Consider the following 57,671-nt stretch of genomic DNA (forward strand, 5'->3'; position numbering starts at 1 on the left):
TCGATCCTATGCATAAGAGATGTCAACATTCTTGATAGCTCTTCCGTTTCACTTACCCAAGCTCTACCGATGGCAGCATCAATGTATTTAATCTCAATTCCGATATAAATTTGCGTTCGTGTTTCTGCTATTGACGATCTTGATATATCTAAAAAACGCACCCGCTCTTTTTTGCTGATTCTAGCCATACCTTCTGCGATATTACTCGGTATTGATAAACCAGAACGTGTGAGTTGATTGCGAAAACCAAAGTCATTCAGATCAGTCGTTTCTTTGTAGATTTCAGCACTTAATCTTGCTGATCGCTTCCATACCTCTAATTTTTCAAAATTCATACTTGCATCCTTTTAAGTATAAAAACTTTATATAGGCACGAATTTCTAAGAATGCAAATTTCAAACTGACGGCTGACGGCTGACGGCTGACGACTGACGACTCAACGATATCTAACTTCTGACGACCAATCACTTCCTCTGGTCACTAATCACTTCTTCTGAGATTAATTCAATAACAAAATCAGAGCTGTACAAAAAACAACCTAATTTATTCGAGTTTCTTGTTTACTTTACGCTAGAAATCGCTAGAATACGCCGGCTTAAATATATTCGTTCTTTTACAACCCAAAGGTAATGCTATGCATCCAATGTTAAACATTGCGGTTCGCGCTGCGCGTAACGCAGGCAAAATTTTACTTCGCGCAAGTGAAGACTTATCAAAAGTTGATGTACAACAAAAAGGCACTAACGACTTAGTGACTAACATCGACAAAGAAGCTGAAGCCGCAATTCGTGACACTATTTTAAAATCTTACCCAGATCACTCTATCGTAGGTGAAGAACTTGGTGAGCATAAAGGTAAAGATGCAGATTACCAATGGATTGTAGACCCTCTTGATGGCACAACTAACTTCATCAAGGGTATCCCTCATTTCGCAGTATCTATTGCACTTAAAGTTAAAGGTCGTTTAGACCAAGCTGTTATCTATGATCCAATTCGCGGTGAATTATTCACAGCATCACGTGGTCAAGGCGCACAACTTAACAGCAAGCGTTTACGCGTAACTAAAACTAACGAGTTAGCAGGCTCTGTACTTGCAACTGGTTTCCCATTCAAACAAAAGCACCACTTAGACGCATACTCTGAAGCGTTTAAAGCGCTTTTCGTACACACTGCTGATATCCGCCGTGCAGGTTCTGCGGCATTAGATATGGCATATGTTGCTGCGGGTCGTGTTGATGGTTTCTTTGAAATTGGCCTTAAGCCATGGGACACAGCAGCAGGCGAGCTTTTAGTTAAAGAAGCGGGCGGTATGGTTGTTGATTTCGCAGGTGGTATTAACTACAACCAAAGCGGCAACATCATTTGTGGTGCACCTAAGTTAACTCAAGCGATCATTCGTGAAATTCGCCCAGTGTTAACTGAGTCACTACTTCGCTAATAGCGGTTGTAATGCAAAAAAGGAGCTACGGCTCCTTTTTTTGTGGCTGAAAATAATCGTTGTCGAGTTTTATCTCTATGACTTCACCTTCTTTAAATGGCAACTTAGCCAAGTCTTCAGCAAAGTAACTGGCAAATAATTGATCAAACTCGCCCGTGCTTTTCATCACCTTGAGTCCTTTTAACAGGGCTTCGGCCAATTCAGGCTTGTGGTTACTGACAAAAAAGTAAAATGCCGTTGGATAACTAATATAAAGATTAGGCACAATGACAAGTTCGTCACTTTTCACTTGTTCCATTTCAGAAATGACTTCAATGAACGAACGCGGAAAATAATCAACTCGCCCTCTGATCACTAGGTTAAACATCGCCTGATAATTTGCCAGTGGCCTGACTGTTAAGCCGTTTTGCGCAAGGATTTTAGTATCGGGCCAATCATGGCCTTGAATGGCACTAAACTGCGCTAAATCTTGCTTCGTTTTTACATCTTTAAAACGTGGTAAAAAAGCTCGTTTAGTGAGTAATGCGCGTTTACCAATGTAGCCTTTAAACAGTGGCACTTTAACGGCTATTGCAAGGTGTTCTCGCTCGGGGCTTGTCATACTCCAAAACACATCAGCCTGGTTTTCATCGAGCATCAGCAAAGTGCGCTGTTGATGAGGGTGAACCAGAACTTCGCTGATTTCTGCTTGATAATTACTGGCGCGTAAAGCCGCTGCCAGCAATTCATGAAGATAATAATCGCGTTTATACAGTGGGCGTTGTTCAATCGCTAAATTGACCACATTGTTAGCTTCTGTGGTAAGGCTGTATCCTAGGCTTAGCAATACTAGGATTGCACTACATAGTCGCTTCATTGTTATTTTTGATTATTGTGTTTTTTTTAAGCTACACCCTGTTAAACAGGGACACAAGTAAAAATATTCAAACTTAAAATTTCTTCATGAACTAATAGGGAATGCTTCATCTTTTTGGCAATTCAAACGGACTACCGCAGGTGCTGGGCGGCTTCGTTTGCATACAAATAAGTGGCTACTCTGATAACGTTTTGCTTCTTTTTTCGCATCTGTTGCCAGTGCTGCAACTTGGTGGCTGTTAATACATAGCTCTAAATCAGGCTTAACTAAACCGATTGATAATGTAAGTAGTGGCACAAACTGCTTTTTACCTTCGCGGTTGCTTGCCCAATAACCCCCTTGCTCAATGTGCTCTGGGGTGAAAAAGGCGCGTGACTGGTGTTCAAATTTACTGATGATGTCGTGGCATACTTGCTCTGCATCATTTTGATCAAACACCACCATAAAGTCATCACCACCAATATGGCCGACAAAACCTTTACTAGTGCTACACGCCTCTACGATGACTTCAGCAAGTAATTTTATAACGCTGTCACCGCTGGCATAACCGTATAGGTCATTAAATTGTTTAAAGTGATTTAAATCAACATATGCGAGTGAGAACGGATAATTATTACGAAGCCTCAGCTCAATTGCTTCGTTAATCGCGACATTACCCGGCAGCATAGTCAGCGGGTTGGCATGTTGTGCATGGCGGATTTTTTCTTCGGTAATGTGTTTTAAGATATTACGCAATGGCGCCAAACCTAAGTATTCACCACTTCGGGTGATAACAATGTGGCGTCGAATATCAAACTCAAACTCAGTAATTTGCTGACTCACCGTATCGAGTAACTCGTTTTCGTCAACGATTAACGGCTGTTTATCCATTAAAGAAGTAACTGGCTGCTTATCATAAAGTGCATGACCATAGGGAGCGGCAAACACTTCAGTGAGTTGATCTCGGTGTAATAAACCAACAGGAATATTGTGCTCAAGCACCGCAAGACTCGTTAAACTTTTATCTTGCTCAAAGATGCTGTGCGCGTCTTTGCAACGGGTTGTTGCTTCTATGCTGGCGTGCTCGACTGCCAACCAACCAATCGCCATAGACTGTTCAAAAGTATTGCTGCTATCTGATGATTCTAAGTGCTTTAAGCAATGAATATTTATTTCGTAGCTTGGTTGTATACTCGGCCTTTCGAGTAAAAAGCCTTGTGCGTGCTGCACGCCTAAGCTTTCGAGTAAACGAAGCTCCTCTGCTCGTTCTATCCCTTCTGCGATAACTTGCGTATTGGTGGCTTTTGCAAGCTCAATAATTGACTTTAAAAACTCTTTTTTAACCACACTCTGGTCGCAATGATCAATAAAGTAGCGGTCTATTTTTACAAACTCAGGACATAACTCAGACCATTGCTTTAAACCCGAATAGCCAGCCCCTAAGTCATCAATGGCAATCGAAAAACCTAGTTCGCGGTAATGGGCAATGGTTTTTAATAATAAAAAGCCATCATCCACTTTTTCTTGCTCTGTAACCTCAATAACGACCCGATTGGTTGCAAGACCAAAGTGCTCAACTAGATGTAATGTTTCACCTTTAGGATGGCAAGGGTCAAGTAAGGTTTTAGGACTTACATTAAGGAATAACTTACCTTGCAGATTGAGTTTAACAAAGTTCTCAATTGCCTTACTGCGACAAAGTAGCTCTAATTCAGAGATTTTATGGCAAGCAATTGCTTCGCTGAATAATGCACTCGGCATTTCTAGCTCAGACCCTTTTGGACCGCGACTTAATGCCTCATAACCCAAAATATGCTGATTAGAAATATCAAAGATAGGCTGAAACAAGGTTTCAATAGCACTGTTATCTAAGATCTGCTGTAGTTGCGCGCTCACCTTACACCTAGCGTTAGTAATACGAATAGACGGCTAAATTAGCAACCTTGTATGACAATTTTATGGCAAGGCTATGACGAGTACTGACTACTCAATAGCGGTGATCAGCTCAAGCTGCTTAATGCGAGCAAAACTATCTGTCATTTTTAATTTAGCTTTTTGGTAATCACTCTGTGCTAAATCAGCTTGTTGCGCTAGCGAATAGACGGCAAGCGGATTAAGTAATAACTGCTGCGCATGATAGCAACTTGCTGCAGCAAACTCAGGAAGGTTTGGCTCGAGGTTGATAATGATTTCATTCTTTAACGCGTCTGTGTCATTACTTTGCGGTTGCTGAAACTCGGTTGCGTCTGCCAACGCATGCAAACTTGCCTCACACTCTGGCAGCTGCGCTTTTAGGTTTAAAAACAAACCTGTTGATGAAGTAATTAGCTTAAGCGTCAAATCTTGTAATTGCTGAGTTGTTGATTGATTTTGCAATGCCTCTACAACTTGCCAAGCTAAACCTTTATAGCTGTCAAACTGCTGCTGAAGTGTTACCTCAGGTATTTGCTGTACTTCTGTCTGTTCTGGCTCAGGCTTATCGTCACAAGCACTAAGCATTAAAAGTATAAACACGCTAAACATCAGGTGTTTCATAATATCTCCCATAAAAAAACCGCCCTAATTAGGGCGGTTTCTTTTTGTATCACTTATTAAGGCATAGGATCGAGATCCGCACCTTCTTTTTCAATTACTTCTGGAATTAAGTCTTCTTTACTTACACCCATTGCAATTGCTACTGCTGAAGCAACGTAAACAGACGAGTAAGTACCGATGAACACACCAAATAGTAACGCAGTTGCGAAACCGTGGATCGTTTGACCACCCCATACGAACAATGCAATCAATACTAAAATTGTCGTGATTGAAGTAACTAATGTACGGTTTAACGTCTGCGTTAATGAAATATCGATAATTTCAATCGTGTCATCAACACGCACTTTACGGAAGTTTTCACGGATACGGTCAGATACAACGATAGTATCGTTGAGTGAGTAACCTATTACTGCCAAAATCGCCGCAAGAATCGTTAAGTCAAACTCAAGACCTAGCACTGAGAATAAACCTAATGTGATGATAACGTCATGTAATAGTGCTGAAACCGCACCTACCGCAAATCGCCATTCAAAACGAAACGCAACGTAAATTAAGATACAGATAAGTGCAGTTAACATGGCAAGGCCACCCTGCTCTTTTAGATCTTCACCCACACTTGGGCCAACAAATTCGATACGACGCATTTCTACTGTCGGCTCAATTTTTTGCAATGCCGTAATGATTTGGTTACCAATAACTTCTGCTTTAACGCCTGCACCTTGCGGTGCAAGACGTACTAAAATCTCTTTACTTGAGCCAAACAGCTGCACCGAGAAATCTTCAAAACCACTTTCTGTGATTGCATCACGTACTTGTTTAAGATCGGGTGCCTCTGTAAAGCCTACTTCAACAGCGGTACCGCCAGTAAAGTCGAGACCGAAGTTTAAGCCTTTAGTAAAAAACGATACGAAAGAAGCCAAAATCAACAAGGTTGATACTGTCATGGCAAACTTACGTAACTTCATAAAGCCGAGTGTTTTACCACCGAGTTTTAAAATTTGCATGCTGACTCCTAAATCGACAACTTCTCAATACGCTTACCGCCAATGAATAAGTTGATTACCGCACGGGTACCAACAATGGCTGTAAACATAGAGGTGATAATACCAATCGCAAGTGTTACTGCGAAACCAGCAATAGGACCAGTACCCACTGCAAATAGGATCACTGCTGCGATTAGCGTTGTGATGTTAGCATCGAAAATCGTACTAAATGCGCTGTCGTAACCAAAATGAACAGCTTGTTGCGGGCTACGGCCATCAGCAAGTTCTTCACGAATACGTTCAAAAATAAGTACGTTGGCGTCAACCGCCATACCGACGGTCAATACGATACCTGCAATACCCGGTAGCGTTAACGCTGCACCTGGGATAAGCGACATTACGCCGACGATTAATACTAAGTTTGCGCCCAGTGCCAAATTTGCCACCATGCCGAAACCTTTGTAGTAAACAAGCATAAATACAAGTACAAACACAAAACCAAGCACAACCGCAGTCATACCCGCTTCGATGTTCTCTTGACCTAGGCTTGGACCTACTGTGCGCTCTTCAACAATTTGAATTGGCGCTACAAGTGCACCGGCACGAAGTAATAAACTTAGATTATGTGCTTCAGCTGGGTTATCGATACCAGTAATACGGAATGAACGGTCAAGACGAGCTTGAATGGTTGCCACGTTAATTACTTCTTCAACTTTAATTGGTGGAAGCGCTTTACCGTTTTCATCTGTTTTACCCGATGGCTTGTATTCAATGAATACCGTTGCCATGCGTTTACCGATAGCACGCTTAGTGAACGCATTCATTTTTGCGCCACCTTTGCTGTCTAGCGTAATGCTAACTTGTGGACGTTGATACTCATCTGTGCCTGATTGCGCACCAGTAATATGACTACCTTCAAGAATGATGCGTTGCTTAAGTACCACAGGGTAACCTTCACGCGCCATGATCATTTCTGTACCTGGCGGTAAACGACCTTGCAGCGCAGCACTTGCATCTGCGTTCTCGTCAACTTCGCGGAATTCGAGTGTTGCTGTGCACCCAGAATTTCTTTTGCACGCGCTGTATCTTGCACACCCGGAAGTTGCACGATGATACGCTCAGCACCTTGGCGCTGTACGTTAGGCTCTGCAACACCGATTTGGTTAATACGGTTACGGATAATCGTTTCGTTTTGTTTGATAGCGTAGTCACGAATTTCTTTTAACTTTTGCTCGCTCATGCTCACGTAAAAAGCATTGTCGCTGCTGCTATCATCAACGTATACGTTTAATGGGTAACGTGTTGATAAGAAACGCTCTGCTGCGCTTTTATCTTCTTCGTTACGCATTTCAACACGTAATCGCTCGCTATTCGCTACACGGCGAATGGTGCGATAACGTAGTTTTTCTTCACGTAAGTCACTTTTGAAATCTTGTTCCATTTGCTCAAGCTGAGTATCAACCGCCGTCGCCATGTCGATTTCCATAGTAAAGTGAACACCACCGCTTAAATCTAGGCCTAGTTTCATTGGGTTACCACCCAAAGACTTTAACCACTCAGGTTGAGCAGGCGCCATGTTGATTGCTGAGATGTAATCTTCACTAAGGGAATCACGCAGTAGATCTTGCGCTTTTAGTTGGTCTTCAACATTCTTAAAACGAACGAGGATTTGTCCGTCTTCAAGTTTGCTTGATTTAACAGTAACGTTATGTTCTTTGAGAGTCGCATTTACTTTATCGAGTACGCTGAGGTCAGCATCAGTACCTTTAGTGCCCGATACTTGGATGGCCGGGTCACGGCCATACAAGTTAGGTGAGGCATATAAAATACCAACGACTAACACTACAAGAACAAGTAAATACTTCCATAATGGAAACTTGTTTAACACGTGTGAGTCCTTATTTTTATTGTTATAGCGACTTCATAGTGCCTTTTGGCAATACTGCAGAAACAGCTGATTTTTGAACTGTTACTTCTGCTTGGTCGTTTAATGAAATCACGATGAAGTCTTTGTCATCAGCGATTTTAGCAATCTTACCTACTAAACCACCTTGCGTTAGTACTTCGTCGCCTTTCGCCATTGCGCTCATTAGGGCTTTATGCTCTTTTACACGCTTAGCTTGTGGACGGTAGATTAAGAAATAAAATACCAGACCGAAAATACCCAACATGATTAGCATTTCCATGCCACCACCTGCTGGTGCTGCACCTGCCGCACTTGCGTGGGCGTTTGAGATGAATAAACTCATTTCACTTCCTCTTTAATTTTTCTAAAAATTTAATCTGATGTATCTGCAAGCTCTGGTACTTCTTGACCACGGCGTGCATAAAAATCTGCAACAAATTCGTCTAGTTTGCCATTACTGATGGCATTACGTAAGCCTTCCATCACGCGTTGATAATAACGTAAGTTGTGAATCGTGTTTAGACGTGCGCCTAAGATTTCATTACATTTATCAAGATGATGCAAGTATGCACGTGAATAGTTTTTACATGTATGACAATCACACTCAGGATCCAGTGGACCGGTGTCTGTTTTATGTACTGCATTACGGATTTTAACAATGCCGCCAGTAACGAATAAGTGACCGTTACGGGCATTACGCGTAGGCATTACACAGTCAAACATATCGATACCACGGCGAACCGCTTCAACTAAGTCTTCTGGTTTACCAACACCCATTAAGTAACGAGGTTTGTCTTCTGGCATTTTGTAAGCACAGTGATCAAGAATATTGATCATCTCGTTTTTCGGCTCACCAACCGATAAACCACCTAATGCATAACCATCAAAGCCGATTTCTTCTAAGCCTTTTTGTGATTGTGCACGAAGCTCAGGGTACATACCACCTTGGATAATACCAAATAGCGCAGCTGGGTTATCACCATGGCCTTCTTTTGAGCGTTTAGCCCAACGAAGTGATAACTCCATAGAGTCTTTCGCTTCTTTTTCTGTCGCTGGGTATGGCGTACATTCGTCAAAAATCATTACGATGTCAGAGCCTAGATCACGCTGAACTTGCATCGCTTTTTCTGGCGAAAGCATGATTTTTTCACCATTAACTGGTGAGCTGAACATCACGCCTTCTTCTGTGATTTTACGCATTGCGCCTAAGCTGAATACTTGGAAACCGCCTGAATCAGTTAGGATTGGACGATCCCAATTCATGAAGTCGTGTAAGTCACCGTGCTGCTTAATGATTTCTGTGCCAGGACGTAACATTAAATGGAAAGTGTTACCTAAGCAGATTTGCGCGCCAGTATCTTTTACTTCGTCAGGGGTCATGCCCTTAACTGTGCCGTAAGTACCTACCGGCATAAATGCAGGGGTTTCTACAACGCCACGTTCAAAAATCAAGCGGCCGCGGCGCGCTTTACCGTCAGTGCGGTCTAATTCAAATTTCATATTATCCTCAGTGTCGGAAAAACAGTCCAACAAGCTATAATTTAACCGCTCGATTCTACCCTGTTTGCAGGTTTATTACTATTAATTGGGCTAAATTCGAAAATAAAAAGCCCAGTTCAAAAACTGGGCTTTTTATTGGGTATAATCGTTATTTGCGCGTTAAGAACATCGCATCGCCATAACTAAAGAAGCGATACTGTTCTTTTATCGCCGTATGATAAGCACCCATAATGTTATCTTGGCCTGCAAAGGCACTGACTAACATAATCAATGTTGATTCAGGCAAGTGGAAATTTGTTACCATGGCATCAACCACATTGAACTGATAACCCGGGTAAATAAAGATATCGGTATCACCAAAGTAAGTATCTAATTTGCCGCCGTGCACTTTAGCAGCAGACTCTAACGAGCGAACTGAGGTAGTACCTACGGCTATTACGCGACCACCTTTCGCTTTCGTTTCGGCTACCGCTTTAACCACATCATCAGGCACTTCAATGTACTCAGAGTGCATAACATGCTCGTCAACTGAGTCAACACGCACAGGCTGGAATGTACCCGCACCGACATGCAAAGTCACAAACGCCATGTTAATGCCCTTATCTTTTAAGGCCGCCATTAATTTATCATCAAAATGCAGGCCAGCTGTTGGCGCGGCTACGGCACCTGGCTTTTCACCATAAACTGTTTGATAGCGCTCACGATCTGACTCGTTATCAGGGCGGTCAATATAAGGTGGTAATGGCATGTGGCCGATGTCGTTTAAGATATCGAGGACATTTTCGTCTTTGGCAAATTCAAGCTCAAAAAGCTCGCCATGACGCGCAACCATGGTTGCTTCTGCTTTACCTTCAAGAATGATTTTTGAGCCTGGTTTTGGCGATTTGCTAGCTCGCACATGCGCAAGCACACGGTGCTCGTCGAGTACGCGCTCAACTAACACCTCAAGCTTACCGCCCGATTCTTTTTGCCCAAACATACGCGCAGGGATCACTTTAGTGTTATTAAAAACTAATAAGTCATTTTCATTAACAAGCGATAAAATATCACTAAACACTTTATGCTCAAGGTGGCCTGATGGGCCATCAAGCGTCAGTAAACGGCTGCTAGTTCGATCTGCTTTCGGAAAACGAGCAATTAATTCATCAGGAAGGTCAAAGCTAAAATCAGCTACGCGCATAGAGCATATCTCTCATTAATAAAAACGCGCCAAGTTTACTCTGATACGCCCACCACCTCAAGCAAAGCCCTGTGCCAACTTCGTACAAGCTTAAAGGATTACAAACTTAAGTACTTATTAACCGCTTTTGGGTAAAGTTTGCTTGTAGATTAGGCAAAATGTCATTATTCTAGCTTATTCACTAAACATGGTTTAAGTAAGAGGTAGTAGCGCCATGGCCAAGCAGTTAAAGCTGCTAATTTTGAACGCAAGCGTTGCTGAGCGTGAGACTATTAAGTCGACATTAAACAAGCTTAATGTTTTCATGTTTATCGAAGCCAGTGACTCTCAAGATGCGCTAAAAATTCTCAAAAGCCACCCGGTGGATATTATCATTACAGGCCTTGAAGTCGGTAAGATTGATGGTTGGCGCTTTTCGCGCATGATCCGTTCAGGGCTATTGAAAACCCCAAAAAACACACCTATTTTACTTACTCCACCAATCTATTGTGAACGTATAGCCGAAACCACTGCACGAAGCTATGGCATTGATGCTGTTCTTCCATTTGAACGCCAAGATATGTTGCCGCAAGTGCTTGCCAACGTGTTATCAACACACCTTGAAAAAAGTAGTCGCCTTAATTTATTACTGCTTGAAACCGATAACCGTAAGGCAAAGGATATCAGCGAACAGCTAAAACTTAGCTTCGCGATAACCCATACCACCTCAACAAAAGCGACGCTTGCTACCTATCTACAACAGAAGTTTGCCATTGTATTGATTGACGCCACCGAGTCTCATTCAGATACTGCGGCGGGGTTAATTAGCGAAATATTACAACACAACCCTAAGCAAGCAATCGTAACCATCATTGATAACAATGATGCAGATTACGCAGAGCAGTTATTACTTTCTGGCGTTACTGACTTTATTCGCGCCCCATACGATCATTCATTATTGAGTAAAGTGTGTGACCACGCTGCTCGCCGTGAAGATTTCATGGTGAGCTACGCAGAGTTTGCACAAAAAGTAGAACAACTAAGCCAAAGTCAAAGCCGCTATAAAGAGCTGTTTTCTGCCCACCAACGTATCTTATTACATTTAAATACGGTGGTACTTGAGTTTAACCAAGAAGGAAATATTCGCTTTATTAACCCAGCTTGGGAGCACTTAACGGGCTATGGCATTAAGTCTAGCTTGGCGAAATCATTAACTGATTTTTGTTTGCCTGAGTGCAAAACAAAGCTGCAAGATACAATTCAAAGTATTTTGCATGGTGGTGAGCAACAGCAACAGGTAGAGATCCAACTTAAGCATAAAAATGGCAATGCTATTTGGGTTGAGTGTCGTTTACAGCTGATTAAAAACAGCCAAAACTCTGCGACCATTACCGCCACTATTGATAACATTCATGAACGTAAGCAAGCTGAGCTACAGCTTCGTCACTTAGCCTTACACGATACGCTCACTGAATTGCATAACCGTTACTACTTTGACCAACAGTTACAACGTATTTGTAAGGCCAAATACACCAGTAAAGATACCGAGCATGCGCTCATCTATATCGATTTAGATCACTTTAAAATCATTAACGATAGTAAAGGCCATCAACAAGGTGACATCGTTTTAAAAGAGGTTGCCCAGTTATTTACTGCGAATATCAGTGATGAGCATTTAGTGTGCCGCATCGGTGGTGATGAATTTGCCGTGATCTTAAAAAACACTAACTTACTTGATGCGCACTTGGTGGCAGAAAGTATTTGTATGGCGATTGAAAAACACCGCTTTCACTCCGAAGGTCAAGAGTACTCAATTAGCTGCTCTATTGGTTTAACACAAATCACTGAGCAAAATAACGACCCAAGTGAATGTTTAAAACAAGCTGATATCGCCCTTTATGTAGCAAAAAGCTTAGGCCGTAACTTAGTTCACTGTTACTCAAAAGAAGATAGCCATCATAACAGCTTACAAGCTGGTCTTGAGTGGGGTCATAGCATTCGCCAAGCATTACAACATGATGCAATCGAACTACACTATCAACCAATTTGGGACTTCAAACGCGGCCATGTTGCTTATTTTGAAGCGCTATTACGTTTGAAGTTGAATGACGAGCTTATTTATCCCAACCAGTTTATTCCTGCGCTTGAGCTTTTAAACGATACCTTTTTAATGGATCAATGCGTCATTCGTAATGCCATTAAGAGCGTTGCCGAGTACCCAGAGCTTAATCAAGTCGCAATTAACTTATCAGCACAGTCGTTTTTAGATGAGCGCCTATTGCCGCACATTGAATCGAGCTTAAAAGAATATAATGTTGAACCAACACGCATTATTTTTGAGATCACCGAGTCTGCGAGTATCAATAACCTGGTTGCAACCCGTGCGATGATCGAGCGTTTAAACGGCTTAGGCTGTCATTTCTCGATTGATGACTTTGGTACCGGCTTTAGTACCTTCAACTACCTTAAACAATTACCGGCTCAGCATGTAAAAATTGATGGCTCATTTGTTCGTGATATGTTGAATGACCCAATCGATTTAGCACTTGTAAAAGCGATCAATGATATTAGCCGTTCGCTTGATAAGCGCTCTGTAGCGGAATATGTTGAAAACAAAGATATATTCTTAGCACTAAAAGAAATTGGTATAGACTATGGTCAAGGGTACTTTATTGCCCGCCCTGTACCGGTTGAAAAAATTAGCGCTGAACTTAAAAAAATATCTGAAAATAATCTGTTTAATTAACAGTTAGCTAACATTAAAAAGCCTAGTTCTGATACATTTTTAAACATTTTTTATTAGTTTTTAAGCTTCCATACTCACAATACTCATCTATACTTTAATCCACAGCAAGAACAAATGTCGTGGTTTTATGGTGATTATCAAATAAAAACATGACATTACTTATTACATTAAACATACTGAATGTAACTTAACATCGTTAAGTCCATGTATTGACGGTATAAAGGAGAAAAGTGATGACACAACTAATCGTTTTGTTGCTGATTGTGAATCTAGGGATAGCGTATCAATGTTACCGTAATGCGACCTTTAAGGGGTATCCGGTGAAAATATTTACAGGGCTAGGTTTAATCCCTTACTTTAACTTAGTCGTGTGGGTTTATTTGTTATTTTTACCTGACTTAAAACCATTTTCAATGAATGAAAAGCAGCCTCTTTAGGCTGCTTTTTAGTTGGGAGAATTTAAAAGCGATAACTTGATGCCTTGTCGATAAGTTGTGCGGCTTTTATATCGCCAACCACGCACTTTTTGATATCTGACTTTTTAAATACTTTAACCAGCTCACCCTTACCTTCACTCACACCGCGAATGATAAAGCTCACATGTTCATCGTTAGGCAGACTTCTTAAACCGCTACCATAATCACATAAGGTCAGTGATAAGCTTTTATCTACTTGCTTAGCTAAAGCAGCCAACTGCTGTTGTTGCTCTTTCACACGAGCTTGTTTTTTCTCAGCTAACTCTTTGCGCATTTCTTGCTGTTTTAAAGACAGCTTTTGCTGCTCTTTCTCAAGCTCTTTAATTGATGCTTGCAGTGCTTGTTTACGTTTTTCGAGCTCTTGCTCTTTGGCATCTTTATCGTGGCGACGATCAAACTCAAGATCACGCTTTTCACGTTCAAGATCACGGATTTCACGGCTCACATCGCGCTCTTGCTCGGCAACTTCACGCACTCGCTCTGCACTTTCACGCATCACTTCCATGGCCTGCTGATAAGCTTCTTGCGTTTTTACGACCACCGCATCGCTGATCACTTGCACATGTTCGCCTAGCACTTCGATTTCAGTTAGCTCTTCAAAATCGATATCTGGCATGGGTGGAAGCGGTGCATCAGGCACTGACGCAAACACGGTAGACCAGCGTGAGCCGCCTCTTACGTCAAAGCTAAACACCACACCTTGATGCTGTAAATAACTTGATGATACGTTTCTTACCTTGTTATCGGTGTCTTGTTTTAATGCTGCTGTGAGGATTTTTTCCATGATCCCGACTTCACGCTGAATTTTATCTAATTCATCACTTGCTTGTGCTTGTACGCTTACTGCTGTGCAAAGCAATAAGGCAGCCGTGGTTGATTTGTATTTTGACATCTTAATACTCCAAATTGTTGGCAACGGTTGGCATTGGCCTGCCGTCCACTTGCTCAGCTAAATCATTTAACTGCATACGTAAGTACGCTTGATCTTGGGCGCGCTGTGTTTTGATATAAGCCAGCACGCTGGCAATATCTTCTTGGCGCTCTACTCGCCCGGTTTTAATTGCTTCTTTGGCCAGTTGATACATCTGCTGTTGCTGCACTTCGTTTTGCGCAGTGATGATGTTTTGCAACTGATCAATTTGCTTTTGTTGTGACTCTAATAAATTGGTTTGTTTAGCCACTTGTTCGAGTAACTGCTGGTTTCCTTGCTGTGGATTACTAACAAAAATCCACGCGCAAAATGCAATTGATGCAGCTACTGCCCACATCCCAGAACCAAAAAACAAACTCGTTTTTTGCACTTTGGGCATCGTGGATTCTCGATCCCAGTTTGGTACAGGTACTGTTTCATAGTGGTGACTTTGTTGTTGCCACTGCATTGCATTGTTCATCATTAATGCATACTCAGCATCGGCTTGAAGTAACGCAATTTGCTCATCAGTTAGGCTTTCGCCTTCTAACCATGCGGTAAATAATGAATCTAAATTAGCCATCTACGGCCTCCAAATGCACTTTTAACTTACCAAGCGCACTGTATAGTCTTGATTTAGCTGTATTGGTTGAAATACCTAATTGCTCAGCTATTTCTTCAAACGTACAGTGCTGAAAAAACTTTAACTCCACCACCAAGCGTTGCTCCCAGGGTAAATTGTTCATCATTTCTTTAAGTTCATGATGCTGCTCAGATTGCAGTTGATTGGTTTCTAACTCACTGCGCTCACAGCTTTCTTCTGGTACGGCGTCCAAACCTTGATGCAGCTTACGGCAGCGGTAATATTCAACACTACGCCGATGCACAATTTGATAAAGCCAAGTGTTAAAACTCGATTCACCACGAAAACTCGGTAAGCTCTTATACACAGAAATAAACACTTCTTGCATTAAGTCCATTGCATCATCAGGGTGACTTAACATCCTTAGGCAATAGTTATATACCTGTGTTTCGTGCTGCTTGACTAATTTCAACCACGCCCGTTTATTGCCCTGTTGCGCTTTAGCAATTAGTGTCTCAAGTGATTGAAAAAACACGCTAGCCTCGTCATCTGATCTGCCTTTAATGGTTTTGTTATTATGTTAGTCGAGGGAAGGAAAAAAATAGTTTGCTTAAATAATAAAAAACCCCAAATATTTTTTATTTGGGGTTTTTTATCATTAGTCGCATTGACCGTCTAAGCTACACTGCTTATTCAGAAACAGCTCTAGCTGCTGGCTAAACAGCCTAAAATCTCTGATCCGGCCTGTTGTTTTACGCCACACGATACCAATATCTCGGTATGCATCGCCTTGTGATGGCGTAGCAACCATATCTTTTTTATCTAAAATACCAGCGTTAATTGCCATCTGCGGTAAGAAAGTAACACCAAGCTGGTGTTCAACCATACTTAATAAGGTATGTAAGCTTGCCGCTTCAAATGGGTTAATACAGCTTGAGCGATTCAAGTGACAAGCACTGAGTGCGTGGCCAGTCATACAATGCTCACGCTCTAGCAAGAACACACTCGCATCCGGTAAAAGATTAAAGTCTTCCACGCCATCTGCGGGTGTGTAATCTTTATGATGCACTAGGCTGAAGTGATCTTTCGCAAGGACTTGAGTATGAAACTTTTCAGTGTCATACGGTAACGCGAGCAACGCCATATCAATTTGCCCATGCTCTAGCTTATCGAGTAGTTTGTCACTGGTATCTTCAACCAAAACTAGCTCTAGCTCGGTAAATGTTTGTTTGCAGAAATGATATAACGGCGCAGCAATAAAGCTGGCAATCGTCGGGATCACACCAAGCGTGAGTGTGCCGCTTAATGGCGTTAAAAAGCTCTTCGTCAGCTCTTTTAAACTTAAGGTGTCGTCAATGATCTTACGTGCTTTTTCGACAACCTCTTCACCAATTGCAGTAAACATTAAGCTGCGGTTTTCGCGCTCAATAAGTTGGCAACCTAGGGTTTCTTCTAAGTTTTGAATTGCACTACTTAAGGTTGATTGACCAATAAAACAGGCGCTTGCTGCGCGGCCAAAATGTTGATGTTGGTGGACTGCTAATAAATATTGTAGTTGTTTAATACTTGGTAAGTTATTCATACTCTACCTGAAAATAAAAAGACCCCAACACCTAAGGCATTGAGATCTTTTCAAGCTAAAAGTCTTTTAGTACTTTTTTATACCCCGAAGGCAGTTCTCAGTACGTAGAAAATAACAATAGCAAGGGCTGCGCCAACTGGCAACGTAATTACCCAAGAAACTACAATGTTTCTTACAACACCCATGTTAAGTGCCGCAATACCGCGTGCCATACCAACACCTAATACCGCACCAACAAGTGTTTGTGTAGTAGAGATAGGTAAACCAGTACCTGATGCGATAACAACTGTAGAAGCTGCAGCAAGCTCAGCAGCAAAACCACGGCTAGGTGTTAAGTGGGTGATACCTTCACCGATTGTTTTGATTACTTTCTTACCTAAGATAGCAAGACCAGCAACAATACCTAAACCACCTAATGGTAAAATCCACCATGCAATAGCCGCTTTCTTAGCGATTTCACCGTTGTGCTCAACAATGTTTACAACAGCTGCTAGTGGACCAATCGCGTTAGCAACGTCGTTTGAACCGTGTGCGAATGCCATACAACATGCTGTTAGTACCATAAGTACCGCGAACACTTTCTCAACGTTGTTGAATTGCATTTTCTTGTCAGCTTTAGGGTCAATCTTAAGGCGTGAAATAGCGAATTTACCAATGATTGCAACAACCACGGCGATCGCGATAGAAAGCATGTAACCTTCAAATGAACCTAAGTTGATACCAATGTGCTTCAAGCCTTTCTTGATTGTTACAAGAGACATGATAAAGCCCGCTAGACCCATGTATACAGGCACGTAGCGCTTAGCATTTTTAAGAGGTGCGTCAGTGTCAAAAATTAGCTTTTGCGCACTCATGAAAATCAAATAAGCAATAAAACCAGAGATAGCAGGGGTAACAATCCAGCTACCTACAATACCCATTACCTTGTTCCATTGGATTGCTTCGCTACCTACCGCAACCAATGCGAAACCAATGATGGCACCAATGATTGAGTGAGTAGTTGAAACCGGCCAGCCTAAGAACGAGGCAATCAATAACCAGCTACCTGCAGCGAATAACGCGGCGATCATACCGAGTATCATTAACTCAGGTACGTCCATAAATGGGGTCGCATCGATAATCCCTTTACGGATCGTTGATGTAACCTCACCACCGGCAAGGTATGCGCCTGCGAACTCAAACACCATCGCGATGATGATAGCTTGCTTAATTGTAAGTGCTTTTGAACCTACTGATGTACCCATCGCATTGGCAACGTCATTTGCACCAATACCATAAGCCATAAAGAAACCGACTGCGGCGGCAGTTAAAACGAGTAACGTGCCGTAATTTGCAATGATATCCATTGTGTGAACCTTTAATTTTTTTCGTATGAACTGATTTTTAATTAACGAGCTAACATCAGCTCAAGACGAGAACCTACGCGCTCAGCAATATCAGCTAAGTCACCTACCCATTCAATGATCTTGTATAAGAACATCACGTCGATTGGGTTAAGTTCATTTTCAACGGCGCGCAATTGACGGCGAATTTTGATTTGCATGTCATCCGTGTCTTGCTCAATTGCGTCCAATTCAACGAGCATTTTCTCAACTAAAGTCACTTCGCGACCTTTGAAGCCCGTTTCAAGAAGCTCATCTAGCTCATTGATTGCTTTTGATGCTTGTTTAGTTGCATCAACACAACGAGTTACATAAGCAAGGAAATCTGCTTGGATTTCGGTAGGAATAGTCATCTCACGACCAACTACACGACCTGCAATATCTTTTGCTTTATTAGCAATTTTGTCTTGTTGAGTAACAAGCTCTAGCAAATCGGTACGCTCAACTGGCATGAATAAGCCACGTGGTAGTTGAAGGCGAATGTTACGTTTCATTTCATCAGCTTCACGCTCTAAATTACGAATGTTTAGGCGGATTTCTTCCGCTTCTTGCCACTCTTCTTTGAAAACGTGATTAAAGAAAGGGATCAATGCTTTACTTGCTTGATGTGCTTTCTTAATGTGATCTTCCATAGGCTTAATAGGAGATTTAGCAAATACCCCTAAAAATGCATTTGTAGGCATAACTGACCCTTTATAAATTAGTATGCTTTGGCAGCTGCGAATTTTACAGCATTGTGTTCGATTGTGAACGCTTTTTCTGCCTTACATCAGCAATAATAGACAAAGCGGCCAAAGGCCGCTCGGTTTAATAATGAAAAGTTGCGGTTAAAATTACAGCGACTTTTCGATATCTGCTTGAGATGTATGACGAATATCTTTGCCGTTTACAAAGTAGATGATGTACTCAGCAATATTTTGACAACGGTCGCCGATACGCTCTAAAGAGCGTACTGACCACACTAAATCCATAATTTTCGGGATTGAGCGTGGATCTTCCATCATATATGTCATGATTTGACGGGTAATTGCTTCGTATTCACGGTCAACTTTGGCATCTTCTTTATGTACTTCAAACGCACATTGCACATCCATACGTGCAAATGCATCAAGTACATCATGAAGCATTTTTGATACTTGGCGACCCATGTTTTCAATGTTCACCAGTAGGTCTTGCTGATCTTTTGTGAATGAGTCCAGCGCAACTTTAGCAATACGCTCAGCTTCATCGCCAATACGCTCTAAATCAGCAATTGTTTTAGCAATGGCAATTACAAGACGTAAGTCACTGGCAGCTGGCTGACGACGAGCGATAATGCGTGTGCATTCTTCATCGATGTTCACTTCCATTGCATTTACTTTATAGTCGTTCTCACGAACTTTTTGTGCCAGATCTGCATCGCCATTGCTAACAGCATCAAGTGCACTGTTTAGTTGTTGTTCAACTAAACCTCCCATGTTTAATACATGGTTACGCACATTTTCAAGCTCTTCATTAAAGCGGCCCGAAATGTGTTTATTGATATTATGTTCCATTGTCTACCTCTATAAATTTCGTTTACGGTACCAAGTGACTTTATTGACTAACCGTAACGGCCTGTAATGTAGTCTTCTGTTTTCTTCTTGCTTGGTGTTGTAAATAACGTATTGGTATCTGAATACTCAATCAACTCACCCATGTACATGAACGCAGTTTGGTCTGATACACGAGCAGCTTGTTGCATGTTGTGAGTAACAATTACCACGGTAAACTTATTCTTTAAGTCGTTAATTAGCTCTTCGATAACTAAAGTAGAAATTGGATCTAGTGCCGATGTAGGCTCATCCAGAAGTAGTACTTCAGGCTCGATAGCAATTGAGCGAGCAATAACAAGACGCTGTTGCTGACCACCCGATAGGCCAAATGCACTATCGTGTAAACGGTCTTTAACTTCATCCCATAACGCCGCGCCACGTAAAGATTGTTCAACCACTTCGTCTAGTTTACGCTTTTCTTTAATACCTTGTAAGCGTAGGCCATAAACGACATTTTCGTAGATTGATTTTGGAAATGGATTAGGACGTTGGAATACCATCCCAACATTTCGTCTTAATGCTGCAACATCAACACTCTTATCGTAGATGTTGTGGCCGTGTAATAAGATCTCACCTTCAATACGACAACTATCAACTAGGTCGTTCATACGGTTGATACAACGTAAAAGTGTTGATTTACCACAGCCTGACGGACCGATAAACGCTGTTACCTGACCTTTCGGGATGTTCATATTTACGCCGCTAAGCGCTTGTTTATCACCGTAGTATAGATCTAAGTTTTTAATCTCTAACGCTGTTTGCTCTGCAGTTAGGTTATCTAAATCTAGCTTTGCCGCGCTTTTCGCTTGGTTTACTTGTGGTGCAACTGTAATCATCTCTGTCTACCTATAAAAATTCTGTATTAATGCTCAAGAGCTCTAAACTTTTCGCGTAAGTGGTTACGAATACCAATCGCGGTGATATTCAGGGCGATAATTACTGATACCAGTAAGAATGCCGTGGCATATACCAGCGGACGTGCCGCTTCTACGTTAGGGCTTTGGAAACCAACATCATAAATGTGGAAACCTAAGTGCATAAATTTTCTATCTAAATGAACGTATGGGAAGTTACCGTCAAGAGGCAGTGTTGGCGCCATCTTAACAACACCAACAAGCATAAGTGGTGCTACTTCACCGGCTGCACGCGCAACCGCTAAGATTAAACCTGTCATAATCGCAGGGCTTGCCATCGGAATGATGATGCGCCATAGCGTTTCTGCTTTTGTTGCGCCAAGTGCTAATGAACCATGACGAACCGTGCTTGGAATACGTGATAAACCTTCTTCCGTTGAAACAATAACAACTGGAAGCGTTAAAATTGCTAGCGTTAATGCTGACCAAATCACACCTGGCGTACCAAATACTGGACTTGGCGATGATTCTGGGTAGAACAATTGGTCAATACTGCCACCTAGCATATATACAAAGAAACCTAGACCAAATACACCGTATACAATTGAAGGTACACCCGCAAGGTTGATTACCGCGATACGGATCATTTTAGTAACGGCATTCTTTGCTGCGTATTCATGTAAGTAAATCGCTGCAACCACACCAAACGGCGTAACAATCACTGCCATCAGTAATACCATGAACACAGTACCGAAAATCGCCGGGAATACACCCCCTTCAGTGTTTGCCTCACGCGGGTCATCCGCTACAAACTTACCAAGTTGTACAAAGTAGTGGCCTAGCTTAGCGAAGAAGCCCATGTCATTTGGGAACCACACATCAAGAACTTGATACAGAGGTAAAGTAACCACTTCACCGCGCATGTCTTTAACAGTTACTTGGTCACGCTTTGCTTCTTTACGAAGTGCAAATAACTGTTTTTCTAGCACGGCATATTCAGCACGTAGCTCAGCGCGTGTTTGTGCAAGCTCAGCAACACGTTCGTCCGTCAACTCGTTATCAAGCTGATACGCTTTTTCTTTTAAGCGCAAGCGCTCAAGTTCATAGTTGATATGACCAATATCACCATTTTGTAAATCGAGTGCTTGGTCGTTTAGGTCAACTGCACGGTCAACAAGATCATAAAGTACCTCGATTTTGTTATCTGTAATAACTTCACCGTCTTTAATAACCTGTTCTACATAACCGTAAAAGTTACCGTTTTTGCTACGCTCGAATACTGCAAGTTCAGCTGGCGCTGTACGCGATGTGATATCTGTCTCTAATACCCAACGGAAATCGAGATCAACGTACTCACGGTTACCTGTTTTGATTAGTAAGCGCTCTAGTTGCTCTTTGTCGTAGTGAGATAAATCAACGCCCGTCGCCTCAATACGTGATTTTGCAACTAGCTCACGGTCATAAACTTCACCGATCACTGTTTGTTTAGCAACTGAGCCTTGCAGCTCAAGTTGCACTACTTCTGATGGCCAGAAAAAGCTTAAACCTTTCCAAGCAATCATGGCTAATAAGCCAAGAACCGAGATTAAACTGATGCTTACCGCACCGCCGGTCATCCAAATCCAAGGAGAACCAGACTTAAACCACTGCTTTACCATGTCGTGTCTCTCCACCTACATTGAACTGTATTTTTCACGCAGTTGCTGACGAACAAACTCAGCCACTGTGTTGAAAACGAATGTGAATATGAATAGTACAAATGCTGCTAAGAATAGAATGCGATAATGCGAGCTGCCTACCTCAGACTCTGGCATTTCTACCGCGATATTCGCTGCAAGTGTTCTCATACCCTGGAAGATACTCCAGTCCATAATAGGTGTATTACCTGTTGCCATTAGTACAATCATTGTTTCACCTACAGCACGGCCAAGACCCATCATTACTGCCGAGAATATACCCGGGCTTGCTGTTAGTAGTACTACGCGAACCAATGTTTGCCATTGCGTTGCACCGAGTGCTAATGAACCATTTGATAAGTGCTTAGGAACACTGAATACCGCATCTTCCGCAATTGAGAAGATAGTTGGGATAACAGCGAAGCCCATCGCAATACCAACAACTAACGAGTTACGTTGGTCGAATGTCATACCTAATTCATTGGTTAGGTACTGACGCACATTACCGTCAAACATCCAAAGCTCAATTGAGTTACTCATCGCAAACGATAACCAACCAATAAAGATAACCACTGGAATAAGTAAAATAGAGTGCGAACCTTCAGGAACACGGTGACGAATTGACGCCGGTAGCTTGTTCCAGCCGAATGCGGTTAATAAGATACCAATTGGTAATAATACTAATAATCCGACAATCGCTGGTAAATGCTCTTCAATTAATGGTGCTAACCAAAGACCGGCTAAGAAACCTAAGATTACTGTTGGTAATGCTTCCATGATTTCTACAGTCGGCTTAACCACTTTACGTAATTCACTCGACATAAAGTACGCTGTGTAAATCGCAGCTGAAAGCGCAATAGGTACTGCAAACAGCATCGCATATAAAGCTGCTTTAATCGTACCGAATGAAATTGGCACTAATGAAAACTTAGATTCAAAGTCATCACTGGCAGAGGTTGATTGCCAGATATAACCCGGCTCTGGGTAACCTTCGTACCATACTTCTTGCCATAACGCAGACCACGTTACTTCTGGGTGTTCGTTATGGATTTCGATTACTTTTAATGCGTCATCTGCAAGTACTAGCGCCGCATTTGAACGAGGTGCAATTGCAAAGTTTTGAATTGGACCATCACTTACTTTACCTTGCCACAGTTTTGCGTCGCTGGTTGTGTAATAAATACCAAGCTCACCGTTAGCACCCGCTGTGAAGAACGTACGACGGTAGAACTCAGTGAAAATATTTAGTTTCGATTGTTTGCTGGTTTCAAAAGCGCGGATCTTTTGGAACTCACGTCCCTCTTCCGTGTTTACTTCAAACCACTGAGATACTTCACCATTATCGTTAGCAAGCATCAGTGAGTTAGCACCCGCTAATAACTGAGTTGAAACTAGGTTCGCGTTTTCTTCGTTAGCTGCAAGCAGTTGGATTTGCTCAACTTCAGAAGGGTAACGCGTATCGTATACGTAAATTTGATTTGCAGAGCGAACGAACGTACGTGTTGTATCAGGTGAGATTAATAGCTCATCCACACGACCTTCGATATCAAGCTCAGTTCGCTCAACATTCCACTCAACTTCGCCAGTGAACATGTTTTCTTCACCGACAAAACTGCTGAATAAAACGCGCTTGTCAGCAGTTAAAGCAACAACAGCCGTTTTATCTTCATAGTGGCTAAACGCAAATTTAGTGATTGCTGCGCCTTGATCATCAACTTCAAGCGCCATATCACCGAGCGGGTAGTCTAATCGAGGTGTTAATTGGCGTTGATTATTTGGGAATGTCACCAAAAACTTAGGTGCAACCACAACAACCGTACCATTTTCTAAACCGTACGCATATTGACCTTGAAACGGTGCAGAGCTTGCAAAGCTGCTTACATCGCTAGGTAATTCAGCATTAAGAGTGGTGATCTTTTTACCAAAATGTTCTTTTTCAACATTGTAAAAGTCCACGCTACCTTTTTCACCGAGTAAAAAGGCAACCTCTGTTTGCTCTTCAATGCCAAGGCCAACAACTTCTGACGCATTTTGTAGTTTTACACTGTTACGTGTTTCTACTTTTGCTGATTCAAAAATAGGTTGAACAACATAAAGAAGGTAAAAGAATATGAGTAACAGTGCTACTAGCACCATTACGCCACCTGCGGAAATACCCCACTTGGCAAACCTGTCTTTAAATAGACGGCTTCTATCCGTATGAAAGGTAGGTTTATTCGGATTGGAAGTCATCAAAACACCCTTAAATCTTAACGTTGCGCGAATTATATTTCACCAAGATGACAGTAATGTTACAAACGTCATAATTCAGTGTAATAAAGCAAGCTTTTCAGGAACGAAGTTTAAAGTTAAAAAATGACCAATTTACGACAATTGTAAGCGCTTTTAAAAGTCCTAAATTAACAAGCTAACAAACTGTTATATCTAATTTTTTATAACTATATGGAAAAAATTGGACAAACAATAAAACAGCATCAATACTCAAGAAGACTTATTTTTTCAACAATAAGAATCATTTTTAACCAACGCCTCCTTCCTTTTATTGCATTTTTCAGAGGCATTTTTATAGAGATTTAAGTATGAAGCAGTTAGTAATTACTATTTTGGGGCCAGATAAACCCGGCCTAGTTGAAGACCTTTCAGCCACAATTCTAAGCCACCACGGCAACTGGTTAAGCAGTAATTTAAGCCACCTTGCAGGGCATTTTGCAGGGATCATTGAAGCAGCAGTACCTGAAGAACACTTACAAGAATTACAAGATGCGTTACATAGCCTGCCGCATTTAGAGGTTAGAATCGAACGCGGCACCGAGACGCTGCCTGAAGAAAAATCTGAGCAAATTAATTTTGTTATCACTGGCAATGATAGACCAGGCATTGTACAAGAGCTAGCCAGCGTTATTCGTCATAAAGGGGCGAATATCACTCACCTCAATTCAAAACAACAAAGTGCACCTAACTGGGGTGTGCCTATTTTTAGTGCTGTTGCCACCGTTGCTTTACCGATTGGTATGAACAAAGACGAAGTAATTAGCGCACTTGAGTCTATCACTACAGACCTAATTGTTGATATTGAGGACGCGTAACACACAAGTTTATAGGGATATTTTGAACTTTAAAAAAGCGGCATGCATGTCACAAAACTGACATGTATGTCATAAAAGTGATAAGTACGTCACATAAACGTCATCTGCATCCTCTATATTCTAACTAGCTATAAACGTTGGAAAACCAGATGAACGCATCACATTCTTCTTCTCAAGCCATCAATTACTTTGCCAAAGAGCTAAGTTGGCTGTCATTTAATGAACGCGTGCTGCAAGAAGCCAAAGATAAATCGAACCCGATTATTGAGCGCATGCGCTTTTTAGGTATTTACTCAAACAACATGGATGAGTTTTTCCGTGTCCGTGTTGCCGATGTAAAACGCCGAATTTTACTTAATAAAATTCCTGATGCGAACTTTGATGAAGATGAGATCCTACTCCATCAAATCCAGAGTAAAGTGCTCCAGCTTGGCAAAAAATTTAATCAAATTCATAAAGATATTTTGAATGATTTAAACGAGCATAATATTCACGTAGAGCTACCAGAGAAGTTATCTGAATTTCATTTAACCTGGCTGAAAAAGTTTTTCCACGACAATGTACTGCAACACATTTTGCCGATTTTGCTCTCTGAAAAGAAAGACTACTCAGATCAAATTAACGACACCATGACTTATTTGTTTGTCGAGATGACCAATCAAAAAAGTCATTATGCCATGATGGAGGTGCCTACTGACCGCGTCTCACGCTTTGTTATTTTGCCGCCTGAGAAAACACGTCGCCACAAAACCATTGTGATGCTTGATGACATCATTGCCTACTTTATTCGCGATGTATTTAGCAGCTTTTTTAGCTTTGATGATATTCAATGTTATGCCATCAAACTGACCCGCGATGCCGAGTACAATTTAGATGATGAACTCGAAGAAGGTTTACTCGATAAAATGTCGAAAGGCCTAAAACAACGTATTTCTGCTGAGCCTGTGCGCCTTGTTTATGACGAGAGCATGCCTGATGAAATGCTTAAAGTGATGAAAAAGCGCCTTAACATAAGCCAACATGATGCACTGATCCCCGGCGGTCGTTATCGTAACTTCCGCGATTTTATTGCGTTTCCAAATGTTGGTCGTCAGTATTTAGAAAACAAACCACTGCCTGCATTACAAAGCACAGCCTTTAACAATCACTCAAGTGTGTTTGATGCTATCTCTGAGCAAGATGTGTTGCTGTATTACCCTTATCACACCTTTAACCATTTACTTGAGTTTGTGCGCCAAGCTGCGTTTGACCCAGATGTAACCCAAATAAAGGTCAATATTTATCGCGTTGCAAGTCAATCTCGCCTTGTTTCTACACTAATTAATGCGGCAAAAAATGGTAAGCATGTAACCGTAATGGTTGAGCTGAAAGCGCGCTTTGATGAACAGAACAACATTGAATGGGCAAAAACCTTGAGTAACGCTGGGGTTAAAGTGATTTTTGGTATTCCTGCGCTGAAAGTGCACAGTAAGCTATGCGTTATTCACCGTAAAGAAAAGAATAACATCGTGAAGTATGCCCATATAGGCACGGGTAACTTCCATGAAAAAACCGCCAAAATCTACACGGACTTTAGCTTATTCACCAAGCATGAAGGCATTAGTGAAGAGTGCGATAGCGTGTTTAAGTTTATCGAAAGTAGTTACCGACCATTTCAATTTGACCATTTAATGATTTCGCCAGTTAACGCACGACAAACTATTATGTCGCTAATTGATGCCGAAATTACCAATGTAGAGCACGGAAAAGCTGGCCGAATTACACTAAAAATAAACAACCTAGTTGATAAAGAGCTGGTTGATCATCTTTATTTTGCTGCAAGACGCGGCGTAAAAATTCGCATTATTGTGCGTGGTATGTGTTCCTTAGTGCCCTCTGCCGTGAACGATAATATTCGTATTATTAGTATCGTTGACCGTTTTTTAGAGCACCCTCGGGTGATGGTGTTTCATAATAATGGTGACGAAAAAGTGTATATTTCATCGGCAGACTGGATGACCCGAAATCTTGATCACCGCGTTGAAGTAGCCACTCCGATTTATAATGAAAAATTAAAACAGCTGATTATTGATATCCTTGAGCTACAGTTTAAAGATAGATCAAAAGCACGCATAATCGATAGCGAACAAAAAAACAGCTATGTGCGCCGTGGCAATCGTAAAAAAATTCGCTCGCAAATTGCCATTTATGACCACCTTAAGAAATGGGAAAGTAACTACAATAATGAATGATTATCCCTCAATTGCTGCCGTTGATTTAGGCTCAAACAGTTTTCATTTAGTGGTGGCAAGAGAGGTCGATGGCTCTTTGCAAATCTTACACAAAGAAAAACAGCGCGTTTATTTAGCTGACGGTTTAGATGATAAAAATCATTTAAGCCAAGAAGCTATTGAGCGCGCACTAGCCATTCTCAAACAATTTGCCATTACCTTGCAGGACTTTCCCCTTGAGAATGTCAAAGTGGCCGCCACGTACACATTGCGCCGCGCGAAAAACATTCATTCATTCTTAACGCAAGCAAGTAAAGTGTTTCCTTACCCAATCGAAGTAATATCAGGGCAAGAAGAAGCACGTTTAATTTACCAAGGTGTTGCCCATTATATTCATCACGATGAAAACCGCTTAGTCATTGATATCGGCGGCGGCAGTACTGAACTCATCATTGGTAAACACTTTAAACACAAACTACTCGCTAGCCGCAACATGGGCTGTGTCAGCTATACCAAGCAGTTTTTTGCAGATGGACAAATCACAGCTAAGCGCTTTGCCAAAGCCGAAGTTCGCGCAGAGCAAGAACTCGAAGTGATCTTTGCAAATTACTTATCAGCTGGCTGGCAATCAGTGGTGGGAACATCAGGCACGATTAAATCTATCCTTGCCATGATCAATGCAAACGATGCAGAGCAAGAGCTAATTACTTTAGAGCGATTATTAGAATTAAAAACCCAGTTTATTGCTGCAAAACAAATACAAGCGCTGCAAATTGAAGGTCTTACGCCTGAGCGGCAAGTGAGTATTTGTGGTGGTTTAGCTATTTTAATTGCCATATTTAGACTGTTTAACATCGAAGCGATGCAATATAGCGACTTTTCACTGCGTGAAGGCCTGCTTCATGAAATGCAGCAAAAACTCGCCCATAAGGATATTCGCACAAATACCATAGCGAACCTATCTGAGCGCAATGCCATAGATAAAGAGCATGCTAATCGCGTCTCAACAACCGCAAAGTGGCTATTCGAACAAGTAAGAGAAACATGGCACCTGACTGACTCTGATCACATAAATTTACTGGATTGGGCTGCACAGCTGCATGAAATTGGTTTAGGGGTTAATTCTTCGGGGTTACATAAACACAGTGCCTATATCGTGGCGAACAGCCAATTACCTGGCTTTACACAGCAACAACAAACACTTCTTAGCTGTATGATCCGTTTTTATCGTAAAAAGATCCGTTTAGAAGATTTTCCAGCACTGCATACCATGCAGCATTATGAAATATTACAGCTCATTGTGATTTTGCGTTTAGCAGTACTGCTAAATCAAAAGCGCATTACTGACCAAGGCTTTAAGCTTGAGGTAACAGCCAAGCAAAATAGTATGTTCTTAAAGTTTCACAATAAGTGGCTTAAAGAACATACCTTGCTTTTAGCTGACTTACAGCAAGAGCAAAAATACCTTAAAAAAGTCGGCTTCTTACTCGATTTTCATTAAGCTGATTAATATATACCCAAACCACCTCAAGATGTGAGTTTCAGTTGGAATTAAAAGCGATTTAGGCAAGGCATTGATTGCAAGTAATAGTGGTTCTATTGTTAAGATCAATAACGCAGTATAAATCGCTTTTAAACCAACCCGTTGGGCGCTTCACAGGCACTTACTCTCATCGTTGTTACTTCTTAAAAGGGACTGCCATTCTTACAAAGTAACGCCTTGATATTAAGCACCTGTGAAACGCTGAATTCTGCATCTTGAGGTGGTTTGGGTATACTACATATCCATATGGCGGTTTGAGCTTTGCATCATTTGCTTAAGGCCTTGATGTTCAAGTTCTAGCAAACGTTCGAGCTTTTCTTTGGTATCTGCCGTTTCGGCGCGTGACACCAAGTACTCATATAAGTCGATTACTTTTTGGTGTTGCGTGGTTAAGTAAACCTGAATCGCCTTTTCATCAATGCGCTGATCAGTGCTGATATCGTTAAAAGTAATTAGCTCTGGGTTTTCAGAAAAATACTCATAGCAATACGTATCGAGTGTGTTTACTTCGGTAATCGCTTTAAAACCAACGAGATCTTCTGCCAGCTTCTTCTCATATTGCAGATAATAGTCCACCAGCATTTGATTGTGCTCGTCCAGTAAGTCTTTAACACTGTGGAAATTGGCTGCCATTTGAGTATGAAATAACACGGTCCAATCATAAACTTGTTGTATTGTTTTAACTTGCATGTGCATTCCTTATCAAAATCAATTTAATATGACTTTGCATAAATCACACCAGCAACAAACAACCCAATTATCAACAAGTTAAAAATAAAATGTGTAACTTGCAGCAATTAAAAGCGCACAAGTTACACACTGACTGTAAAATTTATAGGTCGCGTTTACGCCATATAAAATAAAGCGCAGGTAACACAAGTAGCGTTAAAACTATGGCACTGAGCATCCCGCCGACCATAGGCGCGGCTATTCGGCTCATCACTTCACTACCGGTTCCAGTGCCATAAAGCACCGGCAGTAACCCAATGATAATAGTGGCAACTGTCATCATTACAGGCCTAACCCGAAGGCCTGCACCATTGATGATTGCTTGGCGCAGCTCTGTAACCGTGAACTGTGCTGATTGCGCTTTAGCATCTTGATAAGCTTGGTTGAGATAAACCAGCATGATCACGCCAATTTCCACAGCAACCCCAGCCAGGGCAATAAAACCAACCCCAACAGCAACCGAGAAGTTAAAGCCTTCAAGGTACATCAGCCAAATACCGCCTATCATCGCAAGCGGTAAGGTCAGCATAATCATTGCCACCTCAATAAAGCTTCTAAAATTGAGGTATAACAGCACCACAATAATTGCCAAGGTGAGTGGCAATACGTAACTGAGTTTAGCTTTTGCGCGCTCCATATATTCATATTGCCCCGCCCACGTAATTGAGTAACCAGCAGGTAGCTCGAGCTGCTCATGCAGCGCTTGTTGCGCACGCTCAACATAACTGCCAATATCACTGCCTTCAATGTCGATTAAGCTCCAGCCATTAATGCGGGCATTTTCACTTTTAATACCCGGCGGGCCATCTTCGATAAAGACATGAGCTACATCGGCCAATGCGATACGCTGTCCGTTTGGTGTCACTATCGGTAACAACTTAAGCTCTTCTGGCGAGTCGCGATAATCTTGTGGATAACGTAAGTTAACCGGGTAACGCTCTTGCCCTTCAACGGTTTCGGTCACATTCATACCACCGATAGCAGTAGCAACAACCTGTTGCACATCAGCAATGTTTAAACCGTACCGTGCTGCTTTTTCACGGTTGATATCAACTTTGATGTAGCGACCGCCGGCAACGCGCTCAGAATAAACCGAAGCCGTGCCCGGTAAATCTTTTAAGATGACTTCAATTTGCTCACCGATTTTTTGAATTTCGCTCAGCTTTGGCCCTGCTACTTTGATCCCCACAGGCGTTTTAATCCCAGTGGCAAGCATGTCGATTCGTGTTTTGATTGGCATAACCCACGCATTGGTAAGCCCTGGGAACTTAACCAGATTATCGAGCTCTTTTTTCAGTTTCTCGGTTGTCATACCCTCGCGCCACTGTGACTTTGGCTTTAACTGAATAAAGGTTTCGATCATGGTAAGCGGCGCAGGATCTGTGGCAGTATCCGCTCGACCTACCTTACCAAACACCGACTCAACCTCTGGCACACTGGCAATTAGCTTATCGGTCTGCTGTAAGATTTCACGGGCCTTACCAATTGAAATACCTGGGTAAGTCGTTGGCATATACATTAAGTCGCCCTCATCAAGAGGAGGAATAAACTCACTACCAATTTTATTAACCGGGTAAAAGCCAATAGCAGCCAACACTAATGCCAGTACCAATGTTGTTTTCGGCGCTTTTAATACTGCATTTAACAAGGGTTTATAGGCTGCCACCAATAAGCGGTTTACTGGGTTTTTCTTCTCCGAAATAACCTTACCGCGAATAAAGTAGCCCATTAATACTGGCACCAGTGTAATCGCTAAACCAGCCGAGGCCGCCATTGCATAGGTTTTTGTATAAGCCAGAGGCGAGAACATACGTCCTTCTTGAGCTTCAAGAATAAACACTGGCATAAAGCTGACGGTAATTATTAATAAACTAAAGAATAACGCGGGCCCGACTTCTGCGGCTGAGTCCATCACCACTTGCCAGCGGTTCTCATCGGTCAGAGGGGTTTTCTCCATATGCTTGTGCATATTTTCTATCATCACGATAGCACCATCTGTCATTGCACCAATAGCAATCGCTATGCCGCCAAGCGACATGATGTTGGCGTTTATACCTTGCCAATACATCACCACAAAAGCCGTTAAAATACCCATTGGCAACGTGATAATGGCTACGATCGATGAGCGTATATGGAATAAAAACACCACACACACTAAGGCCACGACGATTAACTCTTCAATTAACTTTGAACTTAAGTTATCAAGTGCTTGGGTAATAAGGTTTGAACGGTCGTACACTGGAATGATTTCGACGCCCTCTGGCAGGCCTTTTTTGAGCGACTCTAGCTTTTCTTTTACGAGTTTAATGGTTGCTTCGGCGTTTTCTCCAAAGCGCATCACTACCACACCACCAGTTACTTCGCCTTCGCCGTTTAATTCAGCAATTCCACGGCGCATTTGTGGCCCAAGTTTTATATCGGCCACATCGCGTAATTGCAGTGGCGTACCATTGGCATTAGTACCCAGCGGAATGGCTTCTAAATCTGCGACACTTTTGATGTAACCTGTGCTCGATACCATGTATTCGGCTTCTGCCATTTCGACCACTGAGGCACCACGCTCTTGGTTACCTTGCTTAATTGCTGTTTGAATTAAACTTAGCGGAATACCATAAGCACGCAATTTATCCGGGTCGACATTCACCTGATACTGCTTAACCATACCACCAACAGACGCTACCTCTGATACGCCCGGCACCGTTTGCAGCTCAAACTTTAAAAACCAATCTTGCAGGCTTCGTAGCTGGCTAATATCATGCTTACCGGTTTTATCCACCAGCGCATACAAGTAAATCCAGCCTACCCCTGTTGCATCAGGGCCAAGTTCAGGCCTCGCTGAATCCGGTAAGCGAGCACTTACTTGACTCAAATATTCTTGTACTCGACTACGGGCCCAGTAAAGGTCGGTGTCTTCATTAAAAATAACGTATACATAAGAGTCACCAAAAAACGAAAAGCCCCTTACCGTTTCAGCACCCGGCACCGACAACATGGCTGTGGTGATAGGAAACGTTACTTGGTCTTGCACCACTTGTGGCGCTTGTCCTGGGTAAGACGTTTTTACAATAACCTGTACATCAGATAAGTCAGGCAAGGCATCAACTGGGGTATTCTTTAAAGAAAAAATCCCAAAGCCCGCCAACATTAAAGACAGCAGTAATACAAAGAAGCGATTACCGACTGACCAACGGATCACGGCAGCTATCATTGCATTTCTCCTTGCATAGGGTGGCTCATGGTCATGATGTCAAAAATCACAAACTCACCGTCCACCAATTTAAAGGTAAAATGCACTTCATCATCGCTTTGCAAACTAGACATATCGATGCGCGGCGAGAAATGAAATTCCATAGTTGCAGCCCCGCGGCCCCACTTAGGGATGGCCTCACGACTGATCACAGCCGTTCTGGCTTCACGGTCAATGCTGTTGATCACGCCATTTACCATTGCGCTATCGCTATCAGGTTCTTGCATACGCATAAAGTCAGAACTCTTACTTGATTCGGAATCTATTAAGAACTGCGCTGAAACCACAACGTTATCGTCTTTCAATAAGCCTGATAAAATTTCGACATCATGATTATCACTACGGCCTAGCGTCACAGCGACTGATTTAAAGCGCCCTTCACCTAAATCAATCACGACACGGTCTTGGCTACCGGTGCGGATCACCGCTTCTTTAGCTATCACTAATTGCGGCTCAGTTGGCTTAGTAGTAATGCTCACTTCAGCAAACATATTCGGTTTTAATAAGCCATCTTGGTTAGCAAAGCGTAAACGCACGCGCAGGGTACGGTTTTTCTCATCAAGGGTTGGGTAAATATAATCGACCTTGCCTTGCCAGCGTTTGCCCGGTAAGTAATCTAAGCTCATGGTAACAGGCAAGCCTTTATGGATAAGCCCTGCTTGGCGCTCAAAAACTTCAGCCTCAACCCACACTTCTTCTAGGTGGGCAATACTCATCATGGTTGTGCCCGGTTTCACAAAGAAGCCTTCGCGGATATTTAGCTCATCCAATACGCCACTTTGCTTGGCATAAAAGGTAATGTTTTGCCTAACCTTTTGGCTTTGCTCTAATCGCGCAATAAAATCGTCAGAAACATTCAGTGAGGCTAAGCGTGCTTTTGCCGCACGTATAAGCACTGCATTGTTACGTTTAAGGGCAAGCAGTAGCTCTTCTTGCGCATTCACTAGCTGTGGAGAATACAAGGTATAAAGTGGCTCGCCTTGCTTAACTTGGTCACCAGCGGCTTTTACATATAAGGTTTCTATCCAACCTTCGACACGAGGGTGAATATGCACGAGTTGGTCTTGGTCGTATTGCACATAACCAACCGTATCAACCGTCGTTTGTAATGATTTAAAGCGTACGGGCGCTGTTCTTACCCCTAAGTTATTAACGACTGCTGGTGAGATCCTCACCGTACCCGGGCTATCTTCAGCGCTACTTTGCTCCTCATAAACAGGGACTAATTCCATACCCATTGGTGATAACCCCGGTTCATCACGGCGGTAATTGCTGTCCATAGGCGCCACCCAATATAGCGGCTTTTTCTCAGCGCTTGGCATTTGTTCATGCTCTGGCTCAGCCAATTTATTTACAGCCGTTGCCAATGCTGCACCTACCGCCAAAGCGATAACTAATTTCACTGTGTTATTCATTGCTAGCTCCTTGGCTTTGTGCTGCATTTATTTGGTTATCTTTTGCTGCTGCGTAATAATTAAGGCGAGCGAGGGTTATTTGTTTATCAATTTCGATGTTTAATGCATCAATTTTCGCGTTAAGTTCGCTAATGCGAGCACGCATCACTTCTGAAAAGTCACCATCATCATTGGTGTAAGCATTTAACGTCGCCTCCGCTTGCTCTGCCATTTGCGGTAATAGCTGCTGTTGATACAGCGCTTTGCGCTGAGCAAGTCGGCTTAATTGGCTAAGCTCTTTAAAATACTGACCTTGCAGTTTTTGCAGGGTAATAAGCTTGTTGGTTTTTACCGCCTCGGCATTAGCTATTGCGGCATTAACTTGTTGATCTTGGCGGTTATCAGTAAACAGCGGTAAATCAACACTCACCCCAATAGAGAATAAGTCAGCGCGAGAGTCACCCATCGGGGTATCATCACGATAGCCATAACCAAGGTTCATACCAAATTGCGGTTTATACGCTTCTTTCGCCACTTGCACTTGAGTGTTTTTAGCACGCATAGCATGATCAATAGCGATAATTGCCGGGTGATTCATCAGCACTTCAGTCACCCCCGATGGTGCAAGCTCTTGATAAGCCATAACTGCGGTCACCTTGGTGTTTTCATCGCTCACTGCACCGTTTAGCATTTCAATAGGTAGCCATTGAGCTAGTCGCTTTTTGGCACTATCAAACTGTTGCTCTAACATCACCAGCTTATCTTCAAGCCGAGTCAGCTCTAGCTGAGCGCGAATAATATCCTGCTGGCGAGTCGCACCAAGTGTATTGGCATAGCTTGCTTCTGTAATATCAATAAGCTGATTAAATAAGGCTTTATCTTGGTTGATCAGTTGAATGCTTTTTTGTGCGCGATAAGCATTTAGCCATGCTTCGCTAACAATGGCTTTAACCTGTGCTTGGCGGTCAGCTCTAAGCCAAGGATATTGCTCAGCCGATTGTTTTAAAGCTTGTTGCTGTAAGGCAAGACTATCACCTCGGCTAAATTGCTGAGACAAGCCCACTTTGAATTGCGTCATACCCTCTTGGTCAAAGGCAAAGCCATCGGTTGGTAAGTTCATAAGTCCAACAGTTAACACTGGATCTGGCAAGGTACCGGCGGCAATGCTTTGTGCTTCTATCGCCTGTTGCTGGTATTTATTTGCCTGTAACCAAGGCTCGTGAGTCAATGCATAATCAATCACCTGATTGAGTGCCAACGGCTCTGCTTTCACTAAACTTGAGGTTATCAATACTGCGCCTAGAGAAAGCGCCTTAATCAATTTGCTGTGAATCATCACATGCTCCAAAAATCTTAAAAATGGTTAAAAAACAATAGATTTTGGTTGCAGAATGAGGTGTATTTCAGCGTTTTACTGAATTTTAGACAGACCTATCCTGCTTAAGCAGTAATAGGTGGACGATATAAAGAACTGACGCGGAAACTCAGCTGGCTGGCGCCTAACACTGTGACTTTTTCTGATTGCTTAATTGATTTAACAACTAAATCATTTAACGGCAGGAGTGAGTGAGCTGTACAGGCATTGAACGGACACGCACAATCGCTGTTATCCATTGCATCTTCATGGCAACAATCCATATCACTCATGTCGCTGTCAGCATTCATATTAGCATGATGGTCCATTTGCATGCTGGCATGTGGCATATCACATACCATAGCAACAGACGCAACTGACTGACCCACAAACGTGAGCAGCATCATAGCTATCAATAAGTAGCTTGAAAGTCGCGTCATCATCATACCTTAAACATTATTTGCCCAAATTGTAGCCCGAAATTTACGCGCTCGACAAGGGTTTATCTATTTTTATGCTACTGCTGGCAGCAATAGCAAATAGGCAATAACCAGTAAAATACCAAAACCCATCACCTAATTCGGCATGCATTTTAATCAGCTCGCCCATTTGCCCATCGGCATTACCTGCTAAATAGGCCACGATCAATGCAATCACAAACACATCAACCATGCTCCATTTACTTAGGCCTTGTATGAGTTGACCGAGCAAATGCTTAAATCTATTCACAGGTAAAAAACAGTAAAGCAATTGCATCAGGAGTTTTAAAGTGGGAATGACAATTGAGAACACTGCAACAAGCGCGGCAACAAGGTAGTTTTTGTTATTAGCAAGCTCATTTACGGTGCCCCAAATGCTGCGTGTTTTTTTATAGGCATCAATTTCACCTTCAAGCTTATCAAGCCCCAACATGCTTGATGCCATCATTAACACGCTACGAGTATTGCGATCGCCTTCATCGGCAATCATTTCAATACCTGTTTTGGCAAGCTTAGATTTATCGATTTTTCCTTCTAGGGTGAGCACAGGCTGGGTTACACCGGGAATTAGTAACGCCAAGGCAATTAAAATAGCCAGTACCGGAAAAACAACACGCATTAGTTACAAACCTTTTAAATACTCAGAGCTCGCATCATAACGAACTCCGCGGGTTTAGTCTGTAACCGATGATAAGCTTTCAAACACTTCATCGGCATAAGCACGAGCATCATACATAGCTTGAAAAACCACATCCATTTTTGACGCAGGACGGATCATCATTAGTAGCTCATGGGCTGTGTGCCACTGCTCTTCTTCCATTGCTTTAACAAGCTGTAAGCTCGCACCTTGCATGCCATTAAAGTTTAATAGTGCGCTCGAAAGCTCACTACCCAACGAAAACTCTTTGGCAATGATATCAAGCTCCATATCTAAAATTGCATCTAAAACAGAGAGTAAGCCAACTAAATAGCCTTGCTCAGCTAGGTCTTTACCGCCTGGTTCAAGCATCAGCGCAATAAATTTAGCTCTTGTTAAGCCAAGTTTGGTCAGCTCTTGCGGTTTATCATTGCCTAATTCGCTGAGCGCTAATACTCGCACAAATTGTCTAATCGCATCTTCACCGAGATAAATAACCGCTTGCGAAATCGAACGAATTGTCTGCTGACCACTGCTTGTACGTGCATTTACTAATTTTAAAATACGTGCAGTAAGGCCAATATCTTTAGCAACCCGTTGTTGAATTGCATCAAAATTTAAATCTGTTTGCGCTGTACAGTTAAGTAATTCAAGCACGGCAACTTTTGATGGTTCAACATTACCAAAACTTAAAAGCTCTGGCTTGGCAAAAAAGTAGCCCTGAAACAGGTCACAACCAGCCGCTTTTAGCTGCTTAAAGTCTTCATAAGTTTCAATGCGTTCCACTATGATGGTGGTTTCAGGAAAGCTGCGTTTGAGCTTTTTGATCATCATGTTGGTTTTGATAATCGGCTGTGTGACTTCAAGCTTTATAAAATCCATCAAAGGCAAAATATCTTGCCATTTATCTGTGCCATCGTAATCATCAAGCGCGAACAAGTAACCCTCTTGTTTTAATTGCTTAACACGGTTCACTACTTTTGGAATACTGGTAGCCCGCTCGACTATTTCGATAACCGCACTGCGTGGTTGCAGCAACTTAGGGAAATCATCCAAAATAGCGTCGGTCGATAGGTTGATAAATGCAGGTTGAAAACCCGTTAGCTTTTCGAGTCCCATCAACATTAACGCGTTAAAAAACAGCCGTCCTGTAGCTTGGCCATCACTGGTACCTACCGGAAAGACATTATCGCTCGATTCTCTATACAATAATTCGTAAGCATACAAACTTTTATCAGCATTAAATATTGGCTGCCGGGCTATATACTGAGTCATGCTCTGACTTTTGTTACCTTCCATACTTAATTCTGACATTCAACTTCTCACTTAGATGTGGCTAACTCCACATTACTATTGTTATTAGTATAGTGAAAGATGTTTGCCTTGCTAAAAAACAAAAACCCAACCAAACTAGGTACATGAAAACGAATTCAATCAGACCATTGCGCTTCTCTAACTCGATTTTCTTAATTTTACTCTTTATTACTCACGTAGTTTTGGCTGAGCAGCAACCTGTACTGAAGTACAATGTAACCGGCTCTGGGAACTACTATCCTTACTATATTGATGATAAAAGCAACCCAGGGATCCTCCCCGAATTGATCAAGCAAGTTATGCTGCTTGCTGATATTCAAGTGCAGCATGTCGAGCTTCCTGCAAAACGAACCGTTAAATACCTTCACCAAGGACATATCGATTTTGATGTCATAAGCCCCGAATGGCTGAGCCAGGCAGAAAAACAAAATCCACAGTTTAGTTACTCAGACACCCTGTTTGCCGTTGAAGAGTATCTAGTGAGCTTAAAAAGCTCTGTGGCTCAATGGCAGCAACTCAACAGTATTCGTAATCAACCCGTAGGGACTGTTTTAGGTTATTACTATTATGACGATAACCGCTTTAAACGGGTTGATTTTCACTCTGAACAACAACTCATTCAGGCGTTAAAAATGCAACGAATTGAGGTCGTCATAATTGATAAACTGCCAGCATTATATTGGGCTGAGCAATTTGATGCAGATATCAGCTTTGGTGCATTACATTCGCTAGGTAATCTAAAAATTCGCCTGCGCAGTGAGCATCAATCATTGTTACCAAAAATAAATACAGCAATCAAAGAACTTAAAAATTCTGGCCGCTTAGATGCCATAATCAATAAATACACAAAAAGCATACCCCTACAATAATTAGGGATATTCCGCTTTGGACCTGCTTTTGCTATAATGCGCGCTGTTTTTCTTACCTTGTTAACTAAAAGAGCCTCCTATGAGCATTGAACAAGCCCTAATCGAACGCAGTAATAACCAATGTGAACTTTGCACTAATACAGATAATCTATCTGTTTACGAAGTGCCACCTGTTACAGAGGCTCATTCTGATAAATGCATTTACGTTTGCCAAACCTGTAAAGATCAAATTGAAAATAATGCTGATTTAACTGCAAACCACTGGCATTGCTTGAACGACAGCATGTGGAGCCAAACACCGGCTGTACAAGTTGTGGCTTATCGCATGTTGAAGCGTTTAGCTGCTGATAACGGTTGGGCACAAGATGCACTCGATATGATTTATCTTGAAGAAGACACACTAAAGTGGGCGCAAACAGCCCTAGCTGAAGATGACGATATTAAACACATCGACAGTAATGGTGTTGTGCTACAAGCAGGTGACACTGTGACACTTATTAAAGATCTTGATGTGAAAGGTAGCAGCCTTGTTGCTAAGCGCGGCACCGCAGTTAGAAACATTGGCTTAACGAGCAACCCTGAACACATTGAAGGCCGTGTTGAAGGCAACGCATTGTTATTCTTACCAAATACGTGAAAAAGTAACGATTACTTTAATTCGCTTTATTTCTCTTAAGCGATTCGTTATTAAGAAAATGGGCCTAGTGCCCATTTTTTGTTAATTAAGCTATGATTAAGTCAGCGAACTTTATGCTAACTCAATAACAAAGACGCATAACCCTAAAACGCAAGGAAACAATCATGGCTTCGGATACCATCTCATCTTTCAAACGCGCTTCTCTATGCAGTTTAATGATCTTAGGGAGCAGCTTAGTATTAACAGGTTGTGGTGAAGACTCTGCCGCACCACAGGCTGAGCAATCAACAATGAAAACCCTTAATACACAGGTTACTTATTTAGATCGCAGCATGCTGCCACCAGGTTCAGTATTAAAAGTACAACTTGCTGATGTATCAAAAATGGATGCCAAAGCTGACGTTATCAGCGAACAAGAAATTGAATTAAATGGCGCGCCGCCATATAACGTGGCACTTGAATATGACGAAAGTAAAATTGCTGACCGTCACCGCTATGGTGTGAGTGCACGCATTGAGAATCAAGGTAAATTACTTTACATCAGCACCACTCACAATAATCCATTTGCTGAAGATGTGACGGGTGATGTGTATAAGGTGACTGTGACTAAAGTATCAGCGAAAAAACCAGACGTTACTTTGACTAATACGTATTGGAAAGCCGTTACCATCAGCGGAGAAGCAATCACCGTTGAAAATAAAGAACCTTTCGTGCAGTTTAAAGACGATGGTTCAACCAATGGTTATTTAGGGTGTAATAACTTCTCAGGTAGTTACGAGGTTAACGAGCAGACGCTTACATTCAACCCATTAGCAAGCACCAAAAAAATGTGTGTATCACAAATGGATATTGAAGCAGCCATGTCTGCAGCACTTGCAGCAACGGCTAAGTACTCTATCAATGGGGAACAGTTAACCTTGTTAGATGATAGTAATGAGCCGCTTGCAACCTTCGCAGCAACTTACATGAATTAACAACAGTTAAATCAAAAACGCCCAGCAAATGCTGGGCGTTTTTGTATTGAAAAAATTATTCTTCAACTAGTTGTTCGCTGCGATAAAAACCACTGCTATCGCTTAGTAATGAAACAAGCTCAGGTAATACCGCATCCATTGTTTGCTTTAATTTCCATGGCGGGTTGATCACTATCATACCCGATGCTGTCATACCATGAACGTCGGTATCGGCCTCTGTTGCGAGTTCAAACAGCTGAATGTTACGCATACCCGAAGCGATTAAACCCGCTTCCATACGGTCAATTCGTTCGCGGTCTACAACCGGATACCAAATCATGTATGTTCCAGTTGCAAAGCGTTTATGTGCTTTAACAAGGGTATTAACGACCGTGTCGTAATCGTTTTTAATTTCGTATGGAGGGTCAATAAGCACACAAGCCCGGCGTGATGCTGGTGGTAATAAACCAACTAAGCCTTGAAAGCCATTTTCACCACGGACGCGAATAGATCGCTTACCTTTCATGTTGTCTTGCAGTAACTGTAAGTCACGTGGATGCAATTCAAAGAACCACCCGTTATCTTGGCGACGTAAAAAGTGCTCTGCAATTTTTGGCGAACCAGGGTAAAAATCTAAATTACCATGTGAGTTAAATGATTTTATCAGCTCAATATACTCATTAAGTGCATCATGCTCACTGTTGTGCTGCCAAAGCTTAGCAATCCCATCTAAATACTCTTGTGTTTTTTGTGCATCACTGCCTGCAAGTTCAAAAAAGCCAGCACCTGAGTGGGTGTCCACATAATCAAGCGGTTTATCTTTAATTGTTTGGTATTTAAGAACTTCAGATAGAACAAGATGTTTTAGCACATCAGCAGGGTTGCCTGCATGAAAAGAGTGTCGATAACTAAGCATATTTATAAGTCGCCAAATGCAAAACTGCATTAAAAATGAATGGCCATATTGTACATGATAAACAGAAAATGATCCTAGGATCTGGCGCTTTCGTGAATCAAAAATGAATAAAAAAGCCGCTACGCTGAATTACACCTTAATAATAAATAAAAATCCCCTAAAAAGGCCGTAAATGCTGGCATATCAAGACACTTTCCTTTACATTTGCATGACAATAATCACAGTTTTATGAGCGCATTTATGAATAACGAAACCCTTTCCCAACTCGAACAACTGATCGACAAATTAATCCTTCGCAACAGCGAACTTGAAAGTGAAGTTAAAAGCCTGCAAGAACAAACCGCTAAGCTTTTAGATGAGAACGAAACTCTGCAACTGGAAGTACTAGAAAACGAAGAGAAACAAAAAGATACAAGCAGCACATTGACTGGCCTGCTTGAGAAATTGCAAAGCGTTCAACAGGCTAGCTAATGAGCAGCCCACAAAGTCAGCGGGTCACCGTAGAGCTACTAGGTAAAGAGCATGAGTTCTCTTGCCCACCAGGGCAAGAGCATGCCCTAGTTGCTGCTGCACAAAAATTGAATGACTTAGTGGAGCAAATGAAACAACGCTCATCGGTTCGCAATGACCAAAAAGCATTGCTAATGGCAGCATTACATCTAAGTCATGAATTGCTTGAAGTTAAATCGCAACAAGCAGAACAAGAGCAACAACATGACAGCTTAATAGATAAGCTCAGCCAACACCTTAGTATTTAGAAAAAAGCGCATCTGGCGCTTTTTTTGTTTACAATCAACTGCACTGACACCTATTCGAGCTAAACACCATGCGATTTTGTGCTTTTTTGTTCTGTTTATTTCTAAGCTATAGCGCCCAAGCAAGCGTTAGCTGGCATAGCATCACGCCTGAAATCCAATTTCTACGACAACAAAATAAACTGCGTTTTTACGATTCGAATCAAGTGCTGATAGAGGGTAAAGAATGTGCCTTAATGTTTGATGCCAGTGGTAACTTTGCCGAGGTAGAAAAGCTCGCTGAGCAGCTAAAAGAACGCTTAAAAACACCATTATGTTATTTAGTGGCGAGTCATTATCATGATGATCATCTGCTAGGCTTGGCCGTTTTACAAGCTGAGTTCCCTGAAGCTAAACTCATTGTACATCAGCAAGTAGCGACTGAGTTTTCAGCAATGCAGCAAGCATTGGCAGATAAATTAGATGGCTATGAAAAAAGCATCGAGCTCAGCTATCAACGGCTTGCCAATCAACCTGAAGATCAACAAGCTATTTGGCGCGACAAACTTGAACTTGCAAAAAAGCGCTTATTTCGCTGGCGAGAGCTCACCTTAAACCCGCCAGCTATTAGCATTACTGAGTCAACACAGCTAAACCTTGGTAACTACCCCGTCGTTATTACACCTTACCAAGCGCATACTAAGGGAGATCTCACTTTAAGGGCAGATCAAGGTCGCGTGCTGTTAGGCGGCGATATAGTCGACAGCTTACCTTACCCTGGGCATGGTACATTCACGCGCTGGATAACCGCACTGCAAGATATTCAAAAAAATACCACACTGACAACTATTTTACCGGGTCACGGCAAGCCGCTGACACCTGCTGAACTTGCGCTCCCTTTAAAGTTTTTGAAAACCATTAAAGAGCTGACAAATTCCTCGCCGGATAAACCAGTGAGTGAATTAATTCCACTTTTTCCTTCAGACGTTAAACAGCAATACCAACTTGATGAAGTGGGCGAAAGAGCGTTTTCTATGTTTCTAGAAGCTGGACTTAAACAGAGCAAATTGTCAAAATAGGGCTAAAATAGTAAAAGGATTTTATTATATGGCTCAAGTAAGTTTGAAATATTTACTTTTGCTGAGCTTGTTTATTGGCTTACAAGGATGCCAACTAACTCAGCAAGAAACAGAACAACAACGGGCAAGGCCGGAGATTTTTAGCCATTACGAGCCTGATTTAACAACCCAGCAAGCACCTAGTGAGTTTGTCGATTCAACAGCTGTCGAACCACGTCCTGTTGCTGTGCCCATAGCAGTCAATAATACCCCGTTAGCAAAGCCTCGTTCGAAAGATCTATGGCAGCATATCGCCAACAATTTAACGCTGGTATTTCAAACCAATAAACATACATCTGCACGAGTAAAATGGTATTTAAAACAACCCAATTACCTGATTAAAGTAAATAAACGTGCGGCACCTTATTTGTATCATATCGTCACACGTATCGAGCAACAGAAGCTACCGATGGAGCTGGCCCTATTACCCTTTGTTGAAAGTGATTTTAGACCAACAATACGATCATCAGAGCAAGCCGTTGGTGTTTGGCAGTTGGTCGGCGCAACGGCTTATCATTTTGGTGTGCAAAGCGACCAATGGTATGACGGCCGCCAAGACATACTCGCTTCAACCGATGCCGCTTTAGCTTATTTAAGTTATTTACATAAACGCTTTGATGGTGACTGGCTGCATGCCCTTGCAGCCTATAACAGTGGTGAAGGACGCGTTAAAAAAGCTATCGAAAAAAATAAAAAGCTTGGCAAGAAAACTGACTATTGGTCATTATCACTACCAAAAGAAACCGCTGAATATATACCTAAACTTTTGGCACTTAGCTATTTACTAAAGCATCCTGAACAAGGCTTAAAGCGCCCTAAATTAGCGAATAAAGCACTCACCACAGAATTTGATGTTGGCCAGCAATTTGATTTTTCGGTGATCGCTAACTTATCTGGCGTGGGGCATAATCAGCTCCACAAATTAAACCCAGGATATTTAAAAAACCAAAGCTCGCCAAATGGTCCACATACTCTGCTTTTACCTATGGAGCGCCGCACCTTGTTGCAAAGTAAGCTGTTTCGCAACAACTTTGCCGGTGAGTATATAGTGCAAAAAGACGATACCCTTTATGGCATTGCCAGACGCTTTAATATGTCTGTAAAGGATCTGAAAGCGCTTAATAGTAAAACAAGTAACCTGATTAAAGTCGGTGAACAATTGCGATTATCGCAGCCCCAAACCATGCCTGAATCTTTACTGGTTGATTACAATATTAGCCCTTACCTTGAACAGCATGAGGAAGTTATCGCAACCATTGCGGTTGATTACCTCGTTAAACCAGGTGATTCAATTTGGAGTATCAGTCAGCTATACGACGTGCCTCATAAAGACGTTGCAACGTGGAATAAACTCAGTGCCACCAGCATTTTAAAACCAGGCACCATTTTGACATTGCACCTACCGCAAGCAAAACCCGCTGAGCCGCAAGTACCAGCCAGCGAAGCCATGTTGTCAGGTATCGAAAGCTCGTTGAAAAAGCCTTGATTGCTCACGCTTTGTGGTTAGCGTAAAATCAGCGCCTATATTTTAAATTCAAAAGAGAAATAACATGCAAATCAGTAAAGACGCTGTGGTTGAATTTCACTACACACTTAGTGAAGCAGGCGAGCAAATCGAATCAAGCAAAGATGGCGAGCCACTTTCATATATCCATGGCACTGAAGGCATGCTTCCTGGTCTTGAAAAAGCCCTTGAAGGTAAAGCGGCTGGTGATAACTTCAGCGTAACACTTGAGCCTAGCGAATCTTACGGCGAGCGCGTTGATAATCTAATTCAACGTATTCCTCTTAAGCACTTACAAGGCAACACAAAAGTGTGGAAGCCAGGTATGACTGCAATCGTTCATTCAAACCAAGGTCGTCACCAAGTGACTATCGTTAAAGTAGGCCGTTTCAATGCAGATTGTGACTTAAACCACCCATTTGCTGGTAAAACACTGACATTTGATGTTGAAGTGATCAATGTTCGCCAAGCAACAGCTGACGAATTATCACACGGCCACGTGCACGGTGAAGGCGGTTGTGGCCACAGCCACTAAGGGTAAAAAATGACAAACGTTGCAATTGTCACCGGTGGCAGTAAAGGTATTGGTAAAGCTGTAGTTGAGCGTTTAGAGCGTGAAGCCTACACAGTTTATAACTTGGATATCACCCCGTCTGAGGGCAATTATCATTACTGTGATGTCAGTGATGTTCAGCAGGTGAAATCGGTTATTGCCGAAATTATTGCTCAGACGGGTCGCGTTGATGCTTTAGTCTCTAATGCGGGTCGTCATTTAAGTGCCAACATTGAAAATACCGATGAAGCAACGTTTGATGCCCTGTTTGCGCTCAATGTGAAAGGTGCCTATGCTGCAATTCAAGCTGTATTACCTAACATGAAAAGCCTGCAAGGCGGCAGTATCGTATTGGTTGCCTCTGATCAGGCAATCATTGGCAAACCAAACTCGTTTGCTTATAACCTAACCAAGCACGCGCTAGCTTCCATGGCAAAAACGACAGCACTCGATTATGCGGCGTTTAACATTCGTGCTAACGCAGTGTGTCCGGGTACGATAGAAACACCATTGTTTCATAATGCGATTGATGCATATTGTCAGCGCAGTGGTGCCGATAAAGCAGAAATTGTTGCTGAAGAAGCCGCACTGCAACCGCTAGGCCGTTTAGGGCAACCAGAAGAAATTGCTGCTTTGGTGAACTTTTTAATAAGCCCAGAAGCAAGCTTTATTACTGGTAGTTTACAAAGTATTGATGGTGGATACACCACGCAATGAGCGACAAAATTATTGACCCCCATGTGCACTTTTTTAACCTCACTGAGGGTCAATACACTTGGCTACAAGGTAGCACCCCCCCCCCTTGGCCAAATTTAGATAAAATCAAAAAGCAAATTACTAGCTCAGAACTTAAAGCCGCTTGCCCATTTCAACTAGAAGCCTTGGTGCATATTGAAGCTGGCTTTGATAATCAAGCGCCAGTGAATGAGCTTAATTGGCTTGCAACGTACTTAAATGATATTCCCTATCGAGCAATCAGCTACAGCGCGATTGACGCATCTAGCAAACACTTTGAAGCGTCACTCAATGAATTAGATCATCCATCTTTGGTTGGTATTCGCGATATAACCGAAGGTGATGAAGCCAAGCGCTTATTAACTCCTCACTGCCAAGACAACCTAGCCATGCTCGCAGGCGAAAACTTACACTTTGAAGCACAGTTTGAAATTGAAAACATGCAGGCGACTGAGCAGCTTATTAAGTATTGCATCGCACTGCCCTCATTACGTGTGGTAATTAATCATTTAGGCTTTATTAGTGATGAGCAAAGATGGCTTGAAGCAATCATTAAACTCAGCCGCTGCGATAATATCGCAATAAAGTTCTCAGGCTTAGAATTCACACAAATTGCCGTAAACAAACACCTTTGGCTGGTTAATAATTTAGTTAAGTACTTTGGTGAACATCGCGTTATGTTTGCCAGTAATTTCCCTGTTTGCCAAATGAATACCAGTTACACAAACTGCTGGAAGCACTATCACTCATTGTGCTCGCAGTCGAGTTTATGGCATAAACTAAGCTATAAAAACGCCCGCGAAATCTATCTAATTGCTTAAAAACTAGCTATATTCAGGTCAGTAAAGCTGTTTAGGTTGGTGTTATGTTTGTTCATTTTAAAAAGCCTTTAGCTGCTGTAGCAGTTACGTGTTCGCTTATCATTGCAGGCTGTGGTGGCTCTGGTAGCTCAGAGTCAGGGACTATCGATGCTGCAGATATCACATGGACTGAAGGTGTATTTGAGCCATCAAGTAAATTTGACCAACAATGCCAAGCACTCAATGAAAAGCACTGGCTACGCGCTTGGAGTCACGAAACCTATCTTTGGTATGACGAAATAACGGACCGCGACCCTGCATTAACTGACGGTGTTTTAAATTACTTTGCCTTATTAAAAACCCAAAACACCACGGATTCAGGTGCAAACAAAGATAACTTTCATGCCAGCTTGCCAACTGACGAATGGCAAGCTCAGAGCCAATCAGGGCAGTCTTTTGGTTATGGCTTTAAACTTAAGTTAATCAGTGCCAGCGCCCCTCGCAAAGGGATTATCAGCTACACAGAACCTAATTCACCGGCTGCAAACCTCAATCTGAGCCGTGGCTTAGAAGTCGTTGAAGTGGATGGCGTTGACTTTGTTAATGCCAGCACCCAAGCTGAGGTTGATGTATTAAATGCAGGCCTCTTTCCTTCGGAGTCCGGCAAAGTAACCTCTTTTGTATTCAAAGACATTAATACCAGCGAAATTCGTGAAGTGACTATGACTGCACAAACCATTACAGGCCAAGCAGTTAGCAACATAAAGACCTTTGCCAATGGTGAAGTAGGCTACTTTCAGTTTAATCGCCATAATGCTGTGGCAGAAAAGCCCTTGTATGACGCCTTTAACAGCTTAGCTGCAATTAACGTTAAAGACTTGATCATCGATATGCGTTACAACCCTGGTGGATACTTATTAATGGCCAGCCAAGTTGCTTACATGGTGGCAGGCGGAAACAACACCTCAGGCAAAATCTTTGAACGCACTATTTTTAACGATCAACATCCAACCTTTAACCCCGTTACTGGCGATCGCTTAGAACCCGTTTATTTTACCGATGAGTTTTTAGGCTTTGCCGAAAACCCAGCTATCAGCCCAGGAACCCCATTGCCTTCGTTGAACCTAGAACGTGTTTTTGTGCTGACAACAGGCAACACCTGCTCAGCCAGTGAGGCTGTGATTAATGGCCTACGGGGTGCCGATATCGAGGTAATTCAAATAGGCGAAACAACCTGCGGTAAACCTTATGGTTACTACCCGACTGATAACTGTGATACCACTTATTTCAGTATTCAATTTACCGGCGTCAATAACAAAGAATTTGGTGAATATGCTGATGGCTTTGCGCCACAAAATAGCAATGATAGCGAGTATCAGCCAGTGATGATCCCAGGCTGTGCTGTCGCTGATGACTTCACACACCAATTAGGCGATGAAAATGAAGCTATGCTAAGTACTGCACTTAGCTATCGCGAGACAGGCCGTTGCCCTCAAGCCACTTCAACGATTAGTGAACAAGGGTTTGCACCAGCAATTTTTACAGACTCACCAAAAGTGCATGACATCCGTACTTCGACCTTACTTCAGCAAAGTAAAATTTTAGAGCAGTAGGAACCTTAATGAGAGCCCAACTAACTAGTGTATTACTGATATCAACGCTGCTAGGCTGTAGTGCACAAAGCCAAGAGCCAACACCGAAATTACAACATGCGCGGCTAACTGAGCCACAAAGTGAGCTAATAGCACAAGGCATTGCCAGATTAATGCATAGTAAGCCAATCGCAGTTGCCAATGATGCGTTTATAAATAGCAGCGTGTTAGTCACAGATAGTATGAGTGTTGTAGATGCTCAGGGTAACCCGATGATGGGCAAACAGCTAACGATGCCTGAGCGCTTTGAATTATTGATCAAAAACAGCATGTGCTTTGTTCGTCATTTAGATAGTAAAGCAACCGAGCCACTACCTTTGGTAAAATGCAGGCCAATTGATTAATTTAAACCTGAATAGTAGTTATAAAAAAAGCCCTTACGGGCTTTTTTAGTCGGGGGACAATCAAATTGATTGTTCTTATGCTTAGAAGCGAGCTTCAAATCCTAAGCGTACATAGCGTGGTGCTTGCCATGTATACGCAGATCCATAATAAGAGTTAACTTCACCCTCATTTTGCTCATAATGCTCATTTGCTGATGTGATTTCTTGGCTATTAAGTACGTTGAATACGTTAATAGTCGCACGCATATCAATATCTGATACTGTGAAGTCATATGCAGCTGATAAATCTAAGTTAAATGTCCAAGGAGTACGACCCGCTGTACCACGAGTGTGCTGCTCATAGATTTTTTCGTCTTGTTGACATTCGCCATCACCATTTGTGTCTGGACACTCATTGGTATAGATGTAGAAAGTATCACCCCAGCCGCCATTTAGGTTTGGATCTTTTGATGGGTAACCTTGACCAAATAAGCTTTGTGGACGACCACTTTGAAGTGTCGCATTCCAACCAACTGTTAGGTTTTCAACAGGTTCCCAGCTACCGAAGAACTTGAACGTATGACGACGATCGTTAGGCTGATAACCTTGTGAACCATCCATTACTGCAGGGAAATCGAAATCTTGCGTAATACCCGCATCAGCTTGGCCGATGTCAGACTTAACAGCACCTTCGAAGTTACCAACACTACGCGCCCATGTATAACCAAATTGGTAGCGGATAGTTTCTGCGCGGTAATCTAAGCTAAATTCAACTGACGTATACTCATTGTTTGCTTTCGGCAAGCCGATTGTTTCTGCTGAGTAAGTTGTTAGTGAGCCAGCATCTGGAACACCGTCATTATCAAAGCTTGAGTCACCCCAATCTGTACCATTCCAGTAGTAACCATCGCTGTACCAGCTTGATGTAGAACCTGGATTGATCATGACGCAGTATGGGTATGCATAACGGCCACAGTAATCATCAAGTGCGGTTGCAACTTCACGATACGTACCTTTTACACCTACAGTGTATTCATCATTAAGCGCTTGTTGTACACCGATGATGTATTCATCTTTAGAGAACGGATCCGCTTCTTTTGCTTGGAAAATATCTTTTTCCGGAATAACTGGTACACCACTCACTTGTTGTGAGTTTGCTAAACCACCACTACCGATAGAATCAGCTAAAGGAGCAAGGCCTGTTGGTGCGCCAGTTGTAGGATCAACACCCGTATATGTGTAGGCAGTCGTGATATCACTTACACCTGATGCCGCACGGAAAATCGTGTTATTAGCAACTGGTAAGTAGTAACGACCATATGTACCGTACACTTTTGTATCACCCGTACCTGTTGGATCCCAAGTGAAACCTAAGCGCGGTGCGATATCTGTTTTAAAGCTTGTTAATAACTTGCCTGTTGTACCCCAACTATCGAATTCATCGATACGTAAGCCAACATTCACTGCAAAGTCATCAGTTACTTGCCAGCGGTCTTCAAGGTAGTAAGCTGTTAATTCTGATTCAAAGCTACCACCACCGTCAAAGATACGATCTTCAACATAATCAAGTGCAGCACCTGTGTTATTGGTAAGCGCACCATTATCAGCTTGCCAGCTACCATTTGCAGCAAGTGTACGATAGTCATAGCTATGACCACCAATTGGCTGGCTGATTCGCTCTGATTTACGCTCTTGGTAATCGATACCAAAGCTGATTTCGTGTGCATCCCACACATACTCAACATCTAAGCGGTATTGAGTGTTGTCATCGTTATTTGCACCGTAACTACCACCAGCACCACAGCCAGTGATTGGGTTTGAAGTACCACGCGAGTCAGTTACACTTGGACAAACTAGGTTTTCAGACTGAGTTTCATATTCAGTTTTGATGTTACCAGCCATTGCAGTCACTACTAGGTCTTCTGTTAAGATACCTGTATAGCTTAAGCTTTGTGCTTTACCACCACGCTTTAGAAGTGCGCCATCGATACGATCACCAATCGCACCATTATCATATTCATAAACAGAGCGCTCGATATCACGACGGTTTGAGTAAGCGAAATAGCTTAAACGATGGTTGTCAGTAATATCCCAATCTAGTTTACCACCCCAGAATAAGTTATCGCCGCCTGATGCTGACTCTTTGCGATATTGATCATTTGGCGAGAATTCGTCACCACCCCAAGTATATGTAGACTCAGTATCACGAGGGTTAACTAAGCCGTAGAAGAATAAAGTGTCTTCAATTAACGGACCGCCCACTGCTAAAGTGATATCAGCACTATTATCAGAGGCTACGCTTTCATCTCGGAAAATTTGCCCGGCACCTTGGTTACCACGAGAGATTGAGCCATCATCTTGTAGTGAATCAGGGGCGTATTGCACAACTGCAGAGAATTCCCACTCATTGGTACCACTTTTGGTTGTGGTGTTAATCGTACCACCTGTCGCTCGGCCAAACTTAGCTGAGTAACCACCCGTTTTTACTTGGAATTGGTCATAAAATTCGAACGGCACTTCACCACAGCCTAAACCTTGACGTGTATTTGTAACCTCTAGACCATTGATATAACAAGCATTTTCAGCTACAGATGAGCCACCAAATGACGCAGTGTTACCAAATGCACTATCACCTTTAACTGCACCAGGTGCTAATAATGCAACCGAAGTAAGGTCACGGCTAATTGGCATACGGTCGATTTCAGCATCGGTAATAACTAAGCCTGAGTCAGCTGTAGATAAATCGATAGATGAAATACGCGCACCAACAACCTGGATAACTTCAGGGCCCGAGTTTGCAACGCTTGCTAAATCAAAGTTTGCCTTTGAGTTAGCACCTAAAGAAACACGCACTTTATCTTCAGCAACAACATTACCGTCTTTTAGAATCTGAATGTCATAGTTACCTGATGGTAGTGATGCAAAGCGGAACGTTCCATTTTCTGAAATATTTAAAGTACGTTCTAAACCTGTTGCTGGGTTTTTAACTTTTACAGTGTATGAAGAGGTATTTGTCACATTCTGAACAGAACCAATAACGTCTGATGCTGATGCGGGAAGGGCTAAACCTAACGATGCAGTTACTGCAATCGCTGTTATGCTTTTCCGAAACATTGATTTCATTTTTGTATCCCTGTTTAAATTATAATTATTCATACCTTTAAAAAGGCATATTTACATTAGTAAAGTGAAACAAGAATGTAAATTAAAAAACATAAATATATTACAAAAAATCCATATTTATTAGGAATAATGGATAAATGTAACTTTATGTAATCAATAGGATTTGCGAAGTATAATTTCAGAAACATAAACAATTAACATTGAAACTATATTAAAAAAGTAAAAACAAACCTTATATTTAACATTAAACCTAAGGAATTAAGGCTTTCCTTTTTAATCACCGATCGTTAATTATTTTATAAATGAGCCCAATAAATAATTTTTAACAATTACACTTTCTCACAAAAAAAGCCCTTACGGGCTTTTCATTGTTCAAAATTAAATTTTAACTCTGATATTGTGAATTAGTGTTACTTAATCTCAACACGTTGAGAACGCATAACAACTTCATCATTTAATTCAATACCGATACCTGGCTCTTCTGATACTTGGAAGAAACCATTTTTAGGTTGTGGATCTTGAATACACAATTCACGGTTCCATTTCTTAATCGCATAGGTGTGATGTTCGTGAATTAAGAAGTTAGGAATTGCGGTTTCTAAGTGCAACGAAGCTGCGGTTGCAACTGGGCCGCCACACACGTGAGCTTGAATACGCACATCGAAGATATCAGCATAATCACACACTTTTTTAGTTTCTGTGAAACCACCACATAGACCTAAGTCTGGCTGAAGTACATCAATACTTTGATCTTCTAGATATGGACGCACACCCCAGCGATTATACAAACGTTCGCCTCCTGCAATTGGCACGGCAACTTTGTCGGCAACTTTTGCGTGTAATGAATGATTTAAGTAGTTCACTGGCTCTTCGTAATACATACAATCGAACTCTTCCGCAATTTCACCAATTTGAATTGCTGATGTCGCACCAGGTAAGCTGTGACATTCAAAAATAATATCAACTTCGTCACCTACCGCTTCACGAATAGCTTGCATACGCGCACGATATAACTTCATTTCTGCACGAGAAATAATGTTAGTGCGATCATAATAAGTATTGCCGTTTTTATCGTACTGAATAGGGTCAACTTTTACCGCATCATACCCTTCAGCCATCGCCTTAAGTGCTGCTTCTGCATATTCTTCTGGGTGAACAAGCGCTTTAAATTCGCTGTCCCAGTCAAACTGTAATTGTGATGCATAAGTACGTAGCTTATCGTTAACTTTACCACCTAATAGCTGGTAAACAGGTAAGCCTAATGCTTTACCTTTAATATCCCAAAGCGCAGTATCAATGGCGCTCATTGCTGCATATACAACCGGACCACCACCTAAACCCCAAAAGCTTTCGCGTAGCATTCGAGACCACAGTTTTTCTGTTTGGAATGGGTCATGACCAATTAAAAAGGCATCAGCCATTTCTTTGATCATTGCCGCTGCTGCACTGTGACCTAAATCATAAGCAAGGCCTGCCTCACCCACACCGCTAATACCTTCATCAGTATGAATACGCACAAAAACAGGTGTCCAAGCAGGTCTGTCTGGACAATGAATATCGAACACTTCGACGCGATTAACTTTCATGGTTACTCCTTACTGAGCAAAACTAGGATCAAGACGATAAGCTTTACGCAACATTGCTGGCCATGCTAGTTGACCACCCGTGCTGCCGCTATGCACGACATTCGCTTGATTATAAATATTATCGATAATTGGTTGTGGTACCGGGATTGCTGTTTGACCACTGGCTTGAATAGCCAATTGAATTTCACACGCACGCTGCAAATCGTAAAAGCGCATAAACGCATCACCCACGGTTGGACCAACGGTTAAGCCACCGTGGTTAACCAATAACATGTGATTAGTGGTGCCTAAATCATCTTGCAGACGCTTTTTCTCATCACTGTTTACCGCTAACCCTTCGTAGCCGTGATAAGACAATGATGGCAATGAGAACATTGAGTATTGGCTTAGTGGTAACAGGCCTTTTTCTTGCGTTGCAACGGCGATGGTTTCTTTTGTGTGTAAATGAATAACACAATGAGCATCATCACGAACTTCATGAATGGCACTATGAATGGTGAAACCTGCCGGGTTAATTTTAAACGGCGTGTCATCAAGAATGTTACCTGCTAAATCGACCTTCACAAGGTTTGATGCTGTCACTTCATCAAAACTTAAACCAAACGCATTAACCAAATACTGATCTGTGCCCGGTAAACGTGCCGACAGATGAGTGTAAATTAAATCACCCCATCGAAAGTGCTCCACCAAACGGTAACAGGCAGCTAAATCAACACGAAGCTGCCATTCTTGTTCAGATACTTTATTTTTTAAATCGAGTTTTGGTAAGTCAAACATGGGAAACCTTGTAAATGTGACACAGCACAAATAGATGTATAGAAGTCTAAATTACTATTAATGGATGATCAATAGATGATACAAAAAGGCCACATCAATTGATGTGGCCTTTTTCGCTTTATGTATGCTTATTTTACTTGCGATAAGTAATCAGCAATTGCAGCCATTTCTTCTTCAGATACGTTTGCAACCATCGCTTTCATCGCAGCAGTCATACCGTTACTACGCGCACCTGATTTGATGTCTTTCATTTGCGCTAGTAAGTACTCTTTATTTTGACCATTTAATTTTGGGTACTGAGCCATGATAGGCGCTTTACCTTCTGGACCGTGACAAGTTTGGCAAAGCTTAGCTGTGTAAAGAGCTTGGCCATCCGCTGCCATCGAATTGAAAGATAAGCTTGCAGCCATTGCAATGCCAGCCCCACATAAAATTTTCGTGATCTTGCTCATTTGTATCTTCTCTTTATTGACGGGTTATTAAACATTTTCTTTAGTGTAGACCATGATTTAACAATATTGCACCCGAAAATTGTAACGGCAATCGAAACAGGTATTACCAAATTAAATCATCAGGTACTTCAAAATCAGCATACGGATCATCTTCATCCTTCTGCTTATCTTCAGGCTCAACATGGAACACTATATAATCTTCGCTGACCTCAGCGACTTTTCGTGCTGGCTCGTCTTCCAGTACAAAAAATTGGCCTTCTAAAACACAAATTGCCAAACGGCCACCAGCAAGGGCCTTTTGTGTTTTTTCGTTTACTTCTAGCTCTTTCACTTTATTTTGATAAGTGAAGTTAAATGTTCGGTCACCACGAATTTCATCTTGATTGTGATGCTCTAAAATTTGCTTAACGCGGGCAACTTGCTCACGTTGTTTTTGCTCTTCTAAACGCGCTTTATTAAGCTCATCGGCTTTTTTCTGCTGCTCAAGCTTAGTTTGCTCAATATGTTTTTGTAAATCGCTCGGATTACTGGTGGCGCCTTTCTTTTTCTTCTTTTGCTGTTTGCGCTTTTCTGTTTTGGCTACTTTAGCTTTGTGTGCCGTAGTAAGGCCAGCTTTAAGTAATTGATCTTGTAATGAACCCATGACGAAATTCCAATTTAATAATGCGTATTAGGGTTATTTTAATCAGCTCTGCCAACAAATAACAGTACTGAGCCCACTTGATTCACAGCAATCGAGTATATTGCAGTGAGATTAACATGCGATGAAATCATGACACTTTGATTTAACGCAAGATTTATAATTTTAGTCGCCTTTAAACTTGTAAAAAAACCTGTACCCGATAAGCTAGGGCTTTTCCTCTAGGGAGCTAAAAATGCAGCTGCGACATTTGTTACTTTGCTCTGTATTTATTTTCTTTGTTTTATACGCCCCACAACCCTTACTAGGATTATTCGCCAGCCATTTTTCTGTATCGCCAGCCACTGCTGGTAGCTTAATGACCGCGACGATGCTGCCACTGGCCATTGCTCCTTTAGTTTACGGCTTGTTCTTAGCTAAGCGAAATCCACTTACAATTTTGAAATTTGCCATGCTCGTGTTGGCCATAAGCTGCGTTGCTTTTACCTTTGCACCAAGCTTTGAGTTGCTATTGCTGGTTCGCTTTATCCAAGGGATCACCCTTCCCGCGGCGCTCACCGCTATGACCAGTTATATAGGTGTGACTTATCAGGCCGACCAATTACAACGTAATATGACTCTTTACATTGGCAGTACCATAGTCGGTGGCTACTTCGGACGCATGCTTGCCGCCTTATTTACAGACTTTTTAAGCTGGCAAAGTTTTTATTATGTGATTGCGCTTGGCTTAGTACTGTTTGCAATCGCCATTCCCAAATCAAGCAAAAGCGCAAGCATTCACGCTGCAAAATCGCCGCTGTTGTATCTAAAGCAATTAAAAGATCCACTCGTATTAAAGCTCTACGGGGCAGTGTTTTGTATGTTTTTTTGCTTTGCAGCACTGTTAAATTATTTACCTTTCATTTTGCAAGACAGCTTTGCTATCACTAATACCCGCGATATCGGACTCGTTTACAGTGGTTATTTATTAGGTGCGCTGGCATCCATAGCCACACCGTGGCTGTTACGTAAGTCATCAACGCCTTGGCGTTTGCTAACTTGGGTATTTGTATTCTATAGCCTAACAATGGTGTTATTAATGAGCCAACAGTTACTGCTATTTGTGGTCGCTTTTACTGGCTTTTGCGGTGCAATGTTTGTGATCCACTCAAGTGCCGCCCCTCTGGTAAATAAAATCAGCAGCGCACCAGCAAGTGTGACGAATGGAGGCTATGTATCGTTTTATTATAGCGGTGGCGCACTGGGCTCGTTATTGCCTGGGCTGGTATATCAGCAACACGGCCAAGTTGCCTTTATGACCGTGCTACTTTTAGTCTGCTTAGTGGGTTTAAGCTTAGTTTATTTGGCTGGTAGAAATACGATACGCGGTTGATGCCCGGTACTTTCAAAAAAGCGTTCTAAATCATCTTTTTTCATCAGCCATGTCGCGGTATTTTCAAAAGGGTGACAATGAAAAAGCTCGTTAAACCAAATTTCTTGGTCTAGCCAAAGGGTGACATTATTTTGCTTATCGTTTAAAAGTGCCAACATAGAAACACAGCCCGGTGGCACTTTTAGATAGCGCGCTAATCGCTCATCGGATGCAAACCCTAATCGAGATAAGCCTTGCTGTTGAGCAATAGCCTTTAAATCAAGCTGCTTGTCGTGAGCAGTGATCACTAAAAAGTGGCGCTTGCCTTCGTTATCTCGTAGAAACAAGTTTTTTAATCGAGTGCCCGGTCTATCGAGCATAAATTTATCGGCATCTAAGCTACCGTGTAATGGTGGATGCTCAATCACATCATAATTAATATCTAATTGAGCTAGCGTAGCAGCTAACTTGCTTTTATCTGCATACATTTACAAACAACGTCCTCGTAATTGCACACTTAAATCACGCCATAATACTTCATCAATGACGTGCTTCTCGTCACAGTATTGTCGTTCTTTAAGTTCTTCGTTTAATAATTCCACCGCTTGATCCTCAAGCATGAGCTTTAAGTTGCTTGATTCTTCAAAGACTTCTTGTTCGGCAAAATCTTTAAATTGGCTACGTGTCATAGGCTTATCAAGGTTTATTGGGCGACGACCTTGGGCTTTTACTGACACCACATAGGCAAAAATTTTATTGCCTTGGTCGTCATTTTTTTCGTAAAACTGCTTATTGTTAATTTCAAACGGAGGGGCC

51 protein-coding genes and 2 pseudogenes (1 of these 53 only partly in view) are annotated in these 57,671 nt (G+C 42.1%); 19 read left to right on the forward strand and 34 right to left on the reverse strand.

Translation table 11 applies throughout. From position 1 onward, the window contains the following. Positions 1 to 335, reverse strand: a 335-nt coding sequence (locus C2M33_RS17375; protein ID WP_105175105.1) for a four helix bundle protein, incomplete at its 3' end; no start/stop codon positions are given. Positions 336 to 634: 299 nt separating this feature from the next. Here C2M33_RS17375 and suhB point away from each other — a divergent pair. Then, positions 635 to 1,438 (forward strand): inositol-1-monophosphatase, encoded by an 804-nt coding sequence (gene suhB, locus C2M33_RS17380; RefSeq protein ID WP_105175037.1) that lies wholly within the window; start codon positions 635 to 637, stop codon positions 1,436 to 1,438. A 25-nt stretch (positions 1,439 to 1,463) separates the two neighbouring features. Here the strand turns inward: suhB and C2M33_RS17385 are convergent, their stop codons facing one another. The 8 genes and pseudogenes from C2M33_RS17385 to queA form a co-directional block, all read right to left on the reverse strand. Beyond that, positions 1,464 to 2,294, reverse strand: coding sequence for a substrate-binding periplasmic protein (locus C2M33_RS17385; RefSeq protein ID WP_105175038.1), 831 nt, complete (start codon positions 2,292 to 2,294; stop codon positions 1,464 to 1,466). Between the two features lie 84 nt (positions 2,295 to 2,378). Further along, complete coding sequence (locus tag C2M33_RS17390; RefSeq protein ID WP_105175039.1) at positions 2,379 to 4,169, reverse strand: GGDEF domain-containing protein; 1,791 nt, start codon at positions 4,167 to 4,169, stop codon at positions 2,379 to 2,381. 87 nt (positions 4,170 to 4,256) lie between these two features. Further along, complete coding sequence (locus C2M33_RS17395) at positions 4,257 to 4,808, reverse strand: hypothetical protein (RefSeq protein ID WP_105175040.1); 552 nt, start codon at positions 4,806 to 4,808, stop codon at positions 4,257 to 4,259. A 56-nt stretch (positions 4,809 to 4,864) separates the two neighbouring features. Continuing rightward, positions 4,865 to 5,812, reverse strand: a complete 948-nt coding sequence (secF, locus tag C2M33_RS17400) for a protein translocase subunit SecF (protein WP_063701801.1) — start codon at positions 5,810 to 5,812, stop codon at positions 4,865 to 4,867. Positions 5,813 to 5,820: 8 nt separating this feature from the next. Beyond that, positions 5,821 to 7,679: pseudogene (secD, locus tag C2M33_RS17405) on the reverse strand (protein translocase subunit SecD). Between the two features lie 22 nt (positions 7,680 to 7,701). Next, entirely contained in the window at positions 7,702 to 8,040 is a 339-nt protein-coding gene (gene yajC / locus C2M33_RS17410) for a preprotein translocase subunit YajC (protein ID WP_036973302.1), read from the reverse strand. A gap of 29 nt (positions 8,041 to 8,069) precedes the next feature. Next, positions 8,070 to 9,197, reverse strand: coding sequence for a tRNA guanosine(34) transglycosylase Tgt (gene tgt, locus C2M33_RS17415; RefSeq protein ID WP_058583935.1), 1,128 nt, complete (start codon positions 9,195 to 9,197; stop codon positions 8,070 to 8,072). A 148-nt stretch (positions 9,198 to 9,345) separates the two neighbouring features. Further along, the gene (gene queA, locus C2M33_RS17420) at positions 9,346 to 10,377 is read right to left on the reverse strand and encodes a tRNA preQ1(34) S-adenosylmethionine ribosyltransferase-isomerase QueA (RefSeq protein WP_063701805.1); all 1,032 of its coding nucleotides are present in this window, start codon (positions 10,375 to 10,377) and stop codon (positions 9,346 to 9,348) included. A gap of 214 nt (positions 10,378 to 10,591) precedes the next feature. Here queA and C2M33_RS17425 point away from each other — a divergent pair, with 214 nt between their 5' ends. Both C2M33_RS17425 and C2M33_RS17430 read left to right on the forward strand, forming a co-directional pair. Further along, complete coding sequence (locus C2M33_RS17425) at positions 10,592 to 13,102, forward strand: EAL domain-containing protein (RefSeq protein ID WP_105175041.1); 2,511 nt, start codon at positions 10,592 to 10,594, stop codon at positions 13,100 to 13,102. Between the two features lie 233 nt (positions 13,103 to 13,335). Continuing rightward, positions 13,336 to 13,539: a hypothetical protein gene (locus tag C2M33_RS17430; protein WP_105175042.1), complete on the forward strand. Its 204-nt coding sequence runs from the start codon at positions 13,336 to 13,338 to the stop codon at positions 13,537 to 13,539. Positions 13,540 to 13,561: 22 nt separating this feature from the next. Here the strand turns inward: C2M33_RS17430 and C2M33_RS17435 are convergent, their stop codons facing one another. From C2M33_RS17435 to C2M33_RS17480, 10 genes are all read right to left on the reverse strand, one after another. Next, positions 13,562 to 14,470, reverse strand: coding sequence for a hypothetical protein (locus tag C2M33_RS17435; protein WP_063701812.1), 909 nt, complete (start codon positions 14,468 to 14,470; stop codon positions 13,562 to 13,564). Position 14,471: 1 nt separating this feature from the next. Next, on the reverse strand, positions 14,472 to 15,071 hold the full coding sequence (locus C2M33_RS17440; RefSeq protein ID WP_105175043.1) for a hypothetical protein: 600 nt from the start codon (positions 15,069 to 15,071) through the stop codon (positions 14,472 to 14,474). Further along, positions 15,064 to 15,606 (reverse strand): RNA polymerase sigma factor, encoded by a 543-nt coding sequence (locus C2M33_RS17445; RefSeq protein ID WP_105175044.1) that lies wholly within the window; start codon positions 15,604 to 15,606, stop codon positions 15,064 to 15,066. The genes C2M33_RS17440 and C2M33_RS17445 overlap by 8 nt, the downstream gene beginning before the upstream one ends. Positions 15,607 to 15,729: 123 nt before the next feature. Further along, positions 15,730 to 16,653, reverse strand: coding sequence for a hydrogen peroxide-inducible genes activator (locus C2M33_RS17450; protein WP_063701820.1), 924 nt, complete (start codon positions 16,651 to 16,653; stop codon positions 15,730 to 15,732). A 77-nt stretch (positions 16,654 to 16,730) separates the two neighbouring features. Further along, positions 16,731 to 17,999: an inorganic phosphate transporter gene (locus tag C2M33_RS17455; RefSeq protein ID WP_063701822.1), complete on the reverse strand. Its 1,269-nt coding sequence runs from the start codon at positions 17,997 to 17,999 to the stop codon at positions 16,731 to 16,733. 41 nt (positions 18,000 to 18,040) lie between these two features. Further along, positions 18,041 to 18,718 (reverse strand): TIGR00153 family protein, encoded by a 678-nt coding sequence (locus tag C2M33_RS17460; RefSeq protein WP_063701824.1) that lies wholly within the window; start codon positions 18,716 to 18,718, stop codon positions 18,041 to 18,043. A gap of 150 nt (positions 18,719 to 18,868) precedes the next feature. Continuing rightward, the gene (phoU, locus tag C2M33_RS17465) at positions 18,869 to 19,570 is read right to left on the reverse strand and encodes a phosphate signaling complex protein PhoU (protein ID WP_054552476.1); all 702 of its coding nucleotides are present in this window, start codon (positions 19,568 to 19,570) and stop codon (positions 18,869 to 18,871) included. 47 nt (positions 19,571 to 19,617) lie between these two features. Next, complete coding sequence (gene pstB, locus C2M33_RS17470; protein WP_063701826.1) at positions 19,618 to 20,445, reverse strand: phosphate ABC transporter ATP-binding protein PstB; 828 nt, start codon at positions 20,443 to 20,445, stop codon at positions 19,618 to 19,620. A 26-nt stretch (positions 20,446 to 20,471) separates the two neighbouring features. Beyond that, positions 20,472 to 22,121 carry a phosphate ABC transporter permease PstA gene (pstA, locus tag C2M33_RS17475; protein ID WP_063701829.1) on the reverse strand — a complete coding sequence of 550 codons (1,650 nt, stop codon included), beginning with the start codon at positions 22,119 to 22,121 and terminating at the stop codon, positions 20,472 to 20,474. 15 nt (positions 22,122 to 22,136) lie between these two features. Next, positions 22,137 to 24,371 carry an ABC transporter permease subunit gene (locus C2M33_RS17480; protein ID WP_105175045.1) on the reverse strand — a complete coding sequence of 745 codons (2,235 nt, stop codon included), beginning with the start codon at positions 24,369 to 24,371 and terminating at the stop codon, positions 22,137 to 22,139. 347 nt (positions 24,372 to 24,718) lie between these two features. Here C2M33_RS17480 and C2M33_RS17485 point away from each other — a divergent pair, with 347 nt between their 5' ends. The 3 genes from C2M33_RS17485 (at position 24,719) to ppx (ending at position 28,936) form a co-directional block, all read left to right on the forward strand. Continuing rightward, positions 24,719 to 25,225, forward strand: a complete 507-nt coding sequence (locus C2M33_RS17485; protein ID WP_063701833.1) for a glycine cleavage system protein R — start codon at positions 24,719 to 24,721, stop codon at positions 25,223 to 25,225. A 149-nt stretch (positions 25,226 to 25,374) separates the two neighbouring features. Continuing rightward, positions 25,375 to 27,456, forward strand: a complete 2,082-nt coding sequence (ppk1, locus tag C2M33_RS17490; RefSeq protein WP_105175046.1) for a polyphosphate kinase 1 — start codon at positions 25,375 to 25,377, stop codon at positions 27,454 to 27,456. Then, positions 27,449 to 28,936, forward strand: a complete 1,488-nt coding sequence (gene ppx / locus C2M33_RS17495) for an exopolyphosphatase (RefSeq protein WP_105175047.1) — start codon at positions 27,449 to 27,451, stop codon at positions 28,934 to 28,936. The genes ppk1 and ppx overlap by 8 nt, the downstream gene beginning before the upstream one ends. Before the next feature lie 276 nt (positions 28,937 to 29,212). Here the strand turns inward: ppx and C2M33_RS17500 are convergent, their stop codons facing one another. The 7 genes from C2M33_RS17500 to C2M33_RS17530 all read right to left on the reverse strand — a co-directional run bounded on the left by C2M33_RS17500 (position 29,213) and on the right by C2M33_RS17530 (position 38,132). Continuing rightward, complete coding sequence (locus tag C2M33_RS17500; protein ID WP_063701839.1) at positions 29,213 to 29,668, reverse strand: hypothetical protein; 456 nt, start codon at positions 29,666 to 29,668, stop codon at positions 29,213 to 29,215. A 142-nt stretch (positions 29,669 to 29,810) separates the two neighbouring features. Further along, complete coding sequence (locus tag C2M33_RS17505; RefSeq protein ID WP_105175048.1) at positions 29,811 to 32,915, reverse strand: efflux RND transporter permease subunit; 3,105 nt, start codon at positions 32,913 to 32,915, stop codon at positions 29,811 to 29,813. Then, on the reverse strand, positions 32,912 to 34,369 hold the full coding sequence (locus tag C2M33_RS17510) for an efflux RND transporter periplasmic adaptor subunit (protein ID WP_063701843.1): 1,458 nt from the start codon (positions 34,367 to 34,369) through the stop codon (positions 32,912 to 32,914). The genes C2M33_RS17505 and C2M33_RS17510 overlap by 4 nt, the downstream gene beginning before the upstream one ends. Continuing rightward, positions 34,362 to 35,684, reverse strand: coding sequence for a TolC family protein (locus C2M33_RS17515; protein ID WP_105175049.1), 1,323 nt, complete (start codon positions 35,682 to 35,684; stop codon positions 34,362 to 34,364). Before C2M33_RS17515 ends, C2M33_RS17510 begins: the two co-directional genes overlap by 8 nt. Before the next feature lie 104 nt (positions 35,685 to 35,788). Further along, on the reverse strand, positions 35,789 to 36,142 hold the full coding sequence (locus tag C2M33_RS17520) for a hypothetical protein (RefSeq protein ID WP_105175050.1): 354 nt from the start codon (positions 36,140 to 36,142) through the stop codon (positions 35,789 to 35,791). Positions 36,143 to 36,185: 43 nt separating this feature from the next. Continuing rightward, positions 36,186 to 36,800, reverse strand: a complete 615-nt coding sequence (locus C2M33_RS17525; RefSeq protein ID WP_063701851.1) for a paraquat-inducible protein A — start codon at positions 36,798 to 36,800, stop codon at positions 36,186 to 36,188. Positions 36,801 to 36,854: 54 nt separating this feature from the next. Next, positions 36,855 to 38,132 (reverse strand): EAL and HDOD domain-containing protein, encoded by a 1,278-nt coding sequence (locus tag C2M33_RS17530; protein ID WP_063701853.1) that lies wholly within the window; start codon positions 38,130 to 38,132, stop codon positions 36,855 to 36,857. Positions 38,133 to 38,236: 104 nt separating this feature from the next. Between C2M33_RS17530 and C2M33_RS17535 the strand changes: the two genes are divergently transcribed. The 3 genes and pseudogenes from C2M33_RS17535 (at position 38,237) to C2M33_RS17545 (ending at position 40,612) form a co-directional block, all read left to right on the forward strand. Further along, positions 38,237 to 39,001 (forward strand): substrate-binding periplasmic protein, encoded by a 765-nt coding sequence (locus C2M33_RS17535; protein ID WP_105175051.1) that lies wholly within the window; start codon positions 38,237 to 38,239, stop codon positions 38,999 to 39,001. Positions 39,002 to 39,080: 79 nt separating this feature from the next. Beyond that, positions 39,081 to 39,646, forward strand: a pseudogene (locus tag C2M33_RS17540) (PhnA domain-containing protein). Positions 39,647 to 39,802: 156 nt separating this feature from the next. Then, positions 39,803 to 40,612: an META domain-containing protein gene (locus tag C2M33_RS17545; protein ID WP_063701858.1), complete on the forward strand. Its 810-nt coding sequence runs from the start codon at positions 39,803 to 39,805 to the stop codon at positions 40,610 to 40,612. A gap of 55 nt (positions 40,613 to 40,667) precedes the next feature. Here C2M33_RS17545 and C2M33_RS17550 read toward each other — a convergent pair whose 3' ends face one another. Continuing rightward, on the reverse strand, positions 40,668 to 41,507 hold the full coding sequence (locus C2M33_RS17550; RefSeq protein ID WP_105175053.1) for a 23S rRNA (adenine(2030)-N(6))-methyltransferase RlmJ: 840 nt from the start codon (positions 41,505 to 41,507) through the stop codon (positions 40,668 to 40,670). A 240-nt stretch (positions 41,508 to 41,747) separates the two neighbouring features. On the opposite strand from C2M33_RS17550, the gene C2M33_RS17555 reads away from it, so the two are divergent. From C2M33_RS17555 to C2M33_RS17595, 9 genes are all read left to right on the forward strand, one after another. Beyond that, complete coding sequence (locus C2M33_RS17555; RefSeq protein WP_054552458.1) at positions 41,748 to 41,978, forward strand: hypothetical protein; 231 nt, start codon at positions 41,748 to 41,750, stop codon at positions 41,976 to 41,978. Beyond that, positions 41,978 to 42,265, forward strand: a complete 288-nt coding sequence (locus C2M33_RS17560) for a cell division protein ZapA (RefSeq protein ID WP_105175054.1) — start codon at positions 41,978 to 41,980, stop codon at positions 42,263 to 42,265. The genes C2M33_RS17555 and C2M33_RS17560 overlap by 1 nt, the downstream gene beginning before the upstream one ends. Before the next feature lie 68 nt (positions 42,266 to 42,333). Next, positions 42,334 to 43,320, forward strand: a complete 987-nt coding sequence (locus tag C2M33_RS17565; protein ID WP_105175055.1) for an MBL fold metallo-hydrolase — start codon at positions 42,334 to 42,336, stop codon at positions 43,318 to 43,320. A gap of 43 nt (positions 43,321 to 43,363) precedes the next feature. Then, on the forward strand, positions 43,364 to 44,845 hold the full coding sequence (locus C2M33_RS17570) for a LysM peptidoglycan-binding domain-containing protein (protein WP_063701890.1): 1,482 nt from the start codon (positions 43,364 to 43,366) through the stop codon (positions 44,843 to 44,845). 64 nt (positions 44,846 to 44,909) lie between these two features. Beyond that, on the forward strand, positions 44,910 to 45,398 hold the full coding sequence (locus tag C2M33_RS17575; protein WP_063701864.1) for an FKBP-type peptidyl-prolyl cis-trans isomerase: 489 nt from the start codon (positions 44,910 to 44,912) through the stop codon (positions 45,396 to 45,398). A 9-nt stretch (positions 45,399 to 45,407) separates the two neighbouring features. Beyond that, positions 45,408 to 46,133: an SDR family NAD(P)-dependent oxidoreductase gene (locus C2M33_RS17580; protein WP_105175057.1), complete on the forward strand. Its 726-nt coding sequence runs from the start codon at positions 45,408 to 45,410 to the stop codon at positions 46,131 to 46,133. Beyond that, positions 46,130 to 46,972 (forward strand): amidohydrolase family protein, encoded by an 843-nt coding sequence (locus C2M33_RS17585; RefSeq protein WP_105175058.1) that lies wholly within the window; start codon positions 46,130 to 46,132, stop codon positions 46,970 to 46,972. Before C2M33_RS17580 ends, C2M33_RS17585 begins: the two co-directional genes overlap by 4 nt. Positions 46,973 to 47,016: 44 nt before the next feature. Further along, a complete protein-coding gene (locus C2M33_RS17590) occupies positions 47,017 to 48,564 on the forward strand; it encodes a S41 family peptidase (protein WP_105175059.1) in 1,548 nt (515 codons plus the stop codon). An 8-nt stretch (positions 48,565 to 48,572) separates the two neighbouring features. Further along, positions 48,573 to 48,947: a hypothetical protein gene (locus tag C2M33_RS17595; RefSeq protein ID WP_105175060.1), complete on the forward strand. Its 375-nt coding sequence runs from the start codon at positions 48,573 to 48,575 to the stop codon at positions 48,945 to 48,947. An 81-nt stretch (positions 48,948 to 49,028) separates the two neighbouring features. Here C2M33_RS17595 and C2M33_RS17600 read toward each other — a convergent pair whose 3' ends face one another. From C2M33_RS17600 to C2M33_RS17620, 5 genes are all read right to left on the reverse strand, one after another. Further along, positions 49,029 to 52,049 carry a TonB-dependent receptor gene (locus tag C2M33_RS17600; protein ID WP_105175061.1) on the reverse strand — a complete coding sequence of 1,007 codons (3,021 nt, stop codon included), beginning with the start codon at positions 52,047 to 52,049 and terminating at the stop codon, positions 49,029 to 49,031. Positions 52,050 to 52,459: 410 nt separating this feature from the next. Continuing rightward, positions 52,460 to 53,635 carry a mandelate racemase/muconate lactonizing enzyme family protein gene (locus C2M33_RS17605; protein WP_054552450.1) on the reverse strand — a complete coding sequence of 392 codons (1,176 nt, stop codon included), beginning with the start codon at positions 53,633 to 53,635 and terminating at the stop codon, positions 52,460 to 52,462. Between the two features lie 9 nt (positions 53,636 to 53,644). Further along, on the reverse strand, positions 53,645 to 54,412 hold the full coding sequence (locus C2M33_RS17610; RefSeq protein ID WP_063701874.1) for a class II aldolase/adducin family protein: 768 nt from the start codon (positions 54,410 to 54,412) through the stop codon (positions 53,645 to 53,647). 128 nt (positions 54,413 to 54,540) lie between these two features. Beyond that, positions 54,541 to 54,864 (reverse strand): c-type cytochrome, encoded by a 324-nt coding sequence (locus C2M33_RS17615; RefSeq protein ID WP_063701876.1) that lies wholly within the window; start codon positions 54,862 to 54,864, stop codon positions 54,541 to 54,543. 103 nt (positions 54,865 to 54,967) lie between these two features. Beyond that, positions 54,968 to 55,507 (reverse strand): DUF2058 domain-containing protein, encoded by a 540-nt coding sequence (locus C2M33_RS17620; RefSeq protein ID WP_063701878.1) that lies wholly within the window; start codon positions 55,505 to 55,507, stop codon positions 54,968 to 54,970. Between the two features lie 232 nt (positions 55,508 to 55,739). On the opposite strand from C2M33_RS17620, the gene C2M33_RS17625 reads away from it, so the two are divergent. After that, a complete protein-coding gene (locus tag C2M33_RS17625; RefSeq protein WP_063701881.1) occupies positions 55,740 to 56,876 on the forward strand; it encodes an MFS transporter in 1,137 nt (378 codons plus the stop codon). Here C2M33_RS17625 and C2M33_RS17630 read toward each other — a convergent pair. Together C2M33_RS17630 and C2M33_RS17635 are read right to left on the reverse strand one after the other, a co-directional pair. After that, on the reverse strand, positions 56,843 to 57,343 hold the full coding sequence (locus C2M33_RS17630) for a prolyl-tRNA synthetase associated domain-containing protein (RefSeq protein ID WP_063701883.1): 501 nt from the start codon (positions 57,341 to 57,343) through the stop codon (positions 56,843 to 56,845). The genes C2M33_RS17625 and C2M33_RS17630 overlap by 34 nt on opposite strands. Continuing rightward, on the reverse strand, positions 57,344 to 57,671 hold the 3' portion of the coding sequence (locus tag C2M33_RS17635; protein WP_063701886.1) for a hypothetical protein. Its footprint extends 59 nt past the window's final position; only the last 328 of its 387 coding nucleotides appear in the window; the start codon falls outside the window, past its right edge; the stop codon is at positions 57,344 to 57,346.

Origin of the sequence: Pseudoalteromonas sp. T1lg122, assembly GCF_002964825.1 — a bacterium.
Taxonomy (GTDB): Bacteria; Pseudomonadota; Gammaproteobacteria; order Enterobacterales; family Alteromonadaceae; genus Pseudoalteromonas; species Pseudoalteromonas gelatinilytica.

What these genes read in the sequence shown, in the direction of transcription:
- C2M33_RS17520 (WP_105175050.1), bottom strand. Translation starts at nt 36,142, where the DNA reads ATGACGCGACTTTCAAGCTACTTATTGATAGCTATGATGCTGCTCACG.
- C2M33_RS17625 (WP_063701881.1), top strand. Translation starts at nt 55,740, where the DNA reads ATGCAGCTGCGACATTTGTTACTTTGCTCTGTATTTATTTTCTTTGTT.
- C2M33_RS17620 (WP_063701878.1), bottom strand. Translation starts at nt 55,507, where the DNA reads ATGGGTTCATTACAAGATCAATTACTTAAAGCTGGCCTTACTACGGCA.
- C2M33_RS17555 (WP_054552458.1), top strand. Translation starts at nt 41,748, where the DNA reads ATGAATAACGAAACCCTTTCCCAACTCGAACAACTGATCGACAAATTA.
- C2M33_RS17610 (WP_063701874.1), bottom strand. Translation starts at nt 54,412, where the DNA reads ATGTTTGACTTACCAAAACTCGATTTAAAAAATAAAGTATCTGAACAA.
- C2M33_RS17580 (WP_105175057.1), top strand. Translation starts at nt 45,408, where the DNA reads ATGACAAACGTTGCAATTGTCACCGGTGGCAGTAAAGGTATTGGTAAA.
- C2M33_RS17530 (WP_063701853.1), bottom strand. Translation starts at nt 38,132, where the DNA reads ATGTCAGAATTAAGTATGGAAGGTAACAAAAGTCAGAGCATGACTCAG.
- C2M33_RS17535 (WP_105175051.1), top strand. Translation starts at nt 38,237, where the DNA reads ATGAAAACGAATTCAATCAGACCATTGCGCTTCTCTAACTCGATTTTC.
- C2M33_RS17525 (WP_063701851.1), bottom strand. Translation starts at nt 36,800, where the DNA reads ATGCGTGTTGTTTTTCCGGTACTGGCTATTTTAATTGCCTTGGCGTTA.
- ppx (WP_105175047.1), top strand. Translation starts at nt 27,449, where the DNA reads ATGAATGATTATCCCTCAATTGCTGCCGTTGATTTAGGCTCAAACAGT.
- C2M33_RS17515 (WP_105175049.1), bottom strand. Translation starts at nt 35,684, where the DNA reads ATGATTCACAGCAAATTGATTAAGGCGCTTTCTCTAGGCGCAGTATTG.
- phoU (WP_054552476.1), bottom strand. Translation starts at nt 19,570, where the DNA reads ATGGAACATAATATCAATAAACACATTTCGGGCCGCTTTAATGAAGAG.
- pstA (WP_063701829.1), bottom strand. Translation starts at nt 22,121, where the DNA reads ATGGTAAAGCAGTGGTTTAAGTCTGGTTCTCCTTGGATTTGGATGACC.
- C2M33_RS17615 (WP_063701876.1), bottom strand. Translation starts at nt 54,864, where the DNA reads ATGAGCAAGATCACGAAAATTTTATGTGGGGCTGGCATTGCAATGGCT.
- C2M33_RS17440 (WP_105175043.1), bottom strand. Translation starts at nt 15,071, where the DNA reads ATGGCTAATTTAGATTCATTATTTACCGCATGGTTAGAAGGCGAAAGC.
- C2M33_RS17510 (WP_063701843.1), bottom strand. Translation starts at nt 34,369, where the DNA reads ATGAATAACACAGTGAAATTAGTTATCGCTTTGGCGGTAGGTGCAGCA.
- C2M33_RS17385 (WP_105175038.1), bottom strand. Translation starts at nt 2,294, where the DNA reads ATGAAGCGACTATGTAGTGCAATCCTAGTATTGCTAAGCCTAGGATAC.
- C2M33_RS17545 (WP_063701858.1), top strand. Translation starts at nt 39,803, where the DNA reads ATGGCTTCGGATACCATCTCATCTTTCAAACGCGCTTCTCTATGCAGT.
- ppk1 (WP_105175046.1), top strand. Translation starts at nt 25,375, where the DNA reads ATGAACGCATCACATTCTTCTTCTCAAGCCATCAATTACTTTGCCAAA.
- C2M33_RS17460 (WP_063701824.1), bottom strand. Translation starts at nt 18,718, where the DNA reads ATGCCTACAAATGCATTTTTAGGGGTATTTGCTAAATCTCCTATTAAG.
- C2M33_RS17575 (WP_063701864.1), top strand. Translation starts at nt 44,910, where the DNA reads ATGCAAATCAGTAAAGACGCTGTGGTTGAATTTCACTACACACTTAGT.
- tgt (WP_058583935.1), bottom strand. Translation starts at nt 9,197, where the DNA reads ATGAAATTTGAATTAGACCGCACTGACGGTAAAGCGCGCCGCGGCCGC.
- C2M33_RS17590 (WP_105175059.1), top strand. Translation starts at nt 47,017, where the DNA reads ATGTTTGTTCATTTTAAAAAGCCTTTAGCTGCTGTAGCAGTTACGTGT.
- pstB (WP_063701826.1), bottom strand. Translation starts at nt 20,445, where the DNA reads ATGATTACAGTTGCACCACAAGTAAACCAAGCGAAAAGCGCGGCAAAG.
- C2M33_RS17395 (WP_105175040.1), bottom strand. Translation starts at nt 4,808, where the DNA reads ATGAAACACCTGATGTTTAGCGTGTTTATACTTTTAATGCTTAGTGCT.
- C2M33_RS17595 (WP_105175060.1), top strand. Translation starts at nt 48,573, where the DNA reads ATGAGAGCCCAACTAACTAGTGTATTACTGATATCAACGCTGCTAGGC.
- queA (WP_063701805.1), bottom strand. Translation starts at nt 10,377, where the DNA reads ATGCGCGTAGCTGATTTTAGCTTTGACCTTCCTGATGAATTAATTGCT.
- C2M33_RS17485 (WP_063701833.1), top strand. Translation starts at nt 24,719, where the DNA reads ATGAAGCAGTTAGTAATTACTATTTTGGGGCCAGATAAACCCGGCCTA.
- C2M33_RS17505 (WP_105175048.1), bottom strand. Translation starts at nt 32,915, where the DNA reads ATGATAGCTGCCGTGATCCGTTGGTCAGTCGGTAATCGCTTCTTTGTA.
- C2M33_RS17500 (WP_063701839.1), bottom strand. Translation starts at nt 29,668, where the DNA reads ATGCAAGTTAAAACAATACAACAAGTTTATGATTGGACCGTGTTATTT.
- C2M33_RS17450 (WP_063701820.1), bottom strand. Translation starts at nt 16,653, where the DNA reads ATGAATAACTTACCAAGTATTAAACAACTACAATATTTATTAGCAGTC.
- C2M33_RS17425 (WP_105175041.1), top strand. Translation starts at nt 10,592, where the DNA reads ATGGCCAAGCAGTTAAAGCTGCTAATTTTGAACGCAAGCGTTGCTGAG.
- C2M33_RS17600 (WP_105175061.1), bottom strand. Translation starts at nt 52,049, where the DNA reads ATGAAATCAATGTTTCGGAAAAGCATAACAGCGATTGCAGTAACTGCA.
- C2M33_RS17455 (WP_063701822.1), bottom strand. Translation starts at nt 17,999, where the DNA reads ATGGATATCATTGCAAATTACGGCACGTTACTCGTTTTAACTGCCGCC.
- C2M33_RS17560 (WP_105175054.1), top strand. Translation starts at nt 41,978, where the DNA reads ATGAGCAGCCCACAAAGTCAGCGGGTCACCGTAGAGCTACTAGGTAAA.
- C2M33_RS17630 (WP_063701883.1), bottom strand. Translation starts at nt 57,343, where the DNA reads ATGTATGCAGATAAAAGCAAGTTAGCTGCTACGCTAGCTCAATTAGAT.
- C2M33_RS17430 (WP_105175042.1), top strand. Translation starts at nt 13,336, where the DNA reads ATGACACAACTAATCGTTTTGTTGCTGATTGTGAATCTAGGGATAGCG.
- C2M33_RS17435 (WP_063701812.1), bottom strand. Translation starts at nt 14,470, where the DNA reads ATGTCAAAATACAAATCAACCACGGCTGCCTTATTGCTTTGCACAGCA.
- C2M33_RS17565 (WP_105175055.1), top strand. Translation starts at nt 42,334, where the DNA reads ATGCGATTTTGTGCTTTTTTGTTCTGTTTATTTCTAAGCTATAGCGCC.
- secF (WP_063701801.1), bottom strand. Translation starts at nt 5,812, where the DNA reads ATGCAAATTTTAAAACTCGGTGGTAAAACACTCGGCTTTATGAAGTTA.
- yajC (WP_036973302.1), bottom strand. Translation starts at nt 8,040, where the DNA reads ATGAGTTTATTCATCTCAAACGCCCACGCAAGTGCGGCAGGTGCAGCA.
- suhB (WP_105175037.1), top strand. Translation starts at nt 635, where the DNA reads ATGCATCCAATGTTAAACATTGCGGTTCGCGCTGCGCGTAACGCAGGC.
- C2M33_RS17550 (WP_105175053.1), bottom strand. Translation starts at nt 41,507, where the DNA reads ATGCTTAGTTATCGACACTCTTTTCATGCAGGCAACCCTGCTGATGTG.
- C2M33_RS17605 (WP_054552450.1), bottom strand. Translation starts at nt 53,635, where the DNA reads ATGAAAGTTAATCGCGTCGAAGTGTTCGATATTCATTGTCCAGACAGA.
- C2M33_RS17480 (WP_105175045.1), bottom strand. Translation starts at nt 24,371, where the DNA reads ATGACTTCCAATCCGAATAAACCTACCTTTCATACGGATAGAAGCCGT.
- C2M33_RS17585 (WP_105175058.1), top strand. Translation starts at nt 46,130, where the DNA reads ATGAGCGACAAAATTATTGACCCCCATGTGCACTTTTTTAACCTCACT.